This is a genomic window from Hydrotalea sp. AMD (assembly GCF_004100315.1).
Lineage (GTDB): Bacteria > Bacteroidota > Bacteroidia > Chitinophagales > Chitinophagaceae > Hydrotalea > Hydrotalea flava.
Genome location: NZ_SCKY01000008.1, coordinates 115,343 through 173,013, shown reverse-complemented (window position 1 = coordinate 173,013; position 57,671 = coordinate 115,343). Strand labels below are relative to the sequence as shown.

General features: G+C 38.4%; 45 protein-coding genes (2 of these 45 running past the window's edge). 38 read left to right on the top strand and 7 right to left on the bottom strand.

Annotation, left to right across the window (positions count from 1 at the left end):
* The 11 genes from EO766_RS08015 to EO766_RS07965 all read left to right on the top strand — a co-directional run.
* A protein-coding gene (locus EO766_RS08015; protein ID WP_068243655.1) for a RagB/SusD family nutrient uptake outer membrane protein crosses the window boundary here: on the top strand, positions 1–124 show its final stretch. It extends 1,340 nt beyond the left edge of the window; the window shows 124 of its 1,464 coding nt (coding positions 1,341–1,464); its start codon lies off the left edge, out of view; the stop codon is at positions 122–124.
* Between the two features lie 129 nt (positions 125–253).
* On the top strand, positions 254–1,699 hold the full coding sequence (locus EO766_RS08010) for a glycoside hydrolase family 30 protein (protein WP_074419336.1): 1,446 nt from the start codon (positions 254–256) through the stop codon (positions 1,697–1,699).
* A gap of 27 nt (positions 1,700–1,726) precedes the next feature.
* The gene (locus EO766_RS08005; protein ID WP_074419337.1) at positions 1,727–2,386 is read left to right on the top strand and encodes a GDSL-type esterase/lipase family protein; all 660 of its coding nucleotides are present in this window, start codon (positions 1,727–1,729) and stop codon (positions 2,384–2,386) included.
* Between the two features lie 97 nt (positions 2,387–2,483).
* Complete coding sequence (locus EO766_RS08000) at positions 2,484–3,497, top strand: family 16 glycosylhydrolase (protein WP_074419348.1); 1,014 nt, start codon at positions 2,484–2,486, stop codon at positions 3,495–3,497.
* Positions 3,498–3,612: 115 nt separating this feature from the next.
* Entirely contained in the window at positions 3,613–4,440 is an 828-nt protein-coding gene (locus EO766_RS07995; protein ID WP_218836734.1) for a glycoside hydrolase family 16 protein, read from the top strand.
* Between the two features lie 193 nt (positions 4,441–4,633).
* Positions 4,634–5,071, top strand: a complete 438-nt coding sequence (locus tag EO766_RS07990) for a hypothetical protein (RefSeq protein ID WP_287100842.1) — start codon at positions 4,634–4,636, stop codon at positions 5,069–5,071.
* A 100-nt stretch (positions 5,072–5,171) separates the two neighbouring features.
* The gene (locus EO766_RS07985) at positions 5,172–7,505 is read left to right on the top strand and encodes a TonB-dependent receptor (protein WP_074419340.1); all 2,334 of its coding nucleotides are present in this window, start codon (positions 5,172–5,174) and stop codon (positions 7,503–7,505) included.
* An 11-nt stretch (positions 7,506–7,516) separates the two neighbouring features.
* On the top strand, positions 7,517–8,410 hold the full coding sequence (locus EO766_RS07980) for a heme/hemin ABC transporter substrate-binding protein (protein ID WP_074419341.1): 894 nt from the start codon (positions 7,517–7,519) through the stop codon (positions 8,408–8,410).
* Positions 8,394–9,443 (top strand): FecCD family ABC transporter permease, encoded by a 1,050-nt coding sequence (locus EO766_RS07975; protein WP_081298662.1) that lies wholly within the window; start codon positions 8,394–8,396, stop codon positions 9,441–9,443. Before EO766_RS07980 ends, EO766_RS07975 begins: the two co-directional genes overlap by 17 nt.
* Positions 9,436–10,221, top strand: coding sequence for an ATP-binding cassette domain-containing protein (locus EO766_RS07970; RefSeq protein ID WP_074419343.1), 786 nt, complete (start codon positions 9,436–9,438; stop codon positions 10,219–10,221). Before EO766_RS07975 ends, EO766_RS07970 begins: the two co-directional genes overlap by 8 nt.
* Positions 10,222–10,249: 28 nt before the next feature.
* Positions 10,250–10,825 (top strand): ferric reductase-like transmembrane domain-containing protein, encoded by a 576-nt coding sequence (locus EO766_RS07965; protein WP_074419344.1) that lies wholly within the window; start codon positions 10,250–10,252, stop codon positions 10,823–10,825.
* Between the two features lie 12 nt (positions 10,826–10,837).
* Here EO766_RS07965 and EO766_RS07960 read toward each other — a convergent pair whose 3' ends face one another.
* Positions 10,838–13,996, bottom strand: a complete 3,159-nt coding sequence (locus EO766_RS07960; protein ID WP_074419345.1) for a WD40/YVTN/BNR-like repeat-containing protein — start codon at positions 13,994–13,996, stop codon at positions 10,838–10,840.
* A gap of 268 nt (positions 13,997–14,264) precedes the next feature.
* Here EO766_RS07960 and EO766_RS07955 point away from each other — a divergent pair, with 268 nt between their 5' ends.
* From EO766_RS07955 to EO766_RS07925, 7 genes are all read left to right on the top strand, one after another.
* Entirely contained in the window at positions 14,265–17,288 is a 3,024-nt protein-coding gene (locus EO766_RS07955) for a VPS10 domain-containing protein (RefSeq protein ID WP_074419346.1), read from the top strand.
* Between the two features lie 41 nt (positions 17,289–17,329).
* On the top strand, positions 17,330–20,482 hold the full coding sequence (locus tag EO766_RS07950; protein WP_218331087.1) for a WD40/YVTN/BNR-like repeat-containing protein: 3,153 nt from the start codon (positions 17,330–17,332) through the stop codon (positions 20,480–20,482).
* 263 nt (positions 20,483–20,745) lie between these two features.
* Positions 20,746–23,664: an FAD-binding and (Fe-S)-binding domain-containing protein gene (locus EO766_RS07945; RefSeq protein WP_074419508.1), complete on the top strand. Its 2,919-nt coding sequence runs from the start codon at positions 20,746–20,748 to the stop codon at positions 23,662–23,664.
* 35 nt (positions 23,665–23,699) lie between these two features.
* The gene (locus EO766_RS07940; RefSeq protein ID WP_074419509.1) at positions 23,700–24,326 is read left to right on the top strand and encodes a class I SAM-dependent methyltransferase; all 627 of its coding nucleotides are present in this window, start codon (positions 23,700–23,702) and stop codon (positions 24,324–24,326) included.
* A 120-nt stretch (positions 24,327–24,446) separates the two neighbouring features.
* Complete coding sequence (locus tag EO766_RS07935; RefSeq protein ID WP_074419510.1) at positions 24,447–24,821, top strand: YccF domain-containing protein; 375 nt, start codon at positions 24,447–24,449, stop codon at positions 24,819–24,821.
* A gap of 145 nt (positions 24,822–24,966) precedes the next feature.
* The gene (gene galA / locus EO766_RS07930) at positions 24,967–28,380 is read left to right on the top strand and encodes a beta-galactosidase GalA (RefSeq protein ID WP_074419511.1); all 3,414 of its coding nucleotides are present in this window, start codon (positions 24,967–24,969) and stop codon (positions 28,378–28,380) included.
* 57 nt (positions 28,381–28,437) lie between these two features.
* Positions 28,438–29,022 carry a methyltransferase family protein gene (locus EO766_RS07925; RefSeq protein ID WP_074419512.1) on the top strand — a complete coding sequence of 195 codons (585 nt, stop codon included), beginning with the start codon at positions 28,438–28,440 and terminating at the stop codon, positions 29,020–29,022.
* Between the two features lie 82 nt (positions 29,023–29,104).
* Here EO766_RS07925 and EO766_RS07920 read toward each other — a convergent pair whose 3' ends face one another.
* The 3 genes from EO766_RS07920 to EO766_RS07910 form a co-directional block, all read right to left on the bottom strand.
* A complete protein-coding gene (locus EO766_RS07920) occupies positions 29,105–30,385 on the bottom strand; it encodes a M24 family metallopeptidase (RefSeq protein ID WP_081298687.1) in 1,281 nt (426 codons plus the stop codon).
* A gap of 151 nt (positions 30,386–30,536) precedes the next feature.
* Positions 30,537–32,294: a glycoside hydrolase family 2 protein gene (locus tag EO766_RS07915; RefSeq protein ID WP_287100839.1), complete on the bottom strand. Its 1,758-nt coding sequence runs from the start codon at positions 32,292–32,294 to the stop codon at positions 30,537–30,539.
* Between the two features lie 165 nt (positions 32,295–32,459).
* Positions 32,460–32,840: a YidH family protein gene (locus EO766_RS07910; protein WP_074420806.1), complete on the bottom strand. Its 381-nt coding sequence runs from the start codon at positions 32,838–32,840 to the stop codon at positions 32,460–32,462.
* Between the two features lie 617 nt (positions 32,841–33,457).
* Between EO766_RS07910 and EO766_RS07905 the strand changes: the two genes are divergently transcribed.
* The 7 genes from EO766_RS07905 (at position 33,458) to EO766_RS07875 (ending at position 43,880) form a co-directional block, all read left to right on the top strand.
* Entirely contained in the window at positions 33,458–33,685 is a 228-nt protein-coding gene (locus EO766_RS07905) for a hypothetical protein (protein WP_074418561.1), read from the top strand.
* A 112-nt stretch (positions 33,686–33,797) separates the two neighbouring features.
* Complete coding sequence (locus EO766_RS07900; RefSeq protein WP_218331092.1) at positions 33,798–36,788, top strand: PAS domain S-box protein; 2,991 nt, start codon at positions 33,798–33,800, stop codon at positions 36,786–36,788.
* Positions 36,789–36,876: 88 nt separating this feature from the next.
* A complete protein-coding gene (locus EO766_RS07895) occupies positions 36,877–37,092 on the top strand; it encodes a response regulator (protein WP_218331093.1) in 216 nt (71 codons plus the stop codon).
* Positions 37,093–37,136: 44 nt separating this feature from the next.
* Positions 37,137–37,301 (top strand): response regulator, encoded by a 165-nt coding sequence (locus tag EO766_RS07890; RefSeq protein WP_218331094.1) that lies wholly within the window; start codon positions 37,137–37,139, stop codon positions 37,299–37,301.
* Between the two features lie 152 nt (positions 37,302–37,453).
* Positions 37,454–41,818, top strand: a complete 4,365-nt coding sequence (locus EO766_RS07885; protein WP_074420804.1) for a PAS domain-containing protein — start codon at positions 37,454–37,456, stop codon at positions 41,816–41,818.
* A gap of 179 nt (positions 41,819–41,997) precedes the next feature.
* Positions 41,998–42,423 (top strand): response regulator, encoded by a 426-nt coding sequence (locus EO766_RS07880; RefSeq protein ID WP_074419084.1) that lies wholly within the window; start codon positions 41,998–42,000, stop codon positions 42,421–42,423.
* Positions 42,424–42,437: 14 nt separating this feature from the next.
* The gene (locus EO766_RS07875) at positions 42,438–43,880 is read left to right on the top strand and encodes a hybrid sensor histidine kinase/response regulator (RefSeq protein WP_074420564.1); all 1,443 of its coding nucleotides are present in this window, start codon (positions 42,438–42,440) and stop codon (positions 43,878–43,880) included.
* Between the two features lie 233 nt (positions 43,881–44,113).
* Here the strand turns inward: EO766_RS07875 and EO766_RS07870 are convergent, their stop codons facing one another.
* Positions 44,114–44,389 carry a CBU_0592 family membrane protein gene (locus EO766_RS07870; RefSeq protein WP_074419082.1) on the bottom strand — a complete coding sequence of 92 codons (276 nt, stop codon included), beginning with the start codon at positions 44,387–44,389 and terminating at the stop codon, positions 44,114–44,116.
* A 5-nt stretch (positions 44,390–44,394) separates the two neighbouring features.
* Complete coding sequence (locus tag EO766_RS07865) at positions 44,395–45,165, bottom strand: biotin--[acetyl-CoA-carboxylase] ligase (RefSeq protein ID WP_245634880.1); 771 nt, start codon at positions 45,163–45,165, stop codon at positions 44,395–44,397.
* A gap of 175 nt (positions 45,166–45,340) precedes the next feature.
* Between EO766_RS07865 and rsfS the strand changes: the two genes are divergently transcribed.
* The 5 genes from rsfS to EO766_RS07840 all read left to right on the top strand — a co-directional run bounded on the left by rsfS (position 45,341) and on the right by EO766_RS07840 (position 50,704).
* Entirely contained in the window at positions 45,341–45,748 is a 408-nt protein-coding gene (gene rsfS / locus EO766_RS07860; protein ID WP_074419081.1) for a ribosome silencing factor, read from the top strand.
* 47 nt (positions 45,749–45,795) lie between these two features.
* Positions 45,796–47,883, top strand: coding sequence for an ATP-dependent zinc metalloprotease FtsH (gene ftsH / locus EO766_RS07855; protein WP_074419080.1), 2,088 nt, complete (start codon positions 45,796–45,798; stop codon positions 47,881–47,883).
* Positions 47,883–48,524 (top strand): LutC/YkgG family protein, encoded by a 642-nt coding sequence (locus EO766_RS07850; protein WP_245634879.1) that lies wholly within the window; start codon positions 47,883–47,885, stop codon positions 48,522–48,524. Before ftsH ends, EO766_RS07850 begins: the two co-directional genes overlap by 1 nt.
* A gap of 28 nt (positions 48,525–48,552) precedes the next feature.
* Positions 48,553–49,308: a UDP-2,3-diacylglucosamine diphosphatase gene (locus EO766_RS07845; RefSeq protein WP_074419090.1), complete on the top strand. Its 756-nt coding sequence runs from the start codon at positions 48,553–48,555 to the stop codon at positions 49,306–49,308.
* Between the two features lie 286 nt (positions 49,309–49,594).
* On the top strand, positions 49,595–50,704 hold the full coding sequence (locus tag EO766_RS07840) for a mechanosensitive ion channel family protein (RefSeq protein ID WP_074419079.1): 1,110 nt from the start codon (positions 49,595–49,597) through the stop codon (positions 50,702–50,704).
* Here the strand turns inward: EO766_RS07840 and EO766_RS07835 are convergent.
* Complete coding sequence (locus tag EO766_RS07835; protein ID WP_081298630.1) at positions 50,701–51,291, bottom strand: MerR family transcriptional regulator; 591 nt, start codon at positions 51,289–51,291, stop codon at positions 50,701–50,703. The genes EO766_RS07840 and EO766_RS07835 overlap by 4 nt on opposite strands.
* A gap of 75 nt (positions 51,292–51,366) precedes the next feature.
* Here EO766_RS07835 and EO766_RS07830 point away from each other — a divergent pair, with 75 nt between their 5' ends.
* From EO766_RS07830 to EO766_RS07795, 8 genes are all read left to right on the top strand, one after another.
* Complete coding sequence (locus EO766_RS07830; protein ID WP_074419078.1) at positions 51,367–52,218, top strand: 3-hydroxyacyl-CoA dehydrogenase family protein; 852 nt, start codon at positions 51,367–51,369, stop codon at positions 52,216–52,218.
* A gap of 39 nt (positions 52,219–52,257) precedes the next feature.
* A complete protein-coding gene (locus EO766_RS07825; protein ID WP_074419077.1) occupies positions 52,258–53,388 on the top strand; it encodes a glycosyltransferase family 4 protein in 1,131 nt (376 codons plus the stop codon).
* Positions 53,389–53,485: 97 nt separating this feature from the next.
* Entirely contained in the window at positions 53,486–53,836 is a 351-nt protein-coding gene (gene gldC, locus EO766_RS07820; protein WP_081298631.1) for a gliding motility protein GldC, read from the top strand.
* A 30-nt stretch (positions 53,837–53,866) separates the two neighbouring features.
* Positions 53,867–54,319: a GatB/YqeY domain-containing protein gene (locus tag EO766_RS07815; RefSeq protein ID WP_074420131.1), complete on the top strand. Its 453-nt coding sequence runs from the start codon at positions 53,867–53,869 to the stop codon at positions 54,317–54,319.
* 111 nt (positions 54,320–54,430) lie between these two features.
* Positions 54,431–54,940, top strand: coding sequence for a CvpA family protein (locus EO766_RS07810; protein ID WP_074420132.1), 510 nt, complete (start codon positions 54,431–54,433; stop codon positions 54,938–54,940).
* A gap of 204 nt (positions 54,941–55,144) precedes the next feature.
* Positions 55,145–55,924, top strand: coding sequence for an alpha/beta fold hydrolase (locus EO766_RS07805; protein WP_074420141.1), 780 nt, complete (start codon positions 55,145–55,147; stop codon positions 55,922–55,924).
* 30 nt (positions 55,925–55,954) lie between these two features.
* Positions 55,955–56,614 (top strand): CBS domain-containing protein, encoded by a 660-nt coding sequence (locus EO766_RS07800; RefSeq protein WP_074420133.1) that lies wholly within the window; start codon positions 55,955–55,957, stop codon positions 56,612–56,614.
* Positions 56,615–56,740: 126 nt separating this feature from the next.
* Positions 56,741–57,671: the 5' portion of a POTRA domain-containing protein gene (locus tag EO766_RS07795; protein WP_143439399.1), read on the top strand. 470 nt of this gene lie beyond the right edge of the window; only the first 931 of its 1,401 coding nucleotides appear in the window; the start codon lies at positions 56,741–56,743; the stop codon falls past the right edge of the window.

Genomic DNA, 57,671 nt, shown 5'->3' with positions numbered 1-57,671 from the left:
TGCACAAAAAGATGGTGCAGGTAATAATTTAAATTACAATGTTAAACCTTATCAACTGGTATTTCCCATACCGCAAAATCAAATTGATAACAATGTTTTGTTGAAACAAAATTCGGGTTACTAGTCGTTTAGGTTACATACAAAAGCACCTGCAGATTTTTGTGGGTGCTTTTTTCAGTACATTACTCTATTTTTAGATAAAGCATTTTTCAGTAGGTTGATGCAATTTTTAAATTTTATATGAAATTATACAATGAAAAAACTTTGTAAATATTTTCTGCTTATCAATTGTATGATATTGGCCATGAGTTGTTCCTCGGCTCAAAAGTCGCCTGAAATGCCTAATAGGCCTCCAAATACGGTTGTTAATTTAAAAGATTCAATATCTGTATGGCTCACCAATGCCAATGGTTCTGTGCGTTTACAACAACAAACGCCATTATATTTCGATACTGTCAATAAAACCAATTTTATTATTGTGGTTGATAGCCTGCAGCGTTATCAAACCATGGATGGGTTTGGGTATACTTTAACCGGAGGTAGTGCAACTTTAATCAATCAATTACCCAGTACACAAAAAACTGCTTTATTAAAAGAGTTGTTTGGCAACGATAACAATAGTATCGGCATCAATTATTTACGCATTAGTATTGGTGCTTCTGATTTAAATAGCCATGTTTTTTCTTATGATGATATGCCTGTGGGGAAAACCGATACCACTTTATCTGCTTTTAGCTTAGGTGTTGATACGGTTGATTTAATTCCGGTATTAAAAGCCATATTGCAAATCAATCCCAACATTCAAATTTTAGGATCGCCATGGTCGGCACCTGCCTGGATGAAAGACAATGCCGGTACCGTTGGTGGCAGTTTGCTTCCCGCTTATTATATGGTATATGCAAAATACCTGGCAAAATATATCCAGGCCATGCAACAGCAAGGCATTACCATGCATGCTATTACCATTCAAAATGAACCACTCAATCCCAATAACAATCCCAGCATGGTTATGCAGTCTGCCGATCAGGCTAATTTTATTCAAAATGCATTGGGCCCCGTTTTTAAAAAAGAAAATATTACAACCAAAATATTGTTGTATGATCATAATTGCGACAGGCCCGATTATCCTATCGCCATATTAAATAATCCTGCAGCAGCACAATATGTAGATGGCTCAGCTTTTCATTTATATGCCGGAAATATTAATGTACTATCTCAGGTGCATGATGCCTTCCCTAATAAAAATGTATATTTTACGGAACAATGGGTAGGTGCTCCCGGTGATTTCCCATCTAATTTAACATGGCATGTAGAGAATTTAATTATTGGTGCGCCACGCAATTGGAGTAAAACCGTATTGGAATGGAACCTGGCTGCTGATGCACAATATGAACCACATACTCCCGGTGGTTGTACCCAATGTTTGGGTGCATTAACGATTCAGGATAATAGCATTACGCGAAATGTGGCTTATTACATTATTGCACATGCTGCTAAATTTGTACCTTACGGTTCGTATAGAATTGCTTCAAATATGGTAAATGGCTTACCCAATGTGGCTTTTCTTACACCGGCAGGGAAAAAAGTTTTAATCGTTTTAAATACCACTGCAACAACACAGGCATTTGGTATTCAGTTTAAAAATGTATATGCTTCATCAATATTAGCATCAGGCAGTGTTGCAACTTATGTTTGGTAATGATAATCGAACTTACAAAATATGTATATGAAAAAAATATTGTTTCAAACGCTTGTTTTTTGTTTATGGTGTTTTAGCGGTGCCATGGCGCAAGCACCACGCTTTTATCAGGAAATTCAGGTATTTAAACACCAGGATAGCTTGCATTTTCCTCCGGCCAATGCCATATTGTTTGTTGGTAGTTCTTCTTTTCAAAAATGGAAGGATGTTCAGGATTATTTTCCTGAACACACTATTATTAATCGGGGTTTTGGTGGTTCTACATTGCCGGATGTAATTCGGTATGCACCCGATATTATTTTGCCCTATCATCCCAAACAAATTGTAATTTATTGTGGTGAAAATGATATTGCGAAAGATACTTCCATAACCCCACAGCAGGTATTAAGCAGGGTAAAAACATTGTTACATATTATCCGGAAAAAATATAAAAATATACCTGTTGATTATATTTCTATTAAGCCCAGCCCAAGCCGCATACAATGGCAACAAAAAATGCTGGCATCTAATATATTGATTCAAAAATATTTACAAAAGCAACCCAATGCTCGTTTTATTGATGTGTATCATGCTATGTTAAACCCCAATGGCACCATTAACGAAGCCATTTTTATACATGATGGCCTGCACATGAATGCAACGGGTTATCATATCTGGCAGAAAATATTAGAGCCTTATTTGTTATAGTTTAATTTTATTGATTTGTATCCTTGGTTTTGCAGTTAAATGAATGTATTATTTTCAGATAATAATTCTATTTGTAATTAATTTGTATATTACAAGCATGAATCGATTAAGCTTGCTTTTAGTAGTGATTACAATCACAAGTTGCCACAAAGCTTCAAATTCTACTCCTGCTATTGCACTTGGCAATGTGGTAATTAATGCTGTTGTTTCTACCGATAGTAGTGGCAATGTAAATTTTACTGCTTCAGCAAGCAATGCTGTATCTTATGATTTTGACTTTGGAAATGGCATTATTCAAACCATCCCTTCCGGAATAACAACTTACAAGTATACTGCTTCAGGAACCTATACCGTGAATGTAATTGCAAAAAGCGCATCGGGCCTTACTTCGTCTGCCAACATACAAATTACCGTAGCTGTAAAATTGAATTTGGTTTGGTCAGATGAATTCAATATACCCGGAAGTCCGGATCCCACAAAATGGACATACGATTTAGGAGCCGGTGGTTGGGGTAATAATGAATTGGAATATTATACTTCACGTATTGATAATGCTGTGGTATCAAACGGAACATTAAAGATTATTGCTAAGAAGGAAAGTTATTCAGGTAGCAATTATACTTCGGCTCGCTTACTCACCAAAGGTTTATATAGTTTTAAATATGGCCGGATAGATGTAAGCGCCAAACTGCCTGCTTCAACTGGTACCTGGCCGGCCATTTGGATGCTGGGTAATAATATTTCAACTGCAGGCTGGCCTGCTTGTGGAGAAATAGATATTATGGAACAGAATGGGAAAAATAAAAATATTATTTATGGCACATTGCATTATCCCGCACAGGTAAATCAATATGGTGATGGTGCTACTACCTCTATCACCAATGCAGCAACTACTTTTCATAAATATTCTGCTATTTGGTCGCCTGCAACGATTCAGTTGCTGGTAGATGATGTGGTTTATTATACCTTACCCAACAAAAGCAGTTTCCCTTTTAATCAAAATTTCTTCATTATTTTAAATGTAGCAATGGGTGGTACATTGGGTGGAACCATAGACCCGGCATTTACCACCAACCAAATGGAAATTGATTATGTGAGGGTATACCAATAATTATTGAAATGCATTAACTTCCATTCATAAACATTGCTCTATACCAAACCTACATTCTCCCATTCAAAACCCCTTTCACCAACTTATGCAATCCTTATTTAAATGTATCGTTTTTGTGTTTTGTATACTGCATTCAGGAATAGCACAAACACAAAAAGCCCAGAAAGGAAAAGTAATTTTTTTTGATAATTTTAATACCAAACATTTGGATACAGCTAAGTGGAATATTGAAATTACCGGATTTCATGTAAACAATGAATTACAGGCCTATGTAGACTCTTCTAAAACATTGTACATAGAAAAAAACAAGCTGATATTGCAGCCATTGTATGCCCCGGGTTTTGTAACAAAAGATGGGCAACATTTTGATTTTATTTCGGCCCGAATAAATACCCGCAATAAATTTGAATTTGAATATGGCCGTGCAGAAGCCAGAATTAAATTAACCAACGGTGCCGGATTATGGCCTGCCTGGTGGATATTGGGTAATGGGCCTTGGCCGGCTACCGGCGAAATTGACATTATGGAAAATATTGGTGATGCTGCATGGGCAAGTGCTGCGGTGCATGGCCCCGGATACAGCGGTGAAACGCCATTTGTAGAACGTTACCATTTTCCAAAAAACAATGATGCTACGCAGTGGCATGTGTATGCTGTAAACTGGACGCCCGATGCAATGGTTTTTGAATATGACGGTAAACCCATGTACCGCGTTACAAAAGCCATGACAGATAAATATGGACAATGGGCTTTTAGCAATAAAAAATTTTTGATTTTAAATTTTGCTTTGGGCGGTAATTATCCTGCGGGAGTGAATGGCGCAAAAGAGCCCTATTTTGGCCTGCCTGAAAAAACATTACAACAAATTAAGCAAAATAAGGCAAAAATGGTAGTTGACTGGGTAAAGGTTACCCAATTGGATGCCCCAAAGCTTTCTGAATAAAAAAATGAGCAGTAGGAGTAGTATTCGATAAAGCGTTTATCCAAAATATTTGCACGGCATAAATGGTTTCACTAATTTTCATGCCTGCAACATGAGAAAATGCTTATCCATATTACTCCTAACTGTGCTCCTCACTCATATGGGTGGTTACCATTTGTGGTATGTGCTGTATAAAGTGCATTTAAAAACAGTGATGAAGTTATTTATTGCTTCTCATCCCGATACAAAAGCTGCCTGTCATTTTCAATGGAGTATAGATGCAAATGGAAACATTACAGACCCCTCATTCTCTTGGGAAGAAAAAAATCATGAATTTAAATTGAATGGTTTATTGTATGATGTGGTTCATATTCAATATAACCAAACAACGGTAACCATTTGCTGTTTGCCAGATAATGCTGAAAACAGCACAGATTTACAACACTTTGCCCTTCAAAAAAACAAACAGGATGCAGGCAAACAAAACCGGCTAAGTTTTTCTCAGATATTCTCATTCTTTTATCAACCAGAACTTTTTCAAATCTTATTTCCTGAACCCGTCAATATTTGCTGGTCTACTTTTCATTCATATTATTTGCATTACATCGCACTTTCTGTAGTGTTACCTCCTCCCCGATTTACAATCTGTTAGTCCTTCTTCATTAAAATGGCATTCGTTGTTGGAGTGCTATTGAATTCTATTTATTTAGGTAAATGAATTGTTCATTCCATTCATCATTATATATTACATTATGAAAAAAACTATAGTTATATTCCTTTTTCTGTTTTCATTGCAACAACTGCAGGCACAAAATATTCAGGGCCGTGTTGCCGATAATATCACCAATCAGCCATTAGTAGGTGCAGTAATTACATTACCAAACGGCCAAAAACTAATTACGGATGATAATGGTAAATTTCAATTACATCAGATAACAAATAATCTTGTTGTTACCGTTAGCAGCTTGGGCTATGAAACCCAACAGGTTACCATAAAACCTGCCAATAAAGAGTTGTTGATTTTATTAACCCCTACTACCGATAATTTAAATAAGGTGCAGGTTACGGGTTGGGCAACGGGTAAACGCGATAACCAATTAACCGAAGCACAATCGGTAGGTGTATTAACATATCATGATTTACAACGTGGCAATGGTTTATTTCCTGAAACCCAAATGAACACTATTCCGGGTGTATTTATGCAAACCAGAGGTATTTCCGGTGGCCAGCGTATCATCATCAGAGGATATGGCAATACCACTAATTTTAATGGCTTAGGCTATCAGGTTTTTTTAAATAATATTCCATTAACCGATGCCACCGGTGTAACCATATTAGATGATATTGATTTTTCTACCATTGGTAGAGTGGAGGTGTTTAAAGGGCCAGAATCCAGTTTGTATGGTTCGGGTATTGCCGGTGTGGTTAAATTGTATTCTATTCAACCCAAACCCAATACCACAAAAATTTTGGAAGAAAATACAGTAGGTAGTTACGGTTTGTATAGAAATAATACACGTATTGAATCGGCAGGCAGTAATTCTGTTTTGTTTTTTAATTACGGCCATCAAACGTCAAATGGTTACCGTAGCCATAGTGCATCAGCAAAAGATTACGCTTCCTTTAAAGGCGATTTTTATGTAGGCGATCAACAAACCATTTCAACCTATTTGTCATATAGCCGTTCTTATGAAGAACTGGCCGGCGAAATTCCAGGTGATACATTATACCGCCGTATCACCTGGAGCGATCCGAAATATGTTAATAACAATGCCCATGTATTAATTGAAAGTTTTAGAGCAGGTATTACAGATGATATTAAAATCAATCAGCACTTCAATAATCAAACCACCGTATTTACTTCAGGATATACATTGGATCAGCCATTTGCCGCAGGCCTTAACTCAAACGCAGTATTAACGTTTGGCGGCAGAACGGGATTTATTTATAATGGAAAGTCGGGTGCAGTGGGCATTCATGGTATTATTGGCGGACAATTTGAGAAAACGCTTTCTTTTAATAAAACCTATAATTTAACCAATGGTATAATGGGTGGCATTAGAGGCGATTTGCAAATACAGGCATCTACCTACAATCTATTTACCGAATGGAAGTTGAATTTGCCTGCTCAAATTATGCTCACAGCAGGAAGCAGTGTTAACTTTATTGAATACAGTATTCGCGATATGCTTACGAACAGTGCCAACCCAACACATGCCGACCAGTCGGGTTACAAACGGTTCACCCCCGTACTAAAACCACGCATTGCAGTTTTAAAAATGTTGAATAAAAACAGTTCGGTATATGTGGATGTAAGTACCGGCTATACACCGCCTACCACCAGTAATGTAGTGATACCGGCTATTGGAAAAGTAAACACAGGCCTGCAACCTGAATTGGGTATTCAATATGAATTGGGTACCAAGGGTAGCTTTTTCAATAATAAATTATCTTATCAAATGGCATTGTTTCAGTTAGATGTAAGCAATAAAATTGTGAATCAGTCGGTAGCTGCTACACAAACCACGCCTTTTTATACTTTTGCAGTAAACGTTGGCAAACAACGAAATAACGGGGTAGAATTGTCGTTAAACTATCTTGCCCTACAAAGTAACCAGGGTTTTTTCCGTTCTGTAAAACCATTTGTAACCTACACGTACTCTAATTTTAAATATGTAGATTTTAAGAGTGATAATAATAACAATGCCAACACCCTTAATTTTTCAGGTAATAAAGTTGCCGGTGTAGCACCTAATTTTTTAAATATTGGGTTGGATGTGGTAACAGCGCCTGGTATTTATTTCAACAGTACGTTTCAATATGTTGATAAAGTGCCTTATACTTTCGATAACTTGAATAATGCAGCAGCTTATCGTTTATTGGGTGCTAAGTTCGGTTATCGCCAAACGCTGCATCAACATTTTGATGTGGATGCGTTTATAGGTGCAGATAATCTGTTGAACAATACTTATTATACCTTTTTATTTTTATCACCTACATTAGCTTCACAAACCGATCCGCACTTTATACCCGGGCCATATACTGCCATATGGTATGGCGGATTAAAACTGGCTTATCATTTTTAAACAATTGATGTATGATTAGAAAAAATATAATTCGATGGCTGCCTGTAATAGTATGGCTGGCCATGTCATGTAAACAAGGTAAACAGGAAGAGATGAATCCTGCCAATGCCAAACGAATTGTTTCTGTTTCAAAACAATTAACAGAAATGATGTTTGCGTTGGGAAAAGGAAAAGATATAGTGGCCTGCGATTTAACCAGTAGTTATCCCGATAGCGCAAAATTATTGCCTAAAGTGGGTTACCATCGTTTGTTGAGTACAGAAGGAATTGTATCCATGCGGCCCGATATTGTAATTTATAGTCAGAATATTGGGCCTGCCACAGTCATTCCACAATTACAACAAGTGGGGGTACGTTGTAAAGAATTTTTTGAATCGAATACTTTGGATAGTGCACAGCTTTTATTAAAAGCATTGGGTACTTATTTTGGGGTATCTGCTGTGGCCGATTCACTCAGTCATCAACTACAACAACAAATGCAGGTAGTATATGCTGCACAAAAGCAATGCGTAGATACACCAAAAGTAATGGTAATTCAATTTGGCCAGGCCAACAATGTTTTCTTTGTGATGAGTGGGAGGAATGGTCCGGCAGATGCCATGATACGTATGGCAGTTGGAAAATCCGCAGTATACCAGGCAAAAGGAGCCACGCAGTTAAGTGCTGAAGCCATTGCTGCGGCCAATCCCGATATTATTATTGTTACTGATTTTGGATTTGATAAATTGGGTGGCATGGAAAGTGTGAAAAAATTACCGGGTGTTGCCTTAACCAATGCAGCCAAAAACAATAAAATATATCGGTTTAATGAACATGATATTGTATATTTTGGTCCGCGAAGCGCTAATAACATTTTATCACTCATGAAAATATTTCATCCCAATATTCATGCAACGCTACCCTAAACTGTACTTTAGTATTTTAATATTGTTATTGGTTGGTACCATCATCATGGCCATTGATTTTGGCGCTGTGCCTATTCATATACATGAAATGTACAGCGCATTACTACATGCAATAAAGAACGATGCTCCTTTAAATATTCATGAAGCTGTATTTCTTGAAATTAGGTTGCCACGTGTATTGCTCTGCGCCATTACAGGCGGTATTTTAGCAGCATCCGGAGTAATGATGCAGGGCTTATTTAGAAACCCAATTGTAGAGCCGGGCTTAATAGGAACCAGTGCCGGTGCTGCTTTTGGTGCTTCTTTTATATTTGTTTTATCAGATATTTTGCCCTTTTGGTTGCAGCGTTTTTCCGGCATACTGCTGGTTCCGGTATTTGCGTTTGTGGGTAGTGTTCTTGCAACGGTACTGGTATATACATTGGCTAAATCGGTTAATCGGGTTTCGGTAACCAATTTGTTATTAATTGGTATTGCTGTGAATGCTATTGCTTTAAGCGGAACCGGATTTTTAAGTTTTATTTCCAGAGATCCGCAGGCAAGAAGCATTACCTTTTGGAACCTCGGCAGTTTTGCCGGCGCATCCTGGCTGCAGATATTGATTACTGCTATTGTTACACTTCCGGTAATGATTCTTTTATTGCGCTATGCCAATCAGTTGAATGCATTGATGTTGGGCGATAAAGAAGCCGGCTATTTGGGCGTACATACAGAGCGTTTAAAATGGCAGATTTTATTGCTCAATACTGCCATGGTTGCTATTGCAACCGCATTTGTTGGTGTAATTGCTTTTGTGGGATTAATTGTACCGCACATGATGCGTTTATTGATAGGTGGAAATAACAGAACTTTATTACCGGCTGCTTTTTTATCTGGCGCAATTTTATTGACGGTAGCTGATATTGCTGCCCGGTTATTGATTGCTCCGGGAGAAATTCCTATTGGTATCATTACTTCATTGGTGGGGGCACCCGTATTCATTATTTTATTGAAACAAACGCAATTGCTGCAAAAAGGAGGGAGCTATGATTGAGGTAAAAAACTTAAGTTATGCCATCCACAATAAGCAATTGTTACAAGATGTAAATCTAACCATTCAAAAAAACAGTTTTACCGTTATTATGGGCGCAAACGGAGCCGGCAAAACAACACTCTTGCAGTTAATGGCCGGAAGTTTAATGCCATCTTCGGGAACAATTGCCATAGATGGTAGTAATATAGCTTCCTTATCGCCAGAGATGCTTGCAAAAAAAAGAGCCGTTTTATCACAACGATATCATTTGCCGTTTACATTAACTGTTCGTGAAGTGGTAATGATGGGTCGTTATCCTTTTTTTAGAAACCAGCCTCATGCTGTTGACGTTGCAATGGTAAATCATGCCATGCAACAAATGCATGTTACACATTTAGCCGATACACTCTATCAAAACTTATCAGGAGGTGAGGCACAAAAAGTACAAATGAGCCGGGTGTTGGCTCAAATTTTAGAAGCCTCTGAAACTCAGGAAAAATATTTGTTTTTAGATGAACCGGTTTCTCAATTAGATATTAAATATCAGTACCAGCTAATGCAAACAGCAAAATCGTTAACACGGCAACATGTAACCGTTGTGGCAGTATTGCACGATATGAATTTGGCTTTACAATTTGCAGATACCCTGCATTTTATGAAAAGTGGTCAGTTGCTATACTCATTACAGCAGCCTGTTGATATTGATGCTGCATTAATAAAAAATATTTTTGATGTGCATGCCATAAAATTGGAACAACAAAATTTAGATCATCCTTTCATTTATTTTCAACCCGAATAAATTTTCTATTTATAAAACAACCCTATTCGTGCAAACCATTGATATATCTGGAACCATTGGCCTTATAGCTACCGCTGTTTTAACTTTGAATATTTTGCTGGGTATGCTGCTTAGTTCAGCATATAAAAAATCTGTTTATTGGAAGTGCGTTCCTGCCTTTATTCAAAAGCTGAATATTACTGATATACATAATTATACCGCCTATTTGGCTTTGTTATTGGTGTTGGTGCATATTGTATTAATACCTATTGATTCTGCTTCTAAATTTTCGTGGTTGCAATTGCTATGGTCATTGAATGCTCAACACCAGCCATATATGGCTTTGTTGGGCAGTTTGTCATTCTATGCACTTATTCTGGTAATTATTACCACCCAAAAAATTATTAAAAATAAAATGAGATTTCGCTTTTGGAAGAATGTACATTTAATTTCATACGGTACTGCCTTGCTGTTTATAATACATGGCATTTGGATGGATCCGGAATTAAAAGACCGGCCTGTCGATTTCTTAGATGCAGAAAAGCTGCTATCAGAAATTTGTGGGTTGGTTCTGATAGCAGCTTCTGTAATCAGGTTTCGCTATTTTATACGAAAACAATGCTGAAATGGTAAAGTTTTATTCTTTGTCTTCTTCCTTTTTAAACAAATCTAATTTTGAGGACTCTACCAAATTACGGAAGGCTTTCCATTTACTGTTGAAGAAGTTATCTGCTTTTTGCAATACCTGGTCTACACTTTCTTCTGCAACCTTATACAGGGTTTCCTCCTGTTCTCCGGGAGCTGCATTTTTATATAATGCCGTAAAGCGGGCATTTGCAATATTGCCATTTACAGTTACCTGAGGTACAGTACCATAACCCTGCTTTTCCTGTGGTTTGCCATTTAAAGTTTCTCTAATGTCTTTAATCGATTGCTCCAATGCTTTCATACTATGCCGTATGCTGTCTCTTCTGCTACTATCTATGTTGGGCAGGTTTGCTTTTATATTGGCCATAATGGAATCTGCATCTGTTAATCGTTCTGTTAACTGGTTTACTTTTACGGTTAGTGAATCTAATCTTGCATTGAAAGCACGTTGTGCTTTTCTTACTTCCGGCGAAGTAGGTGCATTGGGATCATCATTCACCACAACGGTTGCAGAATCTTTTAATTTGCCCCATTGCAATACGACGGTATAGGTTCCGGGATCTACCAGTAAGCCACCGGGTTCAGCACTGCCACCTCCAAAATTTCTTCCTCTTCTGCCACCTGCACTACGGATGCCTTTTCCTTCTAAGCCCCAGAAAAACCGGTTAAAACCCGTATCGGCTTTTACTACTAAATTGCGTACATTGTTGTGCACCGCATCGTATATGTGCACATGCACAGAGTCGGGCGTTTTTGATTTGCCGGTATCGCCGGCGGTTTTTTCGGTAAAGAAACTAATAGAGGCGCCAGGCTTTCTGTTTTCTCCTTCATAAGTACCCCAAATGCTGTACTCAATTCCGGATGGATTTTTTATTTTAGCCTGATATGCGGTGGGTATGGGGAAAGTTATTAATTTTTGCGGAAATGCCTTACCGTTATTTGCGGCTAATTTACGCAATGGCCTTATATCGTCTAAAATCCAGATAGCTCTGCCGAAAGTAGCAATGGCTAAATCGGCTTCTCTTTCCTGAATGGCTAAATCGTAAGTTGAAACGGAAGGGTAATTGTTTTTGAATTGTTGAAAATGATTGCCATTATCAAAGCTTATCCAAAGCCCCTGTTCCGTTCCTACAAAAATTAAATTGGGTTCTACCGGATCCTGAATCATACACAAGGCATATCCCGTTACTTTCTTTTCATCTACTATTCTGGTCCATGTTTTTCCAAAATCTGTGGTTCGGAAAATATAAGGTTTAAAATCGCCCAGGCGGTAGTTGTTACATACTACAAAAGCTTCGCCTGCTTTGTATCTTGAGGCTCTGATTTGCGGTATCCAACTTCCTTCTGGCATTCCCGGAATTTTTCCTCTGAAATTGGTCCAGGTTTTACCGCCATCTTGTGTTAATTGTACATTACCATCATCGGTTCCTACCCAAATTACCCCCCGTTGTACATGTGAAGGTTCAATGCATAAAATGGTACAATAATTTTCTGCTCCGGTAATATCAATCGATAAGCCGCCATTGTTGCTTTGATCTTCTTTGGCGGTATCATTCGTAGTTAAGTCGGGCGATATAATGCTCCATGAAATACCTTTATTGGTGCTTTTATTAACAAACTGGCTACCAAAGTAAATGGTATTATTATCAAATGGGTCTTGCGCTATGGCTGCATTCCAATTAAACCGATGCCGTAGAGTGCTGCCTACATCAGGTGGTTTAATGCGCCATTGTTCGCCGGTAGCTACATTATAACGGCCCAGTTCGCCTTCCTGACTCATGGAATAAACCCAGTTGTAATTATCCGGATCGGGTAGTACATCAAAACCATCACCACCGCCCACTTCGGTCCAATAACTGTTGCGAATACCTGATTTTATCCAAACATAAGCAGGGCCATACCAACTGCCATTGTCTTGTAATCCTCCCATAACATGATAGGGTAATGCATTATCTACATTAATGTGGTAAAACTGCCCAACAGGCAATTTGCTTTCAAACTGCCATGTTTTTCCCTTATCTTTTGTTATGGCCAGCCCACCATCATCGCCATCAATAATCAATGAAGGATTGAAAGGATGAATCCACCAGGCATGGTGATCGGGATGAATGCCACTGTACGGGATCAATATGCGAAAAGTTTTGCCGCCATCTTCACTAACACTCACCATTTGGTTAATGTTGTATAACCGGTTTTCATTCTCCGGGTCAACGCGTATATCCTGAAAATAAAAGGCACGATTGGTAACTACAGCAGGGTCGCTGTTTACCAATTCCCATTTCATGCCACCATCATCCGATTTGTATAAACCATTTTTGGTAGCTTCTACTAATGCATATACACGGCTGGGTAAGCTTCGGCAAATGGTTAAACCAATACGTCCGTAATTGCCATCTGGCAGGCCATCTGCCTTACCTAATTTTTTAAAAGTTTTACCTGCATCGTAGGTTACGTATAATCCACTGCCGGAGCCGCCGCTGGTAAAGCTCCAGGGTGTTCGGTGGTGTTGCCACATGGCAACAAGTAGTTTGTTTGGGTTACTTGGGTCTATCATCATATCTGCCACACCGCTGGAATCGTTGGTATGTAAAATTAATTTCCAGGTTTGTCCGCCATCGGTTGTTTTATACAATCCTCTTTCTCCATGCACACCATAAGGGTTGCCAATGGCGCCTGCATATACAACATCTGGATTATTGGGGTCAATAATAATTCGATGAATATTTTTTGTTTTTTGCAAACCCATGCATTTCCAGGTTTGTCCGCCATCTAAACTTTTATAAATGCCATCTCCCAGGCTAACAGAATTTCTCGGATTGCCTTCGCCGGTGCCTGCCCAAATAACAGAAGGATTGCTTTGCGTAATGGCAATAGCACCAATATTTAAAATAGGTTCCTTGTCAAATATCGGCTTCCATGAAGCGCCGCCGTTTTCGGTTTTCCAAACACCGCCGCTGGCACTACCTGCATAAATAATATTGGGATCGCTCCAAAGCGCATCAATTGCAGTAATACGACCGCTCATACCTGCCGGACCAATTGTGCGGGGTTGTAAATTTTTAAACTGTGTGGCCAGATTGATTTCTTGTGCCTGTGCCGTAAAATAACAGCCTGCAAAAAGCAGAATGCTGAAGTAAAATTTTCTCATGTTGCCTGAATTTTTAGTTGCAGATTGTAAGGTAATAAATTTTTTAAACAGCGGATGAATTTATGGATGAATATGTATAGGTACACCACCGATGGAATTTATTTTGAGTGAATAAGCCTTCATCCGTACCTTTTACCTCCATATTAAGCAAATTAATTGCACTGTTTGTAGTTGAATGAAGCATTGAAATTCAGGGAATGCACATAAAATAGAGATGATTATGTTGAAATATCAAACGGTTTTTTTTCAATTCTAAATAAAAAATTTTATGAAATGGCGCTTTCGTTTTTTGATGGTGGTATTACTTTGTACAATCTTCCAAACCCTTCAGGCACAGGTTTCTGCTGCTTTGTTTCAAGAAATGCAGTGGCGGATGATTGGCCCGCACAGAGGCGGTAGAACAGTAGGCGCAGTGGGTGTGCCACAACAACCCAATGTGTTTTACATAGGTGTAAACAATGGTGGTGTTTGGAAAACAACCGATTATGGCAGAACCTGGTTTCCAATTTTTGATGACCAGCCAACAGGATCAATAGGTGATTTAGCAGTAGCGCCTTCCAATCCAGATATTATATATGTAGGCTCTGGTGAGGGTTTGCAACGGCCCGATTTGTCGGTAGGTAATGGCATGTACAAATCAACCGATGCCGGTAAAACATGGCAGCATCTTGGTTTAACAGATGTGCAGCAAATTGGTGCGGTAGCCATTGATCCCACAAATCCCAATCGGGTATTCGTAGCGGCAATGGGGCATCCGTATGGCCCCAATACAGAGCGTGGCGTATTCAGAACTTTAGATGGGGGTAAAACCTGGGAAAGGGTTTTGTATAAAGATGAAAATACAGGAGCGGTTCAAGTAGCTATTGATCCTAAAAATCCCAATATTATTTTCGCCGATTTATGGGCAGGCCGGCAAGGCCCTTGGGAAAATGGAGAATGGAATGGCCCACAAAGCGGGTTATATAAATCGGTGGATGGAGGTAAAACCTGGACAAAAATTACCCGTGGTTTACCAACGGTTGAACAGGGTTTGGGAAGAATTGGATTTTGCATTGCCCCCAGTAACCCCAAAAGAATGTATGCCACTGTTGATGCAGGTGAATATGGTGGTATGTACAGAAGTGATAATGCAGGAGAAAGTTGGTATAGCATTAGCAACGATGGCCGTTATTGGGGCCGGGGCAGCGATTTTGCAGAAGTAAAAGCCGATCCTCAAAATGAAGACATTGTATACACAGCGAATGTGGTGGTATGGCGTTCGGAAGATGGTGGGCATAGCTGGAAAGATTTTAGAGGGGCACCTGGTGGAGATGATTATCACCGTATTTGGATTAATCCTGATCATTCAAACATTATTTTAATTGCAGCCGATCAGGGTGCAATTATTACCGTAAATGGCGGAGAAACTTTTTCATCCTGGTACAACCAGCCCACTGCACAATTTTATCATGTTAGCACTGATAATGCCTTCCCTTACAATGTGTATGGCGGTCAACAGGAAAGCGGCTCCGTTGGTATTGCATCCAGAGGGAATGACGGGCAAATTACTTTTCGGGAATGGCATCCCGTTGGTGTAGAAGAATATGGTTATGTAGCGGCCGATCCCTTAAACCCGAATATTATTTATGGGGGTAAAATAACCAAATATGATAAGCGTACCGGTCAGGTACAAAACGTTGCACCGGAAGCCATTCGTAGCGGAAAATATCGTTTTATCAGAACCGCTCCGGTTTTATTTTCGCCCGTCAATCCACATACGTTATACTTTGCCGGTAATGTGTTGTTTAAAACCAATAATGGGGGCATGAACTGGCAGGTAATCAGTCCTGATTTAACACGCAGTGAATGGGATATTCCGGCCAGTGTTGGTATCTATACTACGCCTGCTTTAAAAACAATGCCACGAAGGGGTGTTATTTATACAATTGCGCCTTCTTATAAAGACAGCAATACCATTTGGTGTGGTACCGATGATGGTTATATTCAAATAACCCATGATGGGGGAAAAAGTTGGATAAATATTACCCCTGCAGCAATTACATCTTGGAGTAAAATTTCATTAATGGATTGCGGACATTTTGATAATAATACGGTGTATGCTGCGGTAAACCGTATCCGTTGTGATGATTTACACCCACATATTTTTGTTACACACGATGGAGGAAATATCTGGCAAGAAAAAGTAAATGGCCTTCCCGATAATGAACCTATTAATGTAGTGCGGGAAGACCCCAAGGTGAAAGGCCTGTTATTTGCCGGTTCGGAAAATGCGGTCTATGTTTCGTTTGATGATGGTAACCATTGGCAAAGCCTTCGGTTGAATATGCCTGCTACCTCAATTCGCGATTTAGTAATAAAAGATGATGATATAGTAGTTGGTACACATGGCCGCTCGTTTTGGATTTTAGATAATATTACGCCATTGCGGCAAATTGCACAGCAACGCATTTCCGTTAATAATGCCTACTTGTTCAAACCACAAAATGCACTCCGTATTCGTTGGGATATGAATACAGATACCCCATTACCACAGGAAGAACCTGCCGGACAAAATCCACCAGATGGGGCAATCATTGATTATTATTTACCCGATAATGATACCGGTATAGTTAAATTAACCATTAAAGATGTTAACGGCAACATAGTACGGCAATATGCCAGTACTGATACCCCCTATCATATACCTAAAGTAAACATTCCAAAATATTGGATACTACCTCAACAAATATTATCGGCAAAACCGGGTATGCACCGTTTTTTATGGGATGTGCATTATACCCCCTTACCACTTCCTCCTGTTTATCCTATTGCAGCAATTTACGGCAATACAGCACCGTTAGCTACTTCGCCTTGGGTAATGCCCGGAAAATATACCGCTTTATTAGAAGTAAACGGAAAAACAATGCAACAGCAGTTTAATGTTGTTATGGATCCAAGGGTTGCTACTACTTCTGCCGATTTGCAACGCCAGTTTAATTTAGCCAATCAGTGTTATGAAATAAGCAAAACATGTTTAGAGCGGCTACAAATCATTCAGCAAATGATTCAAAATACAGAATCTGCTTCAAAAATAAATTCATTAAATACAATAGCAGGTAATGCTTCAAATGGCAGAAGGGTTATTAGTAATAAGAATAGCTATCATGATATATTACAACAAAGCAGAAATTTAATGAGCATGTTGGAAGAAGCAGATATGCCGCCCACTCATACCATTGGCTTGGCTGTTCAGCAATTAGCCACTAATTTTAAGTCACTGGAAAATCAATGGCAAATAATTATATCTGAATAGTTATATTAAAAATGATTACCTAACTTTTAAAACCAAATAGCATGAGAAAATTGTATGGCTTTTTACCATTGCTGGCAGGTATGTTTTTTGCCACGCAGTTAAGTGCACAAAAAAACGTTAAGAAAAATGTAGTGCAACAGGATAATACCGATTCTGTTTATTTTTCTGCGTTGAAATTCAGAGAAATAGGGCCTTTCAGAGGGGGCAGGAGCGCAGCAGTAACAGGTAGTTTTGCCCATAAAACTACTTTCTATTTTGGTGCTACCGGTGGCGGTGTATGGAAAACAACCGACGGTGGCAGTAACTGGAAAAATATTACCGATAAATATTTTGGTGGAAGTATTGGCGCAGTGGCTGTGGCGCCAAGCGATGAATCCATTTTATATGTGGGTGAAGGCGAAAATTCATTACGTGGCAATGTATCAGAAGGGATGGGTGGTATGTGGCGCAGCGATGATGGCGGACGAAGCTGGAAAAATATTGGCCTGAAAGATGGTCGTCATATCATCCGGATTATTATTGATCCAAAAGATCCGAATACTGTATGGGCTGCTGTAATGGGCCATACATTTGGTCCTAATGAAGAACGGGGCGTATATAAAACTACCAATGGAGGTAAAACCTGGAAACGCGTATTGTATGTCAATAATTTGACTGCCTGTTCTGATTTAGTGATGGAGCCGGGTAACCCCAATGTATTGTATGCAGGTATGTGGCACGTTGAAAGAACACCGTATAGCATGATAAGTGGCGGCGAGGGCAGTGGCTTGTACAAAAGTAAAGATGGTGGAGAAACCTGGGTGAATTTAACCAGCAAAAAAGGATTACCGAAAGGTGTTTGGGGTATTGTTGGCGTTGCAGTAGCACCATCTAATACTGATAAAATTTATGCCATTATTGAAAATGCAAAAGGCGGTCTTTTTGTAAGTAATGATGGTGGGGAAACCTGGAGCTTACAAAGTGGCGATAATAATATTCGCCAACGGGCATGGTATTATTCCAAAGTGTTTATTGATCCTAAAAATGAAAATTTAGTTTATGTATTGAATGTGGAAATGATGCGTAGCCGTGATGGTGGTAAAACTTTTCAGGCAGTGAATACGCCACACAGCGATCACCACGATTTATGGATTGATCCCGAAGATGGCAATCGTATGATTGTTGCAGATGATGGTGGGGCGCAGGTTTCATTCAATGGTGGACAAACCTGGAGTTCACTTATGAACCAGCCTACTGCACAAATTTATCGGGTATCTACCGATAATTCTTTCCCCTACAGAATATTAGGAGCGCAACAAGATAATACTACATTGAGAATTAAAAGCCGAACCAACGGCCCGGGCATTGGAGAAGCAGATTGGCAACCCACGGCAGGTGCTGAAAGCGGTTATGTGGTAGCCGACCCGCTTAATCCCGATATTGTTTACGGAGGTAACTATGGCGGCTATCTTTCCCGTTTAGATCATCGTACCGGCGAAAACAGGGCCATTAATGTATGGCCCGATAATCCCATGGGTTCCGGAGCCGATGTGTTGAAATATCGCTTTCAATGGAATTTTCCTATTTTCTTTTCTCCTACCAATCCTAAAAAATTATATGCCGCAGGTAACCATTTATTTGTAACCGAGAATGAAGGCCGGAGTTGGCAAATGATTAGCCCCGATTTAACTACTAATGATAAATCGAAGCAGGCTTCAAGCGGCGGCCCCATTACCCAGGATAATACCTCGGTTGAATATTATTGTACCATTTTTACTGCTGCAGAGTCGGCTTTAGAACCTGATGTGTTATGGGCAGGAAGCGATGACGGATTAATACATGTAAGTAAGGATGGTGGTAAAAACTGGCAAAATGTTACCCCACCCGATGCCGGTAAATGGATGATGTGGAACTGTGTAGAAACCGATGCTAAACAAAAAGGGAAAGCCTATTTTGCAGGAACCAAATATAAAATGGATGATTATACGCCTTATTTGTATAAAACGGAAGATTATGGTAAAACCTGGAAACGCATCACCAATGGCATACCGTTAAATTATTTTACTCGTTGCATTCGCACCGATAAACAAAGGCCGGGTTTATTATATGCAGGTACTGAATATGGTTTGTTTATTAGTTATAACGATGGTGAAAGCTGGCACCCTTTTCAACTAAATTTACCCAAAGTTCCGGTTACTGATTTAACGATTAAAGACAATGATTTAATTGTGGCTACACAAGGCCGTGGTTTTTGGGTATTAGATGATTTGGGTTTGTTGCAACAAAAAGATGCAGCTGCATTACAACAACCGATACATGTATTTTCTGTTTCAGACGCTTATCGTTATGCAAGTGGCGGCCGGTTTAGAAGAAGTTTTACTACCCACAACAGCAATATAGGAGCAAATCCACCTAACGGCGTGGTATTTAGGTATTATCTTAAAAATGCCTCTGATACTTCAAAGGTAACTATTACCATTTTTGATAAACAGGGCAAACCCATTGAAACCTATGGTACCAAAAAATTACCGGTTGAAGTAAATGAGGGTATGAATGAATTTGTATGGGATATGAATTATCCCGGCGGTAAAAAAATTGATAACATGATTTTATGGAATGGTACCATTGGTAATGTAAAAGCTGCGCCGGGAAGATATACCGCGAAATTTAAATTCCTGAAAGATTCAGTGGAAGTGCCTTTTACTATTAAGGGGATACCCGATCAGCACATGAGTCAGGAAGATTATGATGCACAGGTAAACTTTTTATTGCAGATAAAAGATAAGTTTAATGAAGTGCAAATGGCAATAGTACATGTTCGTGAATTACGTGAACAAATAAATGGGTTTGTTGAAAGATTAGATACCGCAAAATCAAAATCTTTAAAAACGGTTACTGACAGCATCAATAAAAGGCTAACAAAAATTGAAGAAGCATTGTATCAAACCAAAGCGAAAAGCAGTCAGGATGTGTTAAATTACCCTATTCGCATTAATGATAAACTGGCCGGTTTGTTTAATGTGGTTGCCAGCGGATACACTGCGCCGAGCCAACAATCGAAAGAAGTGTATGCCGATTTAAGAGTACAGGCCGATCAACAGTTACTATTATTAGATGATATTTTGAAAAAAGATATACCTGCATTAAATGCGTTGATTAATAAAGAACAGTTGCCGGTAATAGGAATTAAAGAAAATGATTCATATCTGCAGTAGCAGATGGTGCATGAATAGTTGCCACACATGCCTTACTTTTATTAAGGGATGTGTGGTTTTTTGTGATGATTTATGATGAAATGTTGATGGGATACGGGATGGAAGCGGTAGCCCGCAACGCAGTGAGGACAACAAGCGAACAGCCCGAACAGTAGCCGAGTAGGCATTTCAGTTTAAAGCCCCCTCATTCTAAAACAAGAGATAAAGCGACAATCAGAAAACTTTAATTTTACAGTATTATTGAGTCACCAATTGAAACTAAAATGAACCAGCACTTAGCAGCTTTATCAGGGCAACTAACCGGCGAATTGTACTATGATACCACTATGCGTACTTTGTATGCTACCGATGCATCGGCCTATCGTGAAATGCCTTTGGCTGTCGCTATTCCCAAAAATGTAGCGGATATCAAAAAACTAATTGCATTTTCTTTGCAACACAACACTTCATTAATACCTCGTACCGCAGGCACATCGTTGGCGGGCCAGGTAGTTGGCAATGGTATTGTTGTAGATGTATCTAAATACTTTACAAAAATAATTGAAGTAAATGCTACTGAAAAATGGGTACGTGTTCAGCCAGGTGTTATTAGAGATGATTTAAATGTGTTTTTGAAGCCTTATGGATTGTTGTTTGGTCCTGAAACATCTACCGCAAATCGTGCCATGATTGGAGGAATGGTGGGCAACAACTCTTGTGGCTCTAATTCTGTGGTGTACAGAAGTACAAGAGAACATGTTATTGAAATAAAAGCTATTTTAAGCGATGGAACCGAGGCTGTGTTTGGTGAAACAGATATCGATAATTTTCACGCAAAATGCGAATTAAATACTTTAGAAGGAGCCATTTATAAAAATATTCGGCATTTATTGAGTAATGTTGATAATAGGATAGAGATAGAAAAAGAATTTCCTAAAAAATCTGTTGAACGGCGAAATACCGGTTATGCCATTGATTTGTTGATGCAAACTGCGCCATTTATGGCAGGCGGTCCAGATTTTAATTTTTGTACCCTCATTGCCGGCTCAGAAGGCACGCTGGCATTTATAACCGAAATTAAATTAAATCTGGTACCATTACCTCCTAAAGAAACAGGTTTGTTGTGTGTGCACTTTAATACCATTCATGAATCATTATTAGCGAATTTAATTGCTTTGCAATTTGGCCCTACTGCCAGTGAACTGATTGACCATTATATTTTAGAGTGCACCAAAGGCAATATTGAGCAGCAAAAAAACCGCTTTTTTGTGCAGGGCGATCCTGGTGCTATATTGGTAGTTGAATTTAAAAAAGATACTCGCGAAGCAATAATGGCCATTGCAAAAGAAGTAGAACTGGCTATGCGTGAAAAGGGTTTGGGCTATCATTTTCCTTTGTTGTTTGGAAATGACACTAAAAAAATATGGAACCTGCGAAAAGCCGGATTGGGGTTATTAGGTAATATGCCTGGCGATAATAAAGCCGTTCCCGTTATTGAAGATACTGCGGTTGATGTAAATGATTTACCTGTATATATTGAGGAGTTTAATGCCATATTGAAGAAGTACGATTTATATGCCGTGCACTATGCCCATGCAGGCTCTGGCGAATTGCACCTGCGGCCCATTATTAATTTAAAAACGGAAGAAGGGAATGCTTTGTTTAGAATCATTGCAACAGAAGTAGCTGCATTGGTAAAAAAATACAATGGCTCTTTAAGTGGCGAACATGGCGATGGTAGATTACGCGGCGAATTTATTCCGCAAATGATTGGTGCAAAAAATTATACGTTACTGCAGCAAATAAAAAATAGTTGGGATCCGCACCATATTTTCAACCCGGGAAAAATTGTAGATACTCCCCCTATGAACAGTATGTTGCGGTACACGCCGGGGCAAAAAGATCCGAATGTTGCAACGGTATTTCGTTGGAATAACCAAACCATTTTACAACATGCCGAACAATGCAATGGTTCAGGAGATTGTAGAAAAACACACTTATCTGGCGGAACCATGTGCCCTTCTTTTATGGCTACCCGTAATGAAAAAGATACTACCCGTGCCAGAGCTAATATATTACGTGAGTTTTTAACCCACTCAACTGCAATAAATAAGTTTAACCACAAAGAAATCTATGAAGTAATGGATTTGTGTTTAAGCTGCAAAGGGTGCAAATCTGAGTGCCCATCGAATGTTGATGTGGCTAAACTTAAAGCAGAGTTTTTACAGCAATATTATAATGCAAATGGGGTTCCGTTAAGATCTAAATTAATTGCCCATTTTAATACTATAGCAAAATTAGGTTCTGTTTGGCCTGGTTTGTATAATGCATTAGTTACAAATGCATTTACCGGAAGCCTTATTAAGAAAATGGCAGGTTTTGCAACAAAACGCTCCATGCCTAAACTTTCTTCAATTACCGTGCAGCAATGGATGAATAAACGAAAAAAACAATTATTTGCTGGGAACAATCAAAAAATTGTGTATTTATTTTGCGATGAATTTACCAATTATAATGATGCTGAAATTGGTATTGCTGCAATTCAATTATTAGAAAAGTTGGGCTATACAGTTTTAATACCCAAGCATGTGGAAAGTGGAAGGGCAATGTTATCAAAAGGCTTGTTGCTTGAAGCAAAAAAAATTGCACATCAAAATATTGATTTATTAAGTGCTGTTGTAACAAATGATACACCTTTAATTGGTGTTGAGCCTTCTGCCATATTAACGTTTAGAGATGAATATATTGACTTGGTGGATGATGCCCATTGGGAAGCCGCTAAACAATTGGCTAAAAATGTTTGGTATATCGATGAATTTTTAGCTCGAGAAATTAGAAATGGCAATATCTCTTCCGCATCTTTTACGAAGGAGCAAAAAAATATTCAATTGCACGGCCACTGCCAGCAAAAAGCATTAACTAATTTGAATGATTCTGTTCAGGTGCTTTCTCTTCCTGAAAATTATACGGTGAATACGATTCCATCCGGTTGCTGCGGTATGGCCGGCTCGTTTGGATATGAAAAAGAACATTATGATTTATCCATGCAAATTGGTAGTTTGGTTTTATTTCCTGCAGTTGAAAAAGCAGATACGATTACTGAAATTGCTGCTCCCGGTACCAGTTGCAGACACCAGATAAAAGATGGAACCGGTAAAAAAGCCAAACATACCGTTGAAATTTTATTGGAAGCATTGGTTTAAATAATGATTGTAATGAACTGCCAAACGTATTTTTTATGAGTATACAACATGCCTATAATCAATGGGCAGAACAATATGATTTCAACGATAATAAAACCCGCGATGCCGAAGCAGAGGTTCTGCGTAAATTGTTAAGCCCAATTACATTTAATGCCTGTTTAGAAATTGGTTGCGGTACAGGTAAAAATACGCAATGGTTGTACACAAAAGCATCTACGTTAATGGGTGTTGATTTTTCAGAAGCTATGTTACAACAAGCCCGAAATAAAATACAAGATCCCAATGTACAGTTTGTACAAGCGAATATTTTAGAACCTTGGTATTTTGTACAGCAGACGGTTGATATAGTTGTGTTCAGCCTGATATTAGAACATATTGAAGATATAGCTGCCATTTTTAAAAAAGCTGCCAATACTTTACAACCCGGTGGATATGTGTATGTGGGCGAATTACATCCCTTTAAACAATATACAGGTTCAAAAGCAAGATATATCAATGAGGATGGTTTGCAAGTGTTAACTTGTTATGTGCATCATGTTGCTGATTTTATCAATGCAGGTATTTCATGTGGTTTTGAAGTGAAACAAGCGTATGAATATTTTGATGAAGGAGATGCGAATACTGTTCCCCGTATTCTCGCTATTTTATTTCAACTCAAATAAAAACAGAATAAAAATCATACGCTATTGTTATAAAGCGATAAAAATACCATACCGCCTTTTATTTTAACCATTGATAACAATGGCGTATCATTAAAAATTAGACAATGGTAACTTTCCTACATGAATTTAATCGGCAATATTATCTGGCTCATTTTTGGTGGCTTTTTGGCTGCTTTAGGCTATTTTTTGGGCGGCATTGTATTATGTGTTACCATCATCGGTATTCCTTGGGGTTTGCAATGTTTTAAAATTGCAGGTATAGTATTGGCCCCATTTGGGAAAAAGGTGGTTAGCAATTCCGCCCATCAGGGCTGCTTTTCGGTTTTCTGTAATATAATATGGTTGCTTTCAGGTGGTCTGGTAACTTGTATCATGCATGTTGTAATAGGCGCTTTATTGTTTGTAACCATTGTTGGAATTCCCTGGGGTAGGCAGCATTTTAAATTAGTGGAATTATCATTAATGCCTTTTGGGAAAAAAATAGTAGATGCTTAAAAAACAGGGTAAGCAGTGATCTGGTAATGGCTAATTGTTGAATGTCAAAAATTCTTCTGTTTTTTTGTTGCATCTGCATTATCAGTCTATTTTGTTCTAATTTGCTGTTTGAATCATTTCATTTGTTCAGCAAATTGGTAAAATCATGTTTTCGTACTTCCGTTCTTTTGGTATTTGTATTATTTTGCTTGTATTGCTTGCTATACTTCCTGTGCCATCAAAATCGCAACAACATCTAAATATTGATGAGGGTTGGAAATTCCACTTTGGTAATGCAGCAGACCCATCTAAAGATTTTAATTATGGCGTAGCCAATATTTTTGCTAAAACAGGTGGCGCTTATGGTACTGCTATTGATCCTAAGTTTAAAGATAGTGCCTGGCGTTCTCTCAACCTTCCCCACGATTGGGCTGTGGAGTTGCCTTTTGCACAGGTTGATAATTTTGATGTAGAATCGCACGGGTATAAACCAGTAGGTGGATTATTTCCGGCCACCAGTATTGGCTGGTATCGCAAACATTTTACGGTATTGGCTGCCGACTCAGGCATGCGTTTTCAATTGCAATTGGATGGTATTTTTCGCAAGGCCAGTATTTGGGTGAATGGCATTTTCGTGGGCACCAATATGAGTGGGTATGTTGGTGTTGATTATGATATCTCTGATTTCTTAAAATTTAATGCTGACAATGTTATTGTAGTACGGGTTGATGCAACACAATATGAAGGCTGGTTTTATGAAGGTGCCGGTATTTACAGGCATGTTTGGCTCAATAAAATGAATCCGCTTCATTTTGCTGCCAATGGTGTTTACATACATTCGGCAGTAGCAGCAAATAAAGCAATCGTTTTTGTAAATGCCACCATCAGCAATGAAACTATGGCGCAAAAAAATGCCGTAGTATATACCTATTTATCAGAACGAAATGGAAAACTGGTGGCACTGTCGGCTAAACAAACCATTTCTATTACGGCGGGTGGCACTTCTGTAATACAGCAATCCATTCCCGTTATACATCCGCATTTGTGGTCTATTGATGATCCGTATTTATACCGGGTAACCACAATCATTCAATCCGGCAATGTAATGATCGATTCTGTTACATATCGTGTTGGTATAAGAACGATTCGTTTTGATGCGGAAAAAGGATTTTTTCTCAATGGTGTTAATATTAAAATTCATGGAACCAATAACCATCAAGATCATGCCGGCTTAGGCAGTGCACTGCCCGATGCCATGCAATATTATCGTATCCGTTTATTGAAAGATATGGGCGCTAATGCATACAGAACCAGTCACAATGCACCAACCCCCGAATTGTTAGATGCTTGTGATAGCTTGGGAATGTTGGTATTGGATGAACAACGTTTACTCAATAGCAGCCCGGAATATATGCATCAGTTTGAAACGTTGATAAAAAGAGACCGTAACCATCCTTCGGTTTTCCTATGGTCAATCGGGAATGAAGAAGGCTGGATTCAAACTACCGATGTTGGTAAACGCATGGCATCTACATTATTGGCAAAACAAAAAGCACTTGATCCTTCCAGAACCAGTACTTATGCCGCCGATTTGGGCAATGTATTTCATGGTGTAGATGAAGTAATTCCTATCCGGGGATTTAATTATCGCCAATTTGCTGTGGCCGATTATCATAAAGACCATCCTACACAACCTGTTATTGGTACTGAAATGGGTAGTACCGTTACCACAAGAGGTGAATATGCTGTTGATAGTATTAGGGGTTATTTACCCGATGAAGATATCACAGCACCTTGGTGGGCAAGTACAGCAGAAACCTGGTGGAAGCTGGCAGCCGAAGCACCTTATTGGATGGGCGGATTTGTTTGGACCGGATTCGATTATCGGGGAGAGCCTACTCCTTTCCGTTGGCCCAATATTAATTCGCATTTTGGGGTAATGGATGTGTGCGGCTTTCCTAAAAACATTTATTACTATTATCAAAGCTGGTGGACTGATAAAGATGTATTGCATATTGCACCACATTGGAACTGGATGGGCAAAACAGGAACGCCTATTGATGTGTGGGTATATTCAAATGCTGATGATGTAGAGTTGTTTTTAAATGGTAAAAGCCTTGGCAAAAAAACAATGCCGCGCAATGGGCATTTACAATGGTCGGTACCCTATCACCCGGGTACCTTATCTGCTATTGCTCATAAAGCAGGCAGGGTTTTAAAAACAGCCATTGAAACTACAGGTGTACCTGCCGAAGTAGTGCTATCGCCTTCTTCAACAACTATTTTGGCCGATGGTAAATCCGTGGCCGTTATGAATGTTTCATTAGTAGATAAAGAAGGAAGAGAAGTGCCCAATACCGATAATATGATTCGTTTTTCTGTTACCGGTGATGCCAAGATTATTGGTGTTGGAAATGGCGATCCCAGCAGTCATGAACCTGATCAATGTATGGATGGTGCCTGGCAACGTAGTGCCTTTAATGGAAAGTGTCAGTTTATTGTACAGGCCGGGAAAGTACCCGGAATGATAAAAGTAGAAGCAACAGCTGCTGGTTTATGGCCGGGTTCTACTGAAATAATAACGGTTCCACCAACAAGCTTACAAAATAACCACATTGATCCAAAATATACTTTATCTGCTACGGAAAGCCAACCACGTAATTCGGGTAAAATGATTGGTGCCGATATTTCTTTTCTTCCACAATTAGACGCTGCCGGTAAAAAATTTTACGATGGTAATACTGAAAAAGATGCCATACAAATTTTAAAAGATCATGGTTTCAATTATATCCGATTACGCATTTTTAATGACCCAGCAACCGATAGTGGTTATGCTCCCGGAAAAGGGTTTTGCGATTTGGCTTATACTTTGCAAATGGCTCAACGCATTAAGGCCGCAGGCATGCAATGGCTACTCGATTTTCATTACAGCGATACCTGGGCCGATCCCGGTAAACAATTTATGCCTGCAGGCTGGCGCCATTTGAATTTTCAGGAATTGAAAGCTGCTGTGTATCAATATACCCGGCAAGTGTTACTGGCTTTAAAAAAACAGGGCACACTACCCAATATGGTTCAGGTAGGTAATGAAATTAATCATGGTATACTTTGGCCGGCGGGCAGTATACAACACCCGGATAGTTTGGCACAATTGCTCAATGCAGGAATTGCAGCGGTAAAGTCGATTGACCCTGAAATGTTAATAATGCTACATATTGCTTTGGGCGGACAAAATGATGAATCAGTTTTCTTTCTCAATAATATGTTGGCCCGAGGGGTTCATTTTGATGTAATTGGATTGTCATATTATCCTAAATGGCATGGCAGTTTAGATGATTTAAGGAATAATTTAACCGATTTGGTACAGCGGTATGGAAAAGATGTTGTGGTAGTAGAATATTCTGCCCGAAAAGAAGCGGTGAACAATATTGTGTTCCATTTACCTAATGGAAAAGGGAAAGGTACTTTTATTTGGGAACCATTGAATACCTGGGAAGCTTTGTTTGATAAGGAAGGTCACTCCAATCAATATTTACTTTTGTATGATACATTGCACAATTTGTATTTAATGAAGCATTAAAAAAGTGTGCAATAACTTTTTTTTGAAATAAATGTTGCTTAATTCATCATCAATTACATGAACCAATCACTCTGGATATTAATGATTGCATGGCTGCTCTTTGCCACCATACATAGTCTTACTGCGTCATTGCAGTTTAAGCGTATCATGCAAAAGTGCATGAGACAATGGTTTCCATATTATCGCCTGTTGTATGCGCTGTTTGCATTATTCAGTATGAGTGGTATTTTGTATTATCAGTTTCATATACCTGCTAAACCTATTGCATTGCATCAATACATAAGTTATACTTTTGGAATGTTAATGGGTGTTGCAGGCTTGACGTTAATGAGCATCACCATCCGTAAATATTTTTTTTATCTCAGTGGTATTGATGTGTTTTGGAAGAAAAAAAAGGAAGCACATTTAGATACTACGGGTATTCATCAATTTGTACGCCATCCCTTGTACTTAGGAACACTCTTGTTTGTTTGGGCATGGTTTCTGTTTTCACCATTGGTAACTAACTTAATCACTTGTATCATGATTAGCTTGTATATTTGGATTGGAATGTATTTTGAAGAAAAAAAATTAGTACAGGAATTTGGTGCTGAATATATTTCCTATCAGCAACGTGTTCCCATGATTATCCCCTTTTTATAAAAACAATTTTCCTATGCATGAATCTTGGGCGTATTTACCAACATGCATTTAAAGGTATATCAAAGCAACTCAATGATTTCATTTAGGCAAAAGGTGTATCAATACTATGTGCAGGTTTAGAAAACCAGTGTGGCCCGTCTTCCGCTATATACGCACAATCTTCTAATCGCAAACCCATTTCGCCGGGTACAACAATGGTAGGCTCTACACTGAAACACATGCCCACCTGTATGGGTTGTTGATTACCATTTACCATATTGCCCCATTCGTGTCCATCCATGCCAATGCCATGTCCGGTTCTGTGCGGACAACCGGGTAATTGATATCCCGGCCCAAAACCGGCATCTATTAAAACTTTACGTGCAGCATGGTCTACCTTTTCGCATGGCTGCCCAATTTGTGCAGCCGCAAAACCTGCCGCCTGTGCTTTCTTCTCTAAATCCCAGATAGTACGTTGTCTTTGTGTGGGCGGTGCAGCAAATACAATGGTACGGGTAATATCAGATGTATAACCTTCAACTAAGCAACCACAGTCCATCAATAAAATATCCCCTTTCTTTAAATGCTGCGGTTGTATGCTGCCATGTGGCAAAGCAGAGGCGGGCCCAATTGTAACCAAAGCGCCATCTGAAGATGCACCCATTTTGCGCTGTGCCTGGCCAATAATGGCGGAAATATCATTGTTCGACATGCCTTCTTTAACATTGGCTGCTGCAAACTGTATGGCTGCAAGGGTAATGTCATTCGCTTTTTGAAGCAAGGCAATTTCTGCAGGTGATTTAATGAGCCGGCATGGAATGCTGATTGGGTCACCACTAATAAAGTTCATATTCGGTGCGGCTTTTCGTAGACCATCCAATATAAAAAACCGCAAACGTTCTTCCATGCCAATACTACCACCGGTAATGCCTTTCTGTTGCAATACCGCAACTATTTTTTCATAAGGGCTTTCATCTTCTTGCCATATATGTACACCCTGACCAATGGTAATTAATTCTTTCAATCGGTCTGCTTCAAAAGCAGGGCTCACATAAGTCACTTCCCCTTTTACAGGAATAATGGCTACCATGGTTCTTTCACTGGGCCACCAGCGTATTCCTGTAAAATAATTTAATGAGGTACCTGCATCTAAAATCAATGCCTGTATTTGGTTGCTTGCCATGAGTTGTTGTGCCTTGGCAATTCTTTGTTGTCTTTCGGCAACGGTAATGGGTTTTACATTTCCCGTCATATTGTGTAACTGACTCCAATCGGGGTCATTGTATTCAGTTTTTTTAGTAAAGGCAATAATGCCCGAAAAAAATGAAACGGAAGCAGCACTTCCAGCTGAGTATTTTAAAAATTTTCTGCGTTCTATGCTCATCTTGATGCGTTGAATAGTGAAGGAATTATTTTGCTATACACAACTTAAAGTTATTAAAACAGAACTGTCTTATGAATATAATGTATTGTATTTGTAAAAAACGGTTTGATTAAAAAATCAGAAAAATTTTTTGTACTTTGATACTGGTTAATCAATTAAAGTTATTTTGTCCCTTCTCCTCATAAAATACCCGCATAATATACCAGGCTTTCTTTTTATATCCCTTATCCGATAATAATCCTTTTCTGTTCCAGCCTTGCTGATACACGGGTTGTAGCCGACTGGGCGAACGAAAATCGGCCAATACCCAGGGTGTGGTGCCACATAAAAAGGGTATATTTTTAAACATAGCTACCTGATCTTTATACAATTGCTCCTGATATTCTTCACTCCAACTACTGGCGGTATCTTTTGAACCATGATGGCCATATAATGCTTCACCTCCAAATTCCGACATAATCAGAGGTTTATTGAATGGGTTTTTCCAAACCATGTTATTTGGTGGCGCAGGCCATGGTGTGTACCAGCCAATGTATTCATTTACACCTACTACATCTAATACTTTACTAAGGCTGTCATCAATGGTAACGGTATTGCCTTTGTAAGCAACATGATTGAAGGCTGAAGTAATGAGCCGGGTAGGGTCTAATGCTCTTGCATGTGCTGCCATTGCGGTTAAAGTGGTATCTCTGCTTTCAGAGGAGGTTGTTTCATTAGATAAGCTCCATAGTATAATGGCACTGCGGTTTTTATCGCGTTCTATCATTTCATCCAACAACCGGTTGGCTTTGGCTAATATAACAGGGTTACTAAATTGTATGCCCTGCCAAAGCGGAATCTCTTCCCATAACAATATGCCCATTTTGTCGGCCATCCGCACCATGTGTTCATTGTGCGGATAGTGGGTTAACCGTACAAAATTGCAACCCAGTTCCTTTGCCCAACCCAATAGCATGGCGGCATCTGTTTCAGAATAAGCCCTGCCGGCACGTTGTGGTATTTGTTCATGAATATTAATGCCGCGTAAAAATATCGGCTGTTCATTTAATACAATTTCGGTGCCTTTTACTGCAATAGTTCTAAAGCCAATGGCTTCTACAACAGTATCTGTGGCTGTAGCAATTTGAACAGTATATAAATGCGGATGTTCGGGGCTCCATAATGCAGGATGTGCTGCAATACTGATATTGGCCCTGCCTGCTGCATTGGTTTGGGTAGTGTAATGTATGTGTAAATCAGGAATATGAATGCTTACTTTTTGCAGGCCATTGCTTCCTGCAACCTGTACCCAGCCTGCTATATGGCTAGTATCATTTTTTTGCAATTGAATAAAATAATCCTGAATATAATTGCCCGGTGTAGTTACCAAATCTACATCACGGGTAATGCCGCCATAATTCCACCAATCGTAGTTCAATGCAGGAATGGCATCTGCCCTGCGTTGATTATTCACCCGAACAATTACCTCGTTTTCGCCCGCTTTTAACAAGTGCGTTACATCAAACTGAAAGGGGGTAAACCCACCTTCATGGCTACCGGCTTTTTGTCCGTTGCAATACACATCTGCTATATAATTGGCCCCGCCAAAACAAAGAAAACTGCGCTGGCCGGGCTGCGGTTGGTATTGAAAAGTTTTTTTATACCATACTGTTCCTTCATAATACACCAAATCGTTGCGTTGCGAATTCCAGTCGCCAGGCACCTGTAATGTAATGGTATTGTCAAATGCATATTCAAAAAAATCATGCGCACCGGTAGCATGCTGGTCTTTCCAAATGGGTTTCCAATTGCTTTCTCCTACATTAAACGGGTCTACAATAACCGCCCAGCTTCCGTTTAAGCTTTGGGTATTCCTTCCGGCCACATTCGCTACCAACCATTGTGCCTGAACTACTAAGGCTAACATCATGCCAAGAAAAAATAGCGTTAATTTTTTGAGTAGCATGTTTCTAAAATGGAATAACATGATAAAAAGTTGTGAGGTTTAAAAAATAGTGTATTCAATTGTTTTTGTGCAATCAGTGGGTCATCTACTATAACAGCCTCAACTGTTTATTGTGCCGTTCATCAAACATTAAATGCTGCCCATCAGATAAATCAGTAATAAAATGCTCACTAAAAAAATACCAATGGTTAATATACTCACTAAGCGCGATGAGTGGCGATACTGCCCATTGATTAACTGCTTTTCTATTTTCTTGTAACGTACATACGACAACAATAATATCCCTGCGCCAACTGCTACCAGCACTATACCAATGATGCCTGAAGAGCTACCTGTTGGGGCAGGGGCTGATTTGCCCAAAATGAGTGAAATTTGTTTGACAAACAGGCTAAATTTTACTACTACAAAACCAAAAGCCATAATGCCAATACTGGTGCGTATCCAGGATAGAAACGTTCTTTCATTGGCCAGATGGTCGGATGTATTTGAGGTTGATGTGGTTGGTTGCATATGTTTTTATATTCAAAAAGTGCGATACTTTCTATGTCTGAATAAAAATGAAATGAAAACCTATGAAGTAGCCTTTCAATTTTTTTAGTTCGTATAACTAAAAAAACAAGCTTCAAGTTACAACAATCTATTCTTTGTTGCAGCACAAATTTGATATAGGGCTTGTTGGATGGCCGATAAAATAACTATGATTGAGTAGGGAATAAAAACTGCCATTTCTTAAATATTACAAAATAGTTGATGGATGGATAGTTTGACAAAAGTTGGGCTTCACCTATCTATCTCTATGAAAAAAATCTTCAAATACTATGATTAGCCACTTATTATTCGTGCCAATATAATATAGTTAGGTTTATTAGTGGCTTATGAGCAGCTAATCTCCGACTTATCAAAACATTTTTCCTTTATAATTATCCTTTTTTTATGGTAAGGCATTTTACAAGTGTATGTTCGCGCTTATAAAACACATTATTTTAACCTTCATTTTCATCTATTTTGCCTTGTTTAATCGTTTAATGGCCAGATTGGAATGGGATAATTTCTTTTTTTGGGTACCAATATGTATTTTTATTTAGTTGTGGTTACCTTTTTTAACAGCAGTCTAATCCAATATAATTATGACCAATAACCAAAAGATTTGGCCGGTATTTTCATTTTATGCCAACAACTTTTTTTTATTCATGTATTATAGTATTATAGCCAATTTTGGTATGTTAATCAGCAAAACATACCTTCCATTGGTGGTAATTGATTTGCGTATGGGATGTTTTACTGCTGCCGGGGAAACAAAGTTTTCATTGGCTATTTTTACACATATTGAGTTTAAAAATGTTCTTTACCAGTAAAAAATGAAGTAGTCTAAAATATCCGTAGGATAGAACAATGAAAAGCATCCCGGATATTTTGGTTTAATTATTGAGTGGAAGGGTTGTACATATATTAATAAACGCAAAAAAAATGTTTCCAAACGAGGCAGAACAGTTATTACATTTTGGAACCTGGGAATTTAATCTGGTTACGCAAGCCATGGTTTGGTCAGATGGCATATATCGTATTTTAGGTTATGAGCCGGATGAATTTGAATTGAATTTTGATAAAGTAATGTCTTTGATTCATCCTGACGATAGGCAGGCATCACTGGAGCAAATCCAGGCTACTATTGCAAGCGGGCAACCTTATTCCATGCAAAAGCGCTTCATTCATAAAAACAATCAAATCATTATTGTCCTGTCTGTCGGTAAATTGGTATACGATGCAACCGGAAAAAACTTACAATTATGTGGCATTTTTCAGGATATTACCCAACAAATAAAAGAACTGGAACGCTTAAAATTATTAGAATCGGTTGTGGTACACACCAACGATGCAGTCATTATAACAGAAGCAGAACCTATAGATGCTCCCGGACCGAAAATCTTATATGTCAATGCTGCATTTACCCAAATGACGGGCTATACGGCAGATGAGGTATTGGGTAAATCACCCCGTATTTTGCAAGGCCCCAATACCGATAAAACAGAACTGGTAAAGTTAAAAAAGGCACTAAAAAGCTGGCAATCTTGCGAAATAACGGTATTGAACTATAAAAAAAACGGACAACCTTTTTGGTGTAATATGCAAATAAAGCCTATTGCCAATGCACAAGGCTGGTTTACCCAATGGATTGCAGTGGAGCGGGATGTTACTGAACAAAGAAAATTACAAACGCTGTTAGATGAATCGAATGAACTGGCCCAAATAGGTAGTTTTGAAATAGATGTAATAAATAATAAAGTTTACTGGTCGCCTATAACCAAACAAATTCGCGAAGTGCCCCCCGATTACGAACCCGATTTACAAACCGGCATAAGCTATTTTAACGGCGAAAAAAATCAATCTGTTATTGCGCAACGGGTATACAATTGTATTGAAAAAGGAACACCCTGGGATGAAGAATTGGAAATTATTACCCAGAAAGGCAACCCCAAATGGGTAAGAACCATTGGCCGTGGCGAGTTTCAGAATGGAAAGTGCGTTCGGGTGTATGGCAGTTTTCAGGATATTGATAAACGAAAACGAACAGAACAAGAATTGTTGAAATTGTATGAAGAAAGAAACACTATTTTAGAAAGTATTGGTGATGGTTTCTTTGCTGTGAATGCAAAGTGGGAAGTGCTTTATTGGAACAAAATGGCCGAAAAGTTGCTAAAAGTGCCTAAAACCCAAATAGTAGGTAAAAATTTATGGGATTTATTTTCCGATTATAAAGATTCACCTTCCTGGCACAATTATCATAAAGCATTTGCTGAACAACAATCTGTTCATTTTGAAGATTTTCATTACGGATTACAGAAGTGGTTTGATATTAGTGTTTATCCAACTTCAAAAGGGCTCTCGGTTTATTTTAGAGATATTACCCAATCTAAAATAGCACAACAGGCTATTGCTTTAAGCAATGAACGTTACGATTTACTTTCCAAAGCTACCAACGATTGTATATGGGATTGGGATTTGGAAAAAAATATAGTGGTACGCCCCGGTAAAATATTAGAGCAATTATTGGGCTATGAACCCCTCTCACCGGAGGAGGTAGACCCATTTTGGGCATTGCATGTGCATCCCGAAGATTGGAAGCGGATAAGTGACGAACGTGCTGCATTGTATCAAAACCCTAATGAAAACTTTTGGGAAGATGAATACCGTTTCAAAAAGCCCGACGGGCAATATGCTATCATATATGACAGGGGCTTTATCATCAGAAATAAAGAAGGGAAAGCCATTCGTATCATTGGGGCATCTCGCGATATAACCCGCGAAAAAGAACATACCAATGAAATTAAACGCATACAACATAATTTAGATGCACTCATCAATGCTACTAATGATTTTATCTGGTCGGTTGATGTAAACTTAAAATTGATTGCTGCCAATAATACCTATAGCCGCTTTATTGAAGGCATGGAAGGATTTGCACCTAAAGAAGGCGATGACGTTATCCGGTCATCTTTTAGTGATGCCATGAAACAAAAATGGGAATTACTGTACCGGCGTGCCTTAAAAGGTGAAGCATTTAGTTTTGAAGAATCAGTAACTCACCCAATTACAGGTAATCTGATTTATACTTTGGTATCATTAACCCCTATAAAAAAAGCCAATGGCGAAATAACTGGCATAGCTTGTTATGCCAAAGATATATCAGAAGTGAAAAAAGCCGGCATACAATTAGAATTGTTGAATGAAGATTTGAAAAAACAGGCTGTTGCTTTAGCCGCATCCAATGCTGAATTAGAACAGTTTGCCTATGTAGCGTCACACGATTTGCAGGAACCTTTAAGAATGGTTACCAGCTTTTTAACCCATTTAGAAAAAAAATATGCCAAACAATTAGATGAACAGGCTAAAATATACATTCACTTTGCAGTAGATGGTGCCAGGCGTATGCGGCAAATTATTTTAGATTTATTGGAATACTCACGTGTTGGGCGGATGAAACAAAAAGCAGAATCAATTTCAGTAAAATCATTGATAGATGAAATTAAACTATTGTACCGAGAGCAAATTGAACAGAAACAGGCGATGATTCTGTACAGCCATTTACCGGTATTGTTTCAGCCAAAAGCACCCATGAGGCAGGTATTTTTAAACCTCATTCAGAATGCACTAAAATACAGTAAAGAATCTGTTCCGCCGGTTATCCGTATACATGCTACCAATATGGATAGGTTCTGGCAATTTAGTATACAGGATAACGGAATAGGCATTGATGCAAATTATTTTGATCAAATATTCATCATCTTCCAACGTTTGCATAACCGCGATGAATATGATGGCAGTGGTATGGGTTTGGCCATCACCAAAAAAATTATTGAAAATATGGGGGGATCTATTTGGTTAACATCAAAACCTGGAGAAGGTAGTATTTTTTATTTTACCATTCCTAAATCGGCTTTGCAGTCAAATGATAATTAGAAAATGTGTTTGGTAGGTTAACAGTTTTTGAATAATGAAATAACAACCTTACCAATGGCAAGGGTATTGATGAACAAAACCTGAACACATGAAACCCATCAACATCTTATTGTTAGAAGACAATGAAGGCGATAATGTGTTAACGATGGAAGCTCTTCGGGAAGGTAAAATCAGTAATACTATTTCGGTGTTGCGTGATGGTGAGCCGGCCATTCATTTTTTTGAATACGGATTACTAGAAGACTTTCCTGATTTAATTTTATTAGATATTAACCTGCCCAAAAAAACGGGCATCAGGTATTAAAATTCATTAAAAATACAGAACGTACCAAACAAATACTCGTAATTATGCTCACCACATCTGCTTTAGAAGCAGATATTAAAAGCACATACCGCAAATATGCCAATTGTTATATTATAAAACCCATTGAAATAGCAGATTTTATGGCTGCTGTATTGAAAATAAAAGATTTCTGGATTAATTTGGTGCAATTGCCTGCGCAGATGGGTTAAGCAATGCTGTTTCATAACAGCACAAACGGGAAATAGGGTACTGTTTTTTTCTAAAAAAAGGGAATGATGTAATTTGTAGTGGTTAAAATAGCATAAATGTTTTGGTTATTACCACTCCAATTTTTTTATAGGCCATTCATAAGCAATATACAATGGATAAAAAAAATACGAAGCCTTTAACCGATTTAACTGCTCGAGAAAAATTATTGTTGGCACAAACCGAGGAATTGGCCAAAACCGGAAGTTGGGAATTAAATCTGGTTACCAATGTTTTGTATTGGAGCGATGGTGTATTTAAAATATTAGAATATGAACCACAGGCATTTGAAGTAACATTTGATAAAGGGATAGAAATGATTCATCCCGATGATCGGCAAGATGCCTTACATGCCATACAGGAAGCTATTGAAAACAGTAATCCCTATCAAATCGAAAAGCGATTTGTTACTAAAAATGGTCATATAAAATACATACGTTCTACAGGAAGAATATTATTCGATGAAAAGACTACCCCTATAAAAATGGTGGGTGTGTTTCAAGATATAACTGCCACTGTGTTGGCAGAAAATATATTGAAGGAAACCAATGAACGGTTGGAGATGGTTTTGCAGGCGGGCTACGAAAGTGTTTGGGATTACAACCCGTTAACCCATGCAATGTATTTAAGCGAAGATTTTGCTAGGAACTTTGGATTGCCTAATCAGGAAACAGTAAGTAATAATGATTACTTCAATTCATTGTATCATCCTGAGGAGCGAGAGGAAATTTTTAGCGATTTCAGGCAGAAAGTATTTCATACCAACGAAACCAACTGGCTCAAAGAATTTCGTTTTAAAAAAGCAAATGGAGAATATGCCTTTGTTCGCGACAGGGCAATCATTAAAAGAAATGAAGCCGGTGTGGCCATCAGAGTAGTAGGCGCTATTCAGGATATGACAGTGGAGCATTATTACCGTGAATTGGATAGAATTGAAAAAGAAGCAATGACGCTCAGTTTTCGGGAAGATATAATGGTGCCGGATTTGCTTTCAAAGTTTTTATTGCAGTTGGAATCTGTTTTTCCTAACCTCAAAGCATCTGTATTAAGGGTATTAGATGGCAAGCTATTCAATATGGCTTCGCCTTCTTTGCCGGAGGCCTATATTGCCACCATCAATGGCATGGCCATTGGCGATGAATCGGGCGTACACACAAATGCCGCTACTGCTCAAAACAAAACAACTGCTACTCACCAGCTTACTGAGGCGCGCTGGGCAAATTTTACCGGTTTGGCACAGCAATTCGGTTTGGGCTCTTGTTGGGCGCAGCCGGTATTAAATGCCAAAGGGAAACCTATTGCAAACTTATTGGTATATTTTGATAGTAATAAGGGAGTAACGAATATTGAAGCACAAGCCATTAGCAGGGCACAACGCCTAATCAGTGTATTGCTGGTAAAGTTTGAATATCTGGAACATATTCAAAAAACGAATGAACGTTATGAGTTAATGAATAAAGCCACCAACGATGCTATGTACGATTGGGATGTTCAAAATGATGTGTTTTATTGGGGCGATAGTTTTTACCGCATTTTTGGGCATCCGAAAAAAGAACAATCTTTCCGGCTGATTGACTGGGCTATCCTGATGCATCCTTATGATGCAGAAATTCACCAGCTCGGTTGGGAAGGGTTTTTAAAAGATCCAAATCAAGATCGCTGGCAAAAAGAATTTCGCTTTAGGCGTGCTGATGGCTCTTATGCTTTTGTAGAAGAAAATGGCTATCTGGTTCGTAATAGTCAGGGCCATCCCGTTAGAATGATTGGCGTTTTACGTGATATTTCTGAATCTAAAACAACTGTTATACAACAACAGGTGGCACAGTTCTTTAAAATGCAATTAAGCTTGCAAGAGCAAATGCGCCAGGTATTGCGATACCTGGCAGAATTTGGCAGTTTTAAAACTGCAGAAATTTGGTTGCTCAATTATAATCAGGCTTTTTTGCAACTAACAGCAAGTTTTCCAGCCGATGAGCAGTCAGCTTTATTTTATACGCATGCAAGTGGCAAAAAAGCATTCAAAAGAGGAGAAGGAATTCCGGGTTTGGTTTGGGAATCAGGACAATGGCAGTTGCTAGATAATATAGATGAAAATGAGTCTTTTGTTCGCAGAGAAGCAGCCAAACGAGTCGGACTGAAATCGGCTCTGGCACTGCCCTTATTTGATTTTGATCAATTGGTTGGGGTACTCTTGTTTACCAGTAACGTCAATATTAAGCAACAAGATATTAAGCTAAAACTATATAAGCCATTAAGCCATTTTTTGGGAGCAGAAATAGTGCGCAGGCAACAGGAAGAACAACTGGAATTGTTTTTTGAAACGGCAACCGATATTTTGGCCATTGTGGCACCTAATGGCTATTTTGCAAAAGTAAATCCGGCATTTTGTGCTTTATTGGGTTATACAGAAGAAGAACTAACTACCCAGCCATTTTCAGAATTTATACACCCAGATGATTTGAAAGCAACCCAACAGGACTTTTCAGAAACCATTCTGGGTAATCAAAAATCTAATAATTTCATCAACCGCTTCCGAACCAAATCGGGAAACTATCGTTGGATTTCCTGGAACTCATCACAACCCTTTGGAGAGGATGGTCTGGTGTTTGCGTATGGCCGCGATATTACCGAAATGCAGCATCTGGAAGAATTATTGCAGTTGGCAACACAATTATCTAAAGTGGGGGCATGGGAGTTGGATCCCATACATCACAAACTGCAATGGTCTGAAATAACCAAAACCATTCATGAAGTACCGCCCGATTATCAGCCCGAGCTGGAAACAGCCATTGGTTTTTATCGTGCAGCGTATCAGGCTGTTGTCAGGGAAAAAATCAGTGAAACAATGGCTAACGGTGTACCATTTGATATACAAGCACCCATTATAACAGCCAAAGGAAATGAGCGTTGGGTGCGTGTTATTGGACAGGCAGAAATGTACAATGGCCAATGTATCCGTATGTATGGCAGTATACAGGATATTCATGACAGAAAAATGATTGAATTGCGCCTTAAAAATATTTCTGATAATGTACCCGGTGTTATTTTTCAATATCATTTAAAACCCGATGGAACAGATCAGTTGTTATATGTAAGTGAGGGTGCACATCGTATCTGGCGTGTTGCACCTGAGGAGTGTATGGCAGATATCCAAACCATTTGGAAAGGCATTATAGCCGGCGGAGATATTGAGGCAGTAAAACAATCTATTATACAATCAGCTACCCATTTAACCCCCTGGCATGCCACCTGGCGGTATGTGTTAAATGATGGAAGCCTGCGTTATCATGAAGGTTTTGGAAATCCACAAAAACTAACCGATGGTTCTATTGTGTGGGATTCAATTATTATGGATATTACTGAAAAACACAATCTGCAGGAACTTGCAAAGCGAACCTCACGAATGGCGCGAATAGGCAGTTGGGAGATGGATTTGGTAAACGATACTAACGATAGCATGTTTTGGTCGGAAATTACCCGGGAAATATTTGAAGTGCCGGATAACTATAAGCCATCTGCTTCAAAATGTATTCAATTCTTTAAAGGGGATAGCAGAATGAAATTAGAACAGGCAGTGCAGCAACTCATACAACATGCAACAGAGTTTGATGAGGAATTTTTTATTACTACTTATACAAACAAGTCAAGATGGGTACGTTGTATTGGCCGTTCAGAATGGACTATGGGAAAATGCGTTAAAATTTTTGGCAGTATTCAGGATATTCATGCCCAAAAAACGGCAGAACAATTGCTGCAACAGCACGTGCATGAATTAGCCATTAGTAATCGGGAACTGGAGCAGTTTGCCTATGTAGCTTCACACGATTTACAGGAGCCGTTACGTATGGTTACCAGTTTTTTAGGTTTTTTGGAACAAAAATATAAAGACAGGTTAGATGATCAGGCAAAACAATACATTGGCTTTGCAGTAAATGGCGCCAAAAGAATGCGGCAATTAATATTAGATGTACTGGAACTTTCAAGAGTAGGAAAAAGTAGGGCAAAAAAAGAGAAAATTGATATGAATGCGCTGATGGAAGAAGTGTGTATAATGCAAAGAGTACAAATTGAAGAAACCAGTGCTATAATAAAAATTCATGCTTTGCCGGAATTGAACAATTACCGCAACAGTTTGTTACAGGTGTTTAATAATCTGCTGAACAATGCAATAAAATATCGAAAAAAAGATATTATTCCAGTTATTGATATTACTGCAACCCAAGAAAAAAACGGTTGGCTATTTGCTGTTACTGATAATGGAATTGGCATAGAGCAGGAATATTTAGAACAAATATTTGCTATTTTTCAAAGGCTGCATACGCACGAAAATTATTCTGGCACAGGAATTGGGTTGGCCATTGTAAAAAAAATAGTAGAACATTTAGGAGGAAAAATATGGGCCACATCTACCCCCGGTATCGGCAGTACTTTTTATTGCTGGCTGCCGGAAGCGGAAAGTTTATCTGATTCAATATTTTAATTGCCCATTCGTATCTTACACTTAATCAGTAAATTCAATGATAGAATTGTTGGAATGAATCCTTTATAAAAAAACCGGTAAACTATATTCATCCTGGTTAACAATACAAAATAAATATAAAGTATGATATATGCTGATGTTATATATTTCATATATTTACCTTACATAAATTCAGCCCAATGAAAAATTTGCATTTGTTGTTGGTAGAAGATAATGAAGGAGATGTATTGTTAACCACCGAAGCCTTGCGTTCGGGTAAAGTAATCAATCAGATTAGTGTTGCCAAAGATGGCAAAGCGGCGATTGATTTTTTAACCCGCGAAGAGGCTCTGTTCAACAATAATTTGCCCGATTTAATATTGCTGGATATCAACCTGCCAAAAAAAAGCGGGCATCAGGTATTGCAATTCATTAAAAATACCGATTACTTAAAACAAATACCGGTTATTATGCTCACTACCTCTTCATCTGATACAGATGTGGAATTGGCCTACAAAAACTATGTAAATTGCTATATTACCAAGCCCGTCGAAGTGCAGGAATTTATGAATGCAGTACGTGAAATTGAAAATTTTTGGATGAATATTGTAACGCTCCCGGAATAAATAAGAAGAAACCTATGCAGAAGCACACAAAATCAGTTACATTATTGGTGATAGAAGATAATTCCGGCGATTATTTATTGCTGGATGAATACTTACGGGAGCGCTTTGACGAAGTAACGGTTACAAGAGCTATTACCTGTAAAGAAGCTTCGGCTTTATTACAACAACAACATGTATTTCAGGTGGTCTTGCTCGATTTATCATTGCCCGATAAAACTGGTGAAGCATTGGTAAAAGAAATCATGGCCATAGCCGGGGATACACCAGTTATTGTATTAACGGGATATGCCGACATCGAATTTAGTATTACATCCCTTTCATTTGGTATTGCCGATTATTTATTGAAAGATGACTTACAAGCCGATGTTATTTACAAAAGCATTGTTTATGCTATTGAACGTAAAAAAGTATTAAGCCTTTTACAGGAATCTGAAAAAAAATACAGTAATCTGTTTCAGTTAAGTCCGCAACCCATGTGGGTATATCAACCCAACACGCTTGAAATATTAGAAGTGAACAATGCAGCCGAAGTTGTTTATGGATATAGCAGAGATAATTTTTTGAAACTGCATATACCCGATATTTTTTTGGGGAATGAATTTGCAAAATTTGCTTCGGCTAATATACCGAATGCATCTCTGGAAAATAAATTGGATGCTCCAGTGGTAATTAGTCACCGTAAAAGAAATGGAGAAATCATACTGGTGAATATCCTTACTTCCGGTATTGAATATAATGGTATCAACTGCGCATTAATGGTAGCACACGATGTAACAGAACAAACCTTACTCAAACGCTCCTTAGAAGAAGCTTATGCCAATATTGTTTCGGTAGAAGAACAGGAAAGGGAACGTTTTGCCGCTGATATACACGACGGAGTAACACAAAATTTAATTGCATTAAAAGTCTATTTTTCTTTCCTGAAAAAAAGCATGGAAAAAGAAAATAATGTAATTACAGAAAATATTGTAGACTTATTAGAAAAATCTATTCGTGATTGTAAAGACATTGTGAGCAATATAAGGCCAAAGGAGTTAATTGATAAAGGATTATTTGCCGGATTAACAACACTTGTGCAAAATGTGGCCGAGGCCAGCGCTATTCATATTGATACGCATGTTGATTTGTCGTTAGAACATTATTTTGATTTTAATGCACAATTAAATATTTACCGGATTATACAGGAGTGTATCAACAATCTGTTAAAGCATGCACAGGCAACTGCAGCCGTACTATCTATAACCCGTGAAGACACACACATGAAAATTGTTTTTTCCGATAACGGAAAAGGCATTGCTGAAGAAGTATTAACCCGGCAAAGTAGTTTTCTTTCCATGAAAAGAAGAACGGCTGTTTTAAATGGCCGGTTTCAGGTACAGAACAATAAAAATATGGGGGCGCAGTTTACTTTTCTTTTTCCTTTAAAAAATATACCCCATTCTTCGCGTTCATTTTAATGAATATGGGTATTAAAGAAATACACTAATGAAATGGGTTCTTGTTTTGTATGCATCATTCATTTATTATATGGAATTATTGTTGTCCGACTAAAATTGTAAAATAATGGTTCAAACCCTTTGCAGAACCATATTTCAGCCGCTTTCAAAAGATGGGGTACTCCCTCCAATTTTGAAACAATCATTTTTTAGCCTGTAATTCTTTACAGCAAAGGATCACAGCGATTTTTACGTTAAGTTTTGCCGGACAATAATGATATGGAATGATTCTTTTTTCTAAATAATGCTGCAAATGAGACCAACATCCAGGTAGCTTCTAAAATAATAAAGGGCAGATAATGAATCAATATACTGGCTAAACAGGAAAGCCCGGCTCCTACAATATTCATCCAGACATACCATACACTATCTTTTCCAATAAGGTTACGCAATTGTAGCAAATAGGCTATTAATAAAATGCAAACGCCACTAAAGCCAATCCAGTCATTTACATTAATAAAATTAGTCATAAGTATTATTTTGCAGGTACTATCCATTCCACTTCACCAAAACCAAAGCTTTGGATAAAAGCATTACCGGTGAGCAAATTACCACGCTCATCAACACCTTGAATAGTGGTATCAAAAACAGCATTATTTTTTTTCAATTTTACGGTTGTTCCTTTTTTGTACAGGCTTTTATTGTATTGTAGTAATATTTCTCTAAGGGCGCCTGCTTGTAATAATTGATAATAATGGTTCAGATATTTGCACAATTCTTTTGCTAATTCCAAACAATTCAACCTTTTACCGGTAATCTGTTTTAAAGAAACGGGGTTGGGCAACCAATCTGGAAAATGGATTTGATTGATGTTTAAACCAATGCCCACCACTGCCCATTGCCAGCTGCCATTCCCGGAAATGATATTTTCAATTAAAATACCACCTGCCTTCCTGTCATTCCAGTAAATGTCATTTGGCCATTTTATGACAGTTTCATTTGCTGTATAATTGTTAAAAAAACTTTGTACAGCCAATGCCATTGCCGCACTAAAAACAAATTGTTGGTGCAATGGCAGAAATTCGGTTTGTACAATAATTGATAAAATCAGGTTGCTATTGGGTTCGGTTATCCAGGCTTTGCCTCGCTGACCTTTGCCTGCAGTTTGTGCCTGTGCAAAAACAACGGTACCATGCTCCGCCAAATTGGTCTTAATAAGGCCAAGGGCATAGTTATTGGTACTGTCAACCGTGCTGAGTTCGATCCAGCGTTGTCCAATGGCGGATATATTGCTGTTAGATGACAAAAGATTGTTACTTTTGACACAAAGATATAAACAGGCAGATGAAGCCTTTTAAAACAGTTTTTTTGCAACAGTTTTCGAAGGATTCGTAAATAGGTTGAACTGTTTTAGTTGTTCAGCTGTTTTGTATATATTCAACAAATAAACCTTTATTTCATAACTAAAATTTACCTGATTATTGGCACCTCTTTCAGCAATCAATAACCGCAAAACAAACAAAGTTTCCCGGCTTAACAGAAACTCAAAAATTTTTAAAACCATTATTGGGGCTATTCAGGAAAAGAAGGGCGTACATGTTACCAGTTTAGACCTGCGTAATATACCCGAAGCAGTTGCAGATTTTTTTGTAATATGTGAAGCTATCAGTACCACACAGGTAAAAGCAATAGCCGAATTTGTTACATTTCAGGTAAAAGAAGTATGTAACGAATTGCCTTACAGGCAGGAAGGAACCCAACAGGCACATTGGATATTGGTGGATTATGTGAGTATAGTGGTGCACATTATGCAACCTGATGCCAGAAAATTTTACCAGTTGGAAGAAATGTGGAGCGATGCGGAAGCAACGGCTCACAGCGAAGTTTAACCCTAATATTTTTATAGAGAAACACTTAAAATTGAAGCGCAATTTATATGGCACAAGAAGATAATAAACCCAAATTCCCATTTACAGATAAAGGGGGTGATGGTAGTTCGAATAAAAAAACACCCAAATTCAATATTTATTGGATTTATTTAATTGTTTTCGCTGTATTAATCGGCTCTACTTTTTGGGGCAGGTTTACGCCTGAATCAGCTAAAATCAGCCAGCAGGATATGGAACAAAATATGCTGGCCAAAGGTGATATAGAAAAATTAGACCTGGTACGTAATAAAGAATTGGTGAGGGTATACATTAAACCCGATAGCCTGAGCAAACCATTTTATACCGAAAAGTTTAAGCGAAAACTGAATCCCGCCGACTTCAAAAATGTTCCGGTATTTGAATTTAAAGTAACCGACTGGAAAGTGTTTAACGACCAGATGGACCAATTCTATAAAACCCATCCGGAAGTACAACAAGTGCCCACCTACCCAACAGATGATGCCGACTGGTTTGGCGGTCCTATTTTCAGTACCCTCATTTCAATGGCATTGGTAATTGGAGTATGGATTTTATTTATGCGTAAAATGGGTGGCGGCGCTGGTGGTGGCGGTGGCGCCGGCGGTATTTTCAGCATTGGAAAATCAAAAGCCACTTTGTTCGATAAAGGTGCCAAAGTAAATATCAACTTTGGTGATGTAGCCGGGTTGGATGAGGCCAAAGTAGAAGTAATGGAAATTGTTGATTTCCTTAAAAATCCAAAAAAGTATACAGCGCTGGGCGGTAAAATTCCAAAAGGGGCTTTGTTGATTGGCCCTCCGGGTACAGGTAAAACCTTATTGGCAAAAGCAATGGCCGGTGAAGCACAAGTGCCCTTCTTTAGCCTAAGTGGTAGCGATTTTGTAGAAATGTTTGTAGGGGTTGGTGCCAGCCGTGTTCGCGATTTGTTTAAACAAGCCCGCGAAAAAGCCCCCTGTATTATTTTTATTGATGAAATAGATGCCATTGGCCGTGCCAGAGGCAGAAATGCCATTATGAGTAATGATGAACGCGAAAACACACTGAACCAGCTATTGGTTGAAATGGATGGTTTTGGTGGCGATTCAGGTATCATTATTTTGGCAGCTACCAACCGGCCCGATGTATTAGACAGCGCTTTACTGCGTCCGGGTAGGTTCGATAGGCAAATTACCATCGATAAACCCGACTTAAAAGGCCGTGAAGCCATATTTAAAGTACACTTAGCACCCATTAAAGTATCTGAAACATTAGACATTTATAAATTAGCCGAGCAAACCCCGGGATTTGCAGGTGCCGATATTGCCAATGTTTGTAACGAAGCTGCATTGATTGCTGCCCGTAAAAACAAAACAGCAGTTGAAATGATTGATTTTCAAGATGCTATTGACAGGGTAATTGGTGGTTTGGAAAAGAAAAACAAAATCATTGCGCCGCATGAAAAAGAAATCATTGCCTACCATGAAGCAGGCCATGCTATTTGCGGTTGGTTTTTAGAATATGCTTACCCGTTATTAAAAGTTACCATTGTTCCCAGGGGCACTGCTGCATTGGGCTATGCACAATACACCCCCAAAGAGCAGTATTTGTACAACACCGACCAGCTAATGGATCAAATTTGTATGACGCTGGGTGGCCGTGCATCTGAGCAAATTTTCTTTGGTAAAATTTCTACCGGTGCCTCCAACGATTTGCAACAAGTAACCCGTATTGCCTATAGCATGGTTACTGTTTATGGTATGAACGATAAAATTGGAAATGTTAGTTTCTACGACCCCTCACAGGAAAATACATTTACCAAGCCTTATAGTGAGGAAACCGGTAAAATGATTGATGAGGCAGTGCGAAAAATTATTGAAGAGGCTTATCAAAAAACCATTCAGTTACTTACCGAGAAGAAAGCAGAAGTAGAAAAATTAGCCAAAGCATTGTTAGATAAAGAAGTATTGCACAAGAGCGATGTGGAAGAACTAATTGGCAAACGGCCTTTTGAAGAAAAAAAGATATTGGATAACCCAATTGAACCTGATCCTATTGGCGGGGTGCCTCCTACCAATATACCAGCCGTAAGCAGTGATGGTATTGCAGGTAATCAGGAAGCAGAACAAAAAGAAGTATAATGATGCCAATTTCTTCCGCAAAAGAAAATATGCTTAAAAAAATAAGGCAGGCACTGGTACAACCGGTGCCTGTTCCCTTTCCGCATACTGAAGGCAGCGACCCTTCGTTTTCAACGCCAAATGAAGATCTGGAATTATTGTTTGCTGAAAATTTTTCACAGTTAACAGGTAGGTTTTCTTTTTGTGCCAACCTTCAGGAACTGGTAACACAATTACAAACTTTAGTCAATGCCCGCCAATGGCCCGCTTTGTATTGTAGAGAAGATGCATGGAGTGAAATATTGCAGCAACATGGGTTTACCCATTTGCAACAAAATAATTTAGCGAACTGCCCGGCTGGTATTACCGGCTGCGAATTTTTAGTAGCTCGAACCGGAAGTATTGTGCTGAGTAGTGCACAGCAAAGTGGTAGAACGGTAAGTGTGTATATGCCGGTACATATTTGTATTGCCTACACGCACCAATTGGTGTTTGATGTAAAAGATGGATTGCAATTATTGAACAACAAATACAACGGCAATTGGCCATCGTTAGTTAGTTTTGCAACAGGCCCCAGCCGTACTGCCGATATTGAAAAAACATTAGTGGTAGGCGTACATGGTCCCAAAGAAGTGTTTTGTTTTTTGGTAGATGCCGGTTAAACATCCATTTTTTATTATCACAAACAGCATGAACGATTTCCCCAATAAAAAAATATTTTTTCTCTCCGACTTTCATTTAGGTGCACCGGATTATAACAGCAGCTTAATTAGAGAGAAGAAAATTGTTGCTTTTTTAAACAGCATACAAGCGCAAGCCGCACAAATTTTTATTATGGGTGATATTTTTGATTTTTGGTATGAATACAAAACAGTAGTACCCAAAGGCTATACCCGTTTATTGGGAAAACTGGCCGAATTAACCGATGCCGATATTCCGGTACATGTATTTGTGGGGAATCATGATATGTGGATGAAAGATTATTTTCAAAAAGAACTGAACATTCCTGTGTATTTTGAACCGAAGGTGTATGAGTGGAATGGCAAAAGCTTTTATATTGGTCATGGCGATGGCTTAGGCCCCGGCGATTATGGCTATAAATTCATCAAAAAAATTTTTCGTAATCGCTTGTGTCAGTGGTTGTTTGGGCAGTTGCATCCCACCTGGGGTATTGGCTTAGCCAATTATTTAAGCAGAAAAAGCCGCGCCAAAACAGGCAGTAGTGAGGATCATTTTTTGGGTGAAGAAAGCGAATGGCTCATTGTATATGCCAAAGAACTGTTGACAGAGCGGCATTACGATTATTTTATTTTTGGCCATCGGCATTTTCCTATTGATTATGCCTTAAACGAAAACAGCCGTTACATTAACCTCGGCGATTGGATACAATATTCTACCTATGCTGTTTTTGATGGGGCAACTGTTGCTTTGAAAAAATGGGAATAGTGGATGGGGAAAAACAGGTATTCAGGTTTTAACTGAATGATTTAATAATACTTTGTTTTAAAGTGAATGTGTTGGGTTTATAAAAATATTATCCTGAATAATTTGGAATAAATTTTTTGCATATATTTTTTAATTATAATCTATAGTATTGTCTTTTAACGCATCTGTTCAAGAGACGTTGAGTAATGAAGTTATTTTGAAACTATTGTGGGAGCAATTTTATAAGTTTCATTTCTTTCTCCAAAATTCCCTCTTTTCAGTAGATTTACAGCAATTATAAAAGGCTATGGAGCAATTTCTGAAACAAGTTTTTTTGGGTAATAGCATGCGCAGTTATATGGTAGTGCTGGCTACTATTATACTGGCTTTTATTGTAAAACGGTTTATTTCTAAATACTTAGCCAAAATTATTTATCGCATTTTTACTAAAAAGGGCAAAATCAATCATCGCGATGCATTTATCAGTCTCATTTTACCGCCTTTAGAATTGTTTTTGTTGTTGTTTATTGCTTTTACTGCCTTTGATGCATTAAATTTTCCGAAAGAGTTTGATTTTCACATTTATAAAGTTACTTTTTTTGAAGCGATTGACAGCCTTTCCAATGCTGCACTTATTATTGTGTTTATCTGGCTCTGCCTGCGTATTATTGATTTTATTACATTGGTAATGGCCGATAAAGCAGCCACATCAAAAGAAGCTGCAGACCGGCAGGTTTTATTGTTTTTTAAAGATTTTTTGAAAGTACTGTTGGTGTTGGCGGGTGTTTTAATGGTGTTGAAATTTTCCTTTCAACGCGATGTAAGCGGGTTACTTACCGGCTTAAGTCTGGTAGGTGCAGCTGTAGCTTTTGCTACCAAAGAAAGCATTGAAAATTTAATTGCTTCCTTTATTATTTTTTTCGATAAACCCTTTCGGGTGGGTGATTTTGTAAAAGTGCAAAGTTTTGCCGGTACGGTCGAAAAAATAGGGTTACGCAGCACCAAAATACGCTCGGCTGCTAAAACATTGCTCACCATTCCCAATAAGCAAATGGTAGATAGTGTGGTAGATAATGTTACATTAACCACGCAGCGTATGGCCGAATTGCGCATGGAGTTGGGCTTAACCACAACCCCAACACAAATGAATAATTTGCTGAATGCCATCAGAACTTACCTGCGGCAAAATAATCAGGTAGCCAGCAGTATGGTGAATTTGGTAGATGCGGGCAAAAAAGCACATATTATTAGTGCATTGTATTATGTAAAAATGCCACAGGAGTACAGCGATTTTTTATTGCTGTGCGAAAGTGTAAATTTATTTGCCATACAAAAAGTGCAGGAATTGGGCATTGATTTGGCGGCAGCCAACACAGAGGTGCATGTTAAAAACATAAGCAGTACACCACAGAACTAGCTGTTTAGGTTGGTTTGTATTTCTAATAAAAACTGCCGCATTTTTTCTAATAACTGCACTAATTCAAACTGTTCTGTAGCCTTGTTTTTATTGGCTTTTAAGTATTGTTTGGCCCCTTCAATACTTAGTTTTTTATCGCGCAGCAAATAATAAATCAGGGCAATGTTTTTAATGTCTTCATACCGAAAAAGCCTGTCGCCCTTTCTGGTTTTGCGAGGTTTTAAAATATCAAATTCATTTTCCCAATAACGTATTAATGAAGTGGTTACATTAAACCATTTGGCCACATCGCCTATAGGATGATACAATTTTTGCTGCAAAGTGGCATCGTCGGGCAATTCTATGGCTTCGGCTGCTGTTAGTAAAACTTTATATGATTTTCTTCCACGTTTATTTTTAGTAGTAGCCTCTACTAACGGTATCTCATTGTTGTTGGATTCAGAGGCGGTAGCTTCCGGCGTATCGGGCGAAAAAACTTGTTTGGCTTTTATTTTTACCTGAATTTTATCGTTGGCAAAAATTACCCTGCCTTTGCTGGTTGCATCGGGAACGGGGTTACCAAATAAATCTAACTGCTGTAAAGCCATGCAGTAAAATTAGCAACTATTATATAATTGTGCATCCTATGCACAATAAAAGATTGTAATTATCTTGCAGCATATATGGAAACAATTTCAACCATTGCAGTATGTGGCGCCGGTACTATGGGTAGTGGTATTGCACAGTTGTGTGCACAAAAAGGGATAGATACAATATTATTTGATGTAAATGAAACAATTTTGCAAAACAGCCGGCGGCGTATTTGGATGAATCTGGATAGCCTGCAACAAAAAGGTAAAATAGCAGGTGCAGAACTTGCCGCCATACAAAAACGATTGCATTTTACACATCAATTAAGCGATTGTGTTGCACCGGTAATGATAGAGGCAATTATTGAGCAAAAAGAGGTAAAAGCAACCTTGTTAAATCAGGTGCTAACCATCAATCAATACCAAACGATTCTTGCCAGCAATACCTCTTCTATTTCCATCAATGCGTTGGCAGCGGCGGTGTCGCACCCGCAATGTCTGGCCGGCTTGCATTTTTTTAATCCGGCTACCATTATGCAATTGGTAGAAGTAATTAAAGGAGAACAAACAGCACCCGAAGTAATAACAACATTGCTGGCATTAAGTAAACAATTGGGTAAAACGCCGGTTGTTTGCAATGATGCGCCCGGCTTTATTGTAAACAGGGTGGCAAGGCCTTACTATCTGGAGGCTTTGCGTTTGGTTGAGCAGGGACTGGCTACTGTTGAACAGGTAGATGCCGTGATGGAAGCTTCCGGTTTTAAAATGGGCCCATTCAAATTAATGGATTTAATTGGTATTGATATCAATTACAGTGTAAGTTGTATTGTTTGGGAAGCATTAGGAAAGCCTCCCCGGTTAACACCTTCTGCTTTACAACAGCAAAAAGTGGAAGTAAAACAGTTAGGAAAAAAATCAGGAACAGGGTTTTATCAATATCAATAATCATAGTGCTTAATATTCGCTTGCATTAATCAATTAGTTATGAAATGTGTTGCTTTGAATGCCCGGTTTTTAAGGGCAGATGTTTTGGAAGGATATGGAAATTATGTGCACGAAATATTCAAACGGTTGGTACTGCAACATCCGGAAACAAATTTCATTTTTATTTTCGACCGGCCTTATGATGAAGCTTTTATAACAGGCAGCAATGTAATACCGTTAGTAATAACCCCGGCGGCAAGGCATGCACTGTCATTTAAATATTGGTATGATGTAAAAGTGCCATTGGCTTTGCGAAAATATTCGCCCGATGTATTGGTGCAGCCCTATGGTTTTGCTTCGCTTACATCAAAAATACCACAATTGCTGGTGGTGCATGATTTGGCTTTTAAACACCATCCTTCCTTTATTCCAAAACATCATTTGTATTATTACCGCTATTTTACTCCCCGCTTTTTAAAAAAAGTACAAAGCATTGTAACGGTTTCTGAATTTTCGAAGGCTGATATTGCCCAACATTACCCATTTGCAGCAGCTAAAACTACAGTAGTGTACAATGCTGCCAAACCGGGTTTTCAACCTTTAGTATTTGCGGAGCGACAGGCTATTAAAACGCAATATGCCAATGGTTGTGAATATTTTTTATTTGTGGGTGGTATTCATCCGCGTAAAAATTTGCTGAATCTGTTAAAAGCATTTACCATTTTTAAAAAATGGCAGAAAAGTAATATGAAATTACTGGTGGTGGGCCGTTTGGCCTGGCAATACAATGATATTATTGAAAAATTAGACAGCTACAAACACCGCGAAGATGTGGTATTGTTGGATTATGTAAGTGATGCGGTTTTACAAAATGTCATGGCCGCAGCTTATGCACTGATTTATCCTTCTTTTTTTGAAGGATTTGGTGTACCTGTAATTGAAGCCATGCAAAGCGGTACTCCGGTAATTTGCAGTAACACAGGTAGCTTACCCGAAATTGCAGGAAATGCGGCATTATTGGCTGCACCCGATGATGTAAAGGAGTTGGCGCAACAAATGCAACTGATATATAAAGATGAAATAAAACGCAACCAATTGATTGATGCCGGAAAACTTCAGGCCGCAAAATTTAGTTGGGAGGCAAGCGCAGAAAGCTTCTGGGAGGTAATGCAACAGCTTACAAAAAAATAATACATTTTAATATTTTATGCCAATGCACGGTTAATTGCATGTTGGCTTTAACCGAATATTGTATTTTTGCCACTTTATGCTACATAAATCAGCAATTATGCATCAATCAGATATTCACATTAAAGTTACCTTAGATGCCGATAAAATTCCGGCCAATATTCAATGGAATGCAAGTGATAGTACAGCAGAAGAGCCACAACAGGCAAAAGCCATGATGATGGCTTTTTGGGATGGAATTGATAAAAGTGCTTTGCGAATTGATTTGTGGACCAAAGAAATGATGGTAGATGAAATGGCCGATTTTTATTATCAAAACCTTATGTCAATGGCCGACACCTTTGCCCGTGCAACCCAGCACAAGGAATTAGTAGAAGATATGAAAGCATTTGCCAAAAGCTTTTATCAAAAATTCAGAGAAATTCAACTGCAACAAAACAAATTGGTGTAAGAACATTTACTTAATTAAAAAAATTAAAATATGAATTTAGAAGAGAAAATAATGACTGAAATGAAAGAGGCCATGAAAGCCAAAAATGAAACCCTGTTAAGAGGCTTAAGAGCCATAAAAGCAGAAATCATCAAAGCAAAAACAGAACCGGGGGCCAACGGACAAATTTCAGGCGAAGCAGAATTGAAACTGTTGCAGAAGTTGGTGAAACAAAGAAAAGACTCTTTAGAAATTTATCAAAAACAAAACCGTCCCGATTTGGCAATAAAAGAAGAAGAAGAAATAGCCGTTATAGAAAAGTTTTTACCCCAACAATTATCACCTGAAGCATTGAAAGAGGCCGTTCAAAAAATTATAGCTGACACCGGCGCTACTACTGCAGCCGATTTGGGAAAGGTAATGGGTGTAGCCTCTAAACAACTATCCGGACAGGCAGATGGAAAGGCCATTGCAGCCTGTGTAAAAGAATTATTGCAATCATAGCATGGCTTGTTTATTGTTTTCATAAATGTGCTGGCACCTTAATGGTAAACATGCTTTACTATAAATACCATTCCATTACAGAAAAATATTTTTTACTGAAAAGGATGTATCATGTTGATTGATGTGCCGGTAATATTGCTGCTACTGTTGGGTTTGTATAAAGGATACAAACGCGGCCTGATTGTAGCTGTATTTTCAATGGCGGCTATTATTGCGGGTTTGGTCATTGCATTTAAAACCTTTGAGTGGGTAGCTGTTTGGCTGCAAACGCAAACCACATTAAGTGGCCAGTGGATGAGTTTTGTAGCCTTTTTGATGGTATTGGCTATTGTAATGGTGGTGGTACATTTTTTAGCCAATTTGCTGCAACAAACCATTGAACTGTTGTGGATGGGTTTGTTGAACAAGTTATTGGGTATGGTTTTGTATGTATTTTTATATGTAAGTATTGGTGCCATTATTATGTATTATGCCGCTAAAGTGCATGTATTAAGCAATACAGTCATCCAAACTTCTAAATGCTATCCTTATATTCAAAAAAATGTACCTATATTATTGCACAAAGCAGGGATGGTGATTCCTTTTTTAGAACAAAGCATACATCAGTTAAGAACTATATAGCACATTTAAAATGGCAGATGCCCGCAACAACTTTTTTTCTTTATATTTAGGTATCTGTTCAGCTCAAACAGGAATATGATAACTTAGCGAATAGATTGCTGTTCTAAGTAGCAGCACAAGTGAGGAATGACTTTTATTTTTTCGGTATATTTTGCTTTTATTTGTAAACAAACACGCAGTAGAACTTGGTTTAAGTATCATAACATGGAGTATCAATTAAAACAAATAGATAAGTTTAAATTTCTCGAAGAGGGAGAAGGTGAACCATTATTGTTGTTGCATGGCCTTTTTGGTGCATTGAGTAATTTTACGTATTTGGTAGAGCATTTTCGAAAAACACACAAAGTTATTGTACCCATTTTGCCCTTATTTGAATTAGATATTTTTCATACCACCGTACATGGCCTTGAAAAGCATGTACATAAATTTATTGAAATGCGTGGTTATGATAATATTCATTTGCTGGGCAACTCGCTTGGCGGGCATGTTGCATTGGTGCACATTTTAAAACATCCTGAAAAAATTAAAACACTCACTTTAACAGGTAGTTCGGGGCTTTTTGAAAATGGAATGGGCGATAGTTACCCCAAAAGAGGTGATTATGAATATATTCGAAAAAAAGCAGAATTAACTTTTTATGATCCGGCCATGGCTACCAAAGAACTGGTAGATGAAGTGTTTGAAATTACCAATAACCGTTTAAAAGTTATTAAAATAATAGCACTGGCTAAAAGCGCCATCAGAAGTAATTTGGGTGAAGAACTAAGTCAGATTCAACAGCCAACCCTATTAATTTGGGGAAATAATGATACCATTACACCACCTTTTGTAGGCAAAGAGTTTAACAAGCTGATTCCCAATAGTGAATTGCATTTTATAGATAAATGCGGACATGCGCCCATGATGGAAGTGCCGGATGCATTCAATAAAATATTGGAATCCTTTCTGTTTAAAATAAAACAATCTGCAGCGCAGTTACGTTAATATATTTACTTTAAATACGTACCAACTGGCATGTTAACACAACAGTTTATACATACCGATTATCCAATATTACAATTAACAGATAAAGCTTATAAAGCTTTAGAGTTAATGGAATCTTACGATGTGCGCCATTGGCCCCTTTGTGCGGGTGATAAATATGTTGGCCTTATTTATAAAGATGCGTTGTTAGATGTAACCGACGATGCCATACTTGGCAACTTGCAAAACGGTTTACAATCAGTAGCTGTTAAAAGTACCGATTTCATTCTTACCGCAGTAAAACAGGCCGCTGCCCACCATTTATCTTTAATTCCTGTAGTAAATGAGCAGAACATTTTAGAAGGCATACTTCGTTCGGAAGATTTACTCGGCATTTTAGCACATTATATAGGCGTAGATATGCCTGGTGCTACCCTTGTTTTACAAATGGAAAGAAAAAATTATTCTTTTGGTGAAATTAACCGGCTGGTTGAAACCAATGATGCATTTATTACTCAACTCAACTCTTATTTTAATAACAATACCGGTCTTTTAGAGGTAACTATTAAAATTAATAAAACAGAAATAAGTGATGTTGTTGCTACTTTTCAGCGTTATGAATATGCTATTCTCTATTACTTTGGCGAGGAATTATATGCCAACGAAATAAAAGACAATTATGATAACCTTATGGCTTATCTCAACGTGTAACATACCCTGCACACCCATTTCTTTGTATATTACGTATATGTATTGTTGTTAATTTTTTTAAGTGTTTTTACGCAAATAACAGCTAAACCTTACTTTTACCACCTGGCAAAACCATTCATCATTTTTATGCGCTACTTGTGCCTTGTTATTTTATTATTCTGCTTCATTCATGTTCAGGCACAACCCATTGAAAGACTTCCTTTACAAAAACCTGTTGAATACATTATTGGGGGCATTTCTATTTTCGGAAATAAAAAAACAAAAGATTATATCATTTTGCGGGAAGCAACATTGAAAAAAGGTGACAGGCTTACCCCTGAACAGTTACAGCAAAAACTAATTGAGTCAAAAGAATTGATTTATAATACCGGTTTATTTGTGGATGATAGTGTTTATGTAGATCGTTTACAGGGTAATATTGCCTTTGTTCATATACGCGTAAAAGAGCGATTGTATTTTTTGCCGCTACCTTATTTTCGGTTGGTAGACAGAAATTTTAATGAATGGTGGGTGCAGCAACACCGCAGTTTTAGCCGGGTGAATTATGGTATTAAATTTAATTATAACAATTTTACAGGCCAGAACGATAATTTAAATATCTGGTTGATTAATGGTTATAACCAACAGGTGGCACTGCGATACAATTTGCCTTTTTTCGATAAAAAATTAAAGCAGGGCATTAATGTGGGCTTTGCATACTCTAACCAACGTGAGGTGAATTATGCCACCAGCCTTACCAATCAGCAATTATTTTTTAAGAATGATAACAATTATGCCCGTACCTTTTACCGTTTTGATGCCACCTATTCTTATCGTCCCGATCAGTACCAGCGCCATTATTTCAGGGTTTCATATGATCATGATGCCATAGCCGATACCGTTGCGGCTTTAAATCCGCAGTTCTTCCCCAATGGGTTAAACCAGGTAAAGTATATTGATTTTTCGTACATCTATCAATATTTTAAAACCGATTATAATGTTTATCCCACAGATGGTTGGCAGGCACAAGGTAGTTTATATAAAAGAGGTATTGATAAAACTACCAACTTATGGCAGT

Bases quoted from the DNA above. Each gene is read 5' to 3' on its own strand.
- EO766_RS07985 (WP_074419340.1), top strand. From the start codon at position 5,172: ATGAAAAAAACTATAGTTATATTCCTTTTTCTGTTTTCATTGCAACAA.
- EO766_RS08005 (WP_074419337.1), top strand. From the start codon at position 1,727: ATGAAAAAAATATTGTTTCAAACGCTTGTTTTTTGTTTATGGTGTTTT.
- EO766_RS07945 (WP_074419508.1), top strand. From the start codon at position 20,746: ATGAACCAGCACTTAGCAGCTTTATCAGGGCAACTAACCGGCGAATTG.
- EO766_RS07955 (WP_074419346.1), top strand. From the start codon at position 14,265: ATGAAATGGCGCTTTCGTTTTTTGATGGTGGTATTACTTTGTACAATC.
- EO766_RS07920 (WP_081298687.1), bottom strand. From the start codon at position 30,385: ATGAGCATAGAACGCAGAAAATTTTTAAAATACTCAGCTGGAAGTGCT.
- EO766_RS07905 (WP_074418561.1), top strand. From the start codon at position 33,458: ATGACCAATAACCAAAAGATTTGGCCGGTATTTTCATTTTATGCCAAC.
- EO766_RS07970 (WP_074419343.1), top strand. From the start codon at position 9,436: ATGATTGAGGTAAAAAACTTAAGTTATGCCATCCACAATAAGCAATTG.
- EO766_RS07830 (WP_074419078.1), top strand. From the start codon at position 51,367: ATGGAAACAATTTCAACCATTGCAGTATGTGGCGCCGGTACTATGGGT.
- EO766_RS07980 (WP_074419341.1), top strand. From the start codon at position 7,517: ATGATTAGAAAAAATATAATTCGATGGCTGCCTGTAATAGTATGGCTG.
- gldC (WP_081298631.1), top strand. From the start codon at position 53,486: ATGCATCAATCAGATATTCACATTAAAGTTACCTTAGATGCCGATAAA.
- EO766_RS07975 (WP_081298662.1), top strand. From the start codon at position 8,394: ATGCAACGCTACCCTAAACTGTACTTTAGTATTTTAATATTGTTATTG.
- EO766_RS07800 (WP_074420133.1), top strand. From the start codon at position 55,955: ATGTTAACACAACAGTTTATACATACCGATTATCCAATATTACAATTA.
- EO766_RS07895 (WP_218331093.1), top strand. From the start codon at position 36,877: ATGAAACCCATCAACATCTTATTGTTAGAAGACAATGAAGGCGATAAT.
- EO766_RS07875 (WP_074420564.1), top strand. From the start codon at position 42,438: ATGCAGAAGCACACAAAATCAGTTACATTATTGGTGATAGAAGATAAT.
- EO766_RS07815 (WP_074420131.1), top strand. From the start codon at position 53,867: ATGAATTTAGAAGAGAAAATAATGACTGAAATGAAAGAGGCCATGAAA.
- EO766_RS07885 (WP_074420804.1), top strand. From the start codon at position 37,454: ATGGATAAAAAAAATACGAAGCCTTTAACCGATTTAACTGCTCGAGAA.
- EO766_RS07880 (WP_074419084.1), top strand. From the start codon at position 41,998: ATGAAAAATTTGCATTTGTTGTTGGTAGAAGATAATGAAGGAGATGTA.
- EO766_RS07835 (WP_081298630.1), bottom strand. From the start codon at position 51,291: ATGGCTTTACAGCAGTTAGATTTATTTGGTAACCCCGTTCCCGATGCA.
- EO766_RS07915 (WP_287100839.1), bottom strand. From the start codon at position 32,294: ATGATGTTAGCCTTAGTAGTTCAGGCACAATGGTTGGTAGCGAATGTG.
- EO766_RS07935 (WP_074419510.1), top strand. From the start codon at position 24,447: ATGAATTTAATCGGCAATATTATCTGGCTCATTTTTGGTGGCTTTTTG.
- ftsH (WP_074419080.1), top strand. From the start codon at position 45,796: ATGGCACAAGAAGATAATAAACCCAAATTCCCATTTACAGATAAAGGG.
- EO766_RS07845 (WP_074419090.1), top strand. From the start codon at position 48,553: ATGAACGATTTCCCCAATAAAAAAATATTTTTTCTCTCCGACTTTCAT.
- EO766_RS07950 (WP_218331087.1), top strand. From the start codon at position 17,330: ATGAGAAAATTGTATGGCTTTTTACCATTGCTGGCAGGTATGTTTTTT.
- EO766_RS07810 (WP_074420132.1), top strand. From the start codon at position 54,431: ATGTTGATTGATGTGCCGGTAATATTGCTGCTACTGTTGGGTTTGTAT.
- EO766_RS07960 (WP_074419345.1), bottom strand. From the start codon at position 13,996: ATGAGAAAATTTTACTTCAGCATTCTGCTTTTTGCAGGCTGTTATTTT.
- EO766_RS07840 (WP_074419079.1), top strand. From the start codon at position 49,595: ATGGAGCAATTTCTGAAACAAGTTTTTTTGGGTAATAGCATGCGCAGT.
- EO766_RS07890 (WP_218331094.1), top strand. From the start codon at position 37,137: ATGCTCACCACATCTGCTTTAGAAGCAGATATTAAAAGCACATACCGC.
- EO766_RS07805 (WP_074420141.1), top strand. From the start codon at position 55,145: ATGGAGTATCAATTAAAACAAATAGATAAGTTTAAATTTCTCGAAGAG.
- EO766_RS07910 (WP_074420806.1), bottom strand. From the start codon at position 32,840: ATGCAACCAACCACATCAACCTCAAATACATCCGACCATCTGGCCAAT.
- EO766_RS08000 (WP_074419348.1), top strand. From the start codon at position 2,484: ATGAATCGATTAAGCTTGCTTTTAGTAGTGATTACAATCACAAGTTGC.
- EO766_RS07850 (WP_245634879.1), top strand. From the start codon at position 47,883: ATGATGCCAATTTCTTCCGCAAAAGAAAATATGCTTAAAAAAATAAGG.
- EO766_RS07900 (WP_218331092.1), top strand. From the start codon at position 33,798: ATGTTTCCAAACGAGGCAGAACAGTTATTACATTTTGGAACCTGGGAA.
- EO766_RS07990 (WP_287100842.1), top strand. From the start codon at position 4,634: ATGAAGTTATTTATTGCTTCTCATCCCGATACAAAAGCTGCCTGTCAT.
- galA (WP_074419511.1), top strand. From the start codon at position 24,967: ATGTTTTCGTACTTCCGTTCTTTTGGTATTTGTATTATTTTGCTTGTA.
- EO766_RS08010 (WP_074419336.1), top strand. From the start codon at position 254: ATGAAAAAACTTTGTAAATATTTTCTGCTTATCAATTGTATGATATTG.
- EO766_RS07925 (WP_074419512.1), top strand. From the start codon at position 28,438: ATGAACCAATCACTCTGGATATTAATGATTGCATGGCTGCTCTTTGCC.
- EO766_RS07940 (WP_074419509.1), top strand. From the start codon at position 23,700: ATGAGTATACAACATGCCTATAATCAATGGGCAGAACAATATGATTTC.
- EO766_RS07870 (WP_074419082.1), bottom strand. From the start codon at position 44,389: ATGACTAATTTTATTAATGTAAATGACTGGATTGGCTTTAGTGGCGTT.
- EO766_RS07825 (WP_074419077.1), top strand. From the start codon at position 52,258: ATGAAATGTGTTGCTTTGAATGCCCGGTTTTTAAGGGCAGATGTTTTG.